This is a genomic window from Magnetococcus marinus MC-1 (assembly GCF_000014865.1).
Taxonomy (GTDB): domain Bacteria; phylum Pseudomonadota; class Magnetococcia; order Magnetococcales; family Magnetococcaceae; genus Magnetococcus; species Magnetococcus marinus.
The window spans coordinates 2,926,474-2,983,214 of the sequence record NC_008576.1 but is presented as its reverse complement, the minus strand read 5'-3'; the positions used below and the strand labels follow the sequence as shown (position 1 = coordinate 2,983,214).

Below are 56,741 nucleotides of genomic sequence, written 5' to 3'. Positions count from 1 at the left end.
GGGCATAACCATTGCCATAAACGGCTTGTGGCTGAGCATAACCATGGCCGTAACCGGCCTGGGGTTGGCCATAACCATTGCCATAAACGGCTTGGGGCTGAGCATAACCATTGCTGTAACCTTGACCATAACCCGCCGCTGCATAGGGGTTGTAAAGGGATTGGCCATAGGCATCAACATTGGCACCATAGGGATCGGTTACTTGATTATAAGAGGTTTGCGCATATGCGGCCTGAGCATAGGCCGCTTGGGCGTAAGCGGCCTGCGCATAGCCCGCAGCACCATATTCAGCTTGGCCGTAGGCTGCTTGACCATACATGGATGGCGCATAGCCCCCTTGAGCATAAGGGTTAATGCCCATCGCCCCACCCTGCCCATCATGCCCGAAAAAACCCAAATTATCGTAAACTGGAACAAAACAGCCCGTCAGTAACGGAGCAACCACCAGGGCAGGCAGCATGATCCGGCACAGTGGGCAGGATTTGCGCAACAGGTTTGTTTGGTGATTTTTCACAGTCAGCTCTCCGTCTGTTTAATAAAAAAGGCTTCATGCCTTAGTGCAACAGGATAAGCAGCACGCCTAGGTGGGTACCCCCACCAACAAGGGCGCTTTGCAGCCGTACAGATCGCTTAAAAAATCTGCTTAGTGTTTCTGGTATCGGGTACGGTTTGAAAAGAGATGAGGAAAAAATGGGTATAAAATGAAAAATTTGAGGGTTATTGGTCTTTAATAGCAAGGTCTTTAGGCGTTGAGTTTCTATTATTTACGCATGCTTGGTAAAATAGGATAGTGTTTTTGTGATAGTACGAAAAGGATGTGCAACAGATCCAACGTAAGGTGGTGTAATAGGGTTCAGCAGGTGTCTCTTTGAGGGGGTTTTTATAGAAGGGAGAGAGATAAGCCGAGCAAGTGGGCCCGGCTTGCAAAGGGTTAAGCCTATTTTTCCCGCTTGCTGGCAGGTTGGGTGGCTGTGGGTAAGGAGATGACCGCCTCAAGCCCTCCTTCGGGGCGATTCCGCAGGAGGAGGTCCCCTTGATGAGAACGGGCAATGTTACGAGCAATGCCCAGCCCCAGCCCAGTTCCCCCAGATTTGCGGTTGCGTGAGCTTTCCAGCCGTCGAAAGGGTTCAAAAACTTTTTCCAACTCCTCCTCGGGGATACCCGGGCCATCATCAGCCACCACAATGTGTAGACCGTTGCGACCGGTACCAGCCCGCACATAAGCCCGCTTACCATAGTTACAGGCATTTTTAATCAAATTATCCAGACAGCGTTTGAGGCTTTTGGGCTTTACCGTGACAGGAGGCATGGCATCGCACAAAATTTTGACCTCATGGCCCATATCGCTATGCTCAGCAAAAATTTGTTCCAACATTGAGTTAAGATCAATGGTCTCATAAGATTCACCACTCTCCATGCCACGAATAAAATCAAGAGAGCAGGCTGCCATAGACTCCATCTCCGCCAAATCGGTAAGAATTTTTTGGCGTAGGGTCTCATCCTCCATCATCTCTGCCCTGAGGCGCAAGCGGGTCATGGGGGTTTTTAAATCGTGGGAGAGTGCCCCTAATAGGTGGGTGCGTTCCTGAACGTAGCGCAAAATGCGGGCCTGCATCACGTTTAGAGCGCTAGCCGCCTGACGCATCTCACGGGAGCCCTTTTCCAACAGGGGGGGGCGTTGAATATCTCGCCCCAACGCTTCGGCCGATTTAGCCAATACCCCAAGTGGGCGTACCGCTTGGTGGACCACGTACCAAGTAATTAACAAAATGGTGCCAAACAGAATGGAGATGCTAAAGAGCAGGCGGCGTGGTTCTTCAAACAGGGTCTCCGGCAGGTTGTTGTGAAAGATAGCCCACACCCCATCGTGTAAACGTACCTGCGCCACAAAAGCCAAACCGTCGGGGAGCAGGCGTTTTTCCAGAGGCGGGGCGGGCTCAAGATCTTTGGCCGTTTGGGTAATGGCCTGTTTGGTCTTCTCGCTTTTGGGGGCTTGTGCCTGTGGCGGATAAAGCGGCGATTCAAAAGCGGGTCGAAACATGGGGCGGTCAAAGCCTGGGGGTGTCATGACCCCAGGCAGCGGCAGCGGGAAGGGCAGCCCCGGGGTGGTCGACGTCTCAATGCCGGGTGTGGTGGTGCCGCTGCGACTAAAACCGGGCAGATTAATAAAAGGGGAGCTTGGGGTAAAGCTGGTGGGGGTGCCCGCTTTGTTGCTCTCCCCCCGGTTCGTGCCCGGCTGGGCCAGCGTTTGTGGCGGAAGTGCTTGGTTATAGGGGTTATATCCATAGGGTGAATAAAAGGGGTTTCCCGCCAAGGGTTGCGCCATCGCTTGAGGCGAGCTTTCCGAGGTGCTGGGACCGGCTTGGCTTAACCCGTTATGGGGTGCCGTATAGGGTTGTCCGGCCATGGCAAGCGGGGGCTGCTGCCACATGAAAAGTGGATATAAACCCGGCGGATAATAGCCGCTTGAGGGGGACGTGGTGGTGCTCGCGCTGCGGGATGCTTGGCTTGGAGCCGGATTTGTGGGCCGCTTTGGGGCCTTCTCCTGCTGCGAGGGAGGGGCCTTTGCCAGGTTTTCGGGTTGAGCGAGGGCGTTCGGAGAGGAGGGCGTCGCTTCGGCTTGTGCGGGGTTCTCCGGGGTGGCCTCGGGTGGTTTGCTCACCATAGACGCCGGCAAACCCATCCCCTGTAATTGCAGCAAGGGTTTAGCATCTTTGCGCTGGTCCAGCACGCTAACCTGTAGGGCGCGGGTCTGTTCTAAATACCGTTCCAACAGCGCATGCACAAACTTAGCCTGGGCTGAATAGGGCGATTGGCTGAGGTTCATCTCCACTGGCGTATCGCTAAAGCGAATAAATTGGTGGGGTGTCTCCAGGGCCGAGGCCAGTCTGGTGCGTGTCTCGTTATCCAGGGGGTCCAACAACCGCACAATGGCGGCAAACCGTTCAGCGGTCTGGATGCCCCCGGCATAATAGAGGGTACGTCCACGCTCTCTCAGATAAAGCGTACCGCTAATGGCCATAGCCAGCAGGGTGCCCATCATCATAAAGAGGAACAGTCGTCCCTTAAGGCTGTACGGAAAGAGAGTCATGTAGGCGACGCTACCCCATTAAATCATGGTTTCGACCAGCACATCCAACATATAGCCCTGGCCCCAAACGGTTTTGATCATCTCTTGGGGGTCTGCGTTATCATACTGCAAGCGTTTACGTAGGCGCCCAATTTGGACATCAATCCCCCGTTCAAAAGGGGATGCCTCGCGTCCACCATAGCGCATCATAATCGCATCACGGTTGAGCAGGGTTTGGGGGTTTTGTAGAAAAATGTTAAGCAGTTCATACTCTTTACGACTTAGCGTAATGGGTTCACCATCGGGGGCCGAAAGCTTGCGCGAGGCAATATCCAAATACCAGCCAGAAAAGCGATACCCTTTAACCGGGCTGCTGTCGGATTTGGTGACCGGCTCCGAGCGCGCCCGACGCATGACGCTGTTGATGCGGGCCAGCAGTTCACGGGGATTAAAGGGTTTGGGAAGATAGTCATCGGCCCCCATTTCCAGGCCGATAATACGGTCGGTCTCTTCTACCCGTGCGGTGAGCATAATAATGGGAATATGGGCGGTGGTGGCCCCTGCACGCAGGTTGCGGGTAAGGGTTAAGCCGTCTTCACCAGGCAACATAAGGTCCATGACCACCAAATCTGGACGGGCACGGTCCATGGTTTCACGGAGTTTGCTACCATCGGGTAAGGCGCTACAGATAAAACCGTTTTGGGTTAGATAGTCGGTCAGGAGCTCCCGAATCCCCTCATCATCCTCTACGATCAAAATATGGTCCCGCTGGGGGGATCCATCTAAAGATTGTCTCATCCCAACCCTCCCAATACTTGACGTCAGCCTACGAACCAAAACAACCGTGCGGGCGCTTGTGGGGCCTTAACCGTTGCACCCCCCAGTGCTGTTCTTTTAACCACCCCATACACTTTAGCCTACGAACCAAAACAACCGTGCGGGCGCTTGTGGGGCCTTAACCGTTGCACCCCCCAGTGCTGTTCTTTTAACCACCCCATACACTTTACCCAAAATGGCACCACATCCGAAGGAGGGAAAGAGGCTAGCGGTAAAAAAAAGAGCACCATCGCCAAATTTAAAGCGGCTCAGATCGAAATAAAGGTGCCCAGCACCCAAAAAAATGCAACCGCTCCGCAGCAAATTTGCCACCACGCAACAGGAGTAAGGTTGAATGTAACCTATCTGCAACAAATTTATCAATGGTTTGAAGGATCGTAACAAAAGAAGAGATTTCATAGATTTGTTTTACATAAATCTATTTCTCATTCGACACCGTTTTGTGCCATTGTATGAACCACAGGGAGGCGGGGTAGCTTTTATGAGCCCGCTGTTTCGAAAAGGATAGCAACGGCCTAGCAAGGCTGATTTTCCATACCGTACAAGACGATTTTGAAGGAGCAGGCAATGAAGGTTACTAAAATGATCATGGGTTTGGCCACCGCCGCTGCACTGACCAGCATGGCCGTTAGCGCCCAGGCCGAAGAACAGACCGCACCAGAAGTAGCGGCGGCTCCTTACGAAGCGCAAGCCCCTTACTTTCCCGGTTACTATAACCCTTATGCGGCCTACCAGGGCATGCCCGCTACCGCAGAAGAGGGTCAAGTTCCCTTTGCACAGGCTCCCTTTAAGTTCCAAAAAGCTTTGATGGAGAGCCAGTTCTCCCTGCATCGTAAGATGATGGAAGACCAGTACATGATGCATAAAAAAATGCTGGAAAACAATGCATTCCAAGGTCCCCAAGGCGAAGAGCTGAAAAAAGAGATCATGACCCAGCAGGACAAACTGCATGCGCAAATGATGGAAAATCATGACACCATGCAAAAGCAGCTTATGGAGCAAGTCTCCACCTTGCAGGAGAAGTTCCCCCAAATGAACCAAGCTCCTCAAATGCCCAAAATGAACCAGATGCCCCAAATGTGGCAGCCCCAACAGGCTCCTTGGGCGATGCATCATGGTCCCTGGGGTATGCCCCAAGCTCCTGTAGAAACCCCCGCCGCTCAGTAATAAGGCGTGTTTGAATCTGGTCCAAGGGCCTAGGCTCTTCTGAGCGTGCCCTTGGACCGCACAATCTGCATCCCTCCTCTCGCGATTTATACTTTACGCGGCCCCGCTCCATCCCCCTGGAGTGGGGTTTTTTTATGGGCCTCGCTTGGCTATATGGACGTGCCGGGTTAACGCTTTGAGCCAATTTAGCCATGTTGGTGACCGCTTGGGGGGAGGATATGGTTGCTTTGCCAGGGGTGTGTAAGCGCGCTAACTCAATAATGATAGATCGCCTCAACCTGATTGCCCTTTTGTGAAAAGCTCAGGCTGTGGCACAACCTGTTAACCAAAGCCAAACCACAATGGCCATCAAGTGGAGGTCGGGGCGATGAAAAACCGGGGCCAGAGTCGGAGACCTGGATGATAACCGCACCATGATAAAGGGATGTCTCGTGGGTTTCGACCATACCATGTTGGTGGCGTATGACGATGTGCAGGGTGCCGTTGTCTAAACGGCGCATTGCGGAAAGCTTAGATTTTAAATGGTAATTTTCACCATTTCTGTTTTTTTGTGGGCAGGGGGGCAGCTGTAAAATACCCCAATCAATGGCATTGGTAATGAGCTCACCGACAATGGTAAAGAGACGGCTATAGTGTTGGCGTAGATTGTGGCGGATGGCTAAAATAGACATAACCTGGGGTATCAGGTCCATGGTGTTCAAGGCGTCGGGGCCAAAGGTAAGTTCCAAACTCCAGTCAGACTCCTCCACCTGGGTGTCGAGCAAGTGGGGATGCGGAGGCCTGTGCATGATTGAGGGAAGGGTCGGATCGCAAAAGAGCTCCGCCATAGAGGCGTCATCCAACTGGGAGCTGTGGCCCCGGTAGGCCCGTAGAAAATGTTGGACCATGCTCAGGGGTTCATTAAACGCGATAATTTGGCTAATGACCCGTTCTAAAGTCTGTTGACCAAAAAACTGCCCCTCACTGTTTTGCATTTCAGTCACGCCATCGGTATAAAGAAAAATGCGTTTGGGCTGGCGACTCTGATAATAGTAGCCGACGGCAAGAAAATTTTCATCCACCGTTATACCCAGTGGAATTAACGAAGATGGTGCGCGAAAACAGACACGATCTTGTTCGTAAACAAGAATATCAGGGAGCCCGGCATTCCACAGTTTGACCACGCCTCGCCCATGATCAGCTTCGCAAGCGGCCATGGCCAAAAACATGCCGGAAGGCAGCCTATCGTGTAGTTTTTGATTGATCTCCATTAATATATGGCTCAAAACACAGCCACGTTGGGTCATACTGTAAAAAATATCAGAAACCAAGGGCGCACCCAGCGCGGCGGGTAGGCCGTGACCGGTAAAATCCCCTAAAAAAATATGCTGTACACCATCGGGACGACTGGCCGCCAATAAAATATCCCCGGCGGCCCGCTCCACGCTATCCAATAAAAAGCGTAGATTATGTTCATCCAAGCGAGAAGAGTGGCGAATCCGTTCTAGGGTGTTTTCTACAAAACGGCGCTCATACGCAAGGCGATCGCGGTGTTCACGCAGTTGGATTGCCAGTTGTGTCCGTTTTAGCCAACTTTTGGTGCGGGCTAACAGTAGGGCGCGACGAAAGGGCTTGGTAATGATGTCATCCCCACCGCACTCCAGACAGTGCACCAAAAGTTCTTCGGTTTCGAGCGCGGTCATGAACAGAATGGCACACTCACTTTTGGGGTTTTGATAATGACGGATGCTGTGGGCCGCAGCAAACCCGTCCATAATGGGCATCGCCACATCCATTAAAATAAGCTGCGGTTGGTGTTGGCGGTAAAGTTCAACGGCTTGTTCACCGTGATTGGCCAGATAGAGGGGCAGGTTCAACTCAGCCAGATAGCGCTTGAGCAGTGTCTGCATGTCTAAGTCGTCATCCACCACCAAGATAGCCATGTTAGGCTCAATGATCATGCCATTACCTGTTAGGTGGTTGAATGAACAGTTGAAAATGTGCGGAGAAAATTAAGAAATGTTCCGGGTAATTATGAGCAAAAATTCCCCAGCAATTCAATAAAAGAATATGGATGAATGCCTGATTTTGGGTAAAGGCTCTATTTTGATGCTTACAGAGCGTACGGCTTAGCCTGTCTGCTGGTGGCGCGTGTGGTTAGGCGGCAAAGGTAAAGTTACTGCGCAGGCTGGGGACCCCAGGGCCAAGTTTGGCACTGGCTTGGTAAAGGTTGGCAATGGAGCGGTTAAGCGTAGGGGTGAAATCGGTTAAGGCGGTACTGTTATTGGATTGCAGGGTATATTGCTGTACGGCGCTGGTGGAATATTGCACCTGGCGACTAAGATTAGTAAGGTCTGGAAAAGTTTGGCCAAAGCCGCTGTTATAGTGAGGGGTTTCCAGTTTTTCGAGGCTGGCAAGCTCCACCGCGCGTTCAAAAAAGGTATGAAAATTTTCACTTTTGACGGCCGCCCGCCCGCGCAGTAGAGCGAGGGTGTCTGGTGTGCCACCGGCCGCATAACCCGCATTGGTGAAGGCGCGCCGCAGCGGTTGGTAGGTGAGAATCTCTTGCCCAAAGGTTGACAGAGTGCCCGCCAAGGGGGTGTCGATGCTGCGATTAAGCTGCAAGGCCGCATAGAGTTGCCGCGAAGGGTGTACCGGCTCAATGCTTGGTGAAATCGATTCGGTCGCCATGAGCAACTCTCCATCAACAGGTAAGGCAGGGTGCCTATGGGGCCAATAGGGTGACACCAGCGCGGTTGGTGCCATGGTAGCGGCCCGGTCATCATTTTTTCACATGACCCCCTATTTTTCCCTAAAGTTTATACAAAAAATACCGAGGGGTCCAGGTTTAATCGGGATCAAGAGAGGGTGTCGCTACCAAATAGGTGTGGTTTTACGAAATATTTTTCGAAGAATAAGCCATGGTTCACTGTTGGTTGAGGGCGGTCGGCATGAGCATAACACCCAAGCTGGCGAAGGGAGGGTGGATCCCCAAGGCTACCCGTAGCTGCCTTGGTGGGATGGCCTAGATATTCCTGTGGGGGGCTGTTCCTAGATTGAGGCAGAGTGACGGTGCTCCCAACCCCGTGCAAGGGGGGGAAGCATTAGGCGCCTTCCCGTTGATCCCAGAGCGCTTGGGCGGCGCGTAGAATCTCTGGAATGGTATCGACTGTGGCATAATGGAAAAACGCACCCCCTGGGGCGATGCGTACATTCGGCCCTTTTTGGCACTCCCCAAAACATTGCAGTTCCCCAACCGAGTAGGGGGCGTTACAGGCTTTGGCGGCTTTAATCAAAGCCAAATAGAGTTGGTAGCTCTCTTTGGCGCCACATGAGACATTGCTGCCAGGACGATTGTTGGTGCACACCAAAATAGTGGTTTTCATTGTCATACCCAGTGATTAGCCGTTTAAGAACACCAATTAACCGATAAAATTGGTTTTGTGGTTATAAAAGCCCTGTCCAAAGTGAATATGCGAGAGGGCATGTTCTAAATTGTTCCGACTGATGCGTAACAGCTCTTCGGGTGTGGCTTTATTGCCTGGGGCCAGATGGGCCATGCCACTACTAAATTGAAAGCCCCCCGTTTTTTCTTTTTTAAAACGATCAATGATGCGCTGTAACCAAGCCACCGCTTCCTGCCCCGAAGTTTTACCTAAAATAAGCGTTAAGACACCATCGTCCATGCGTCCCACCGTATCCCCAGCGCGGCAAGAGCGCACCAGTAGGCGCGCTAAAGGCAGGGTAGCCTTGGCATCCGGCGGTTCTCGTGTGTCCGTAGCGCTAAGCTCATGACCGTGATGAGGCAGGATGGATACCACCGTTAGCGATTCCTGATGACGAATGGCATGGGTAATCGCCTGAAACAGCGCGGTAATAAAGGGTTGAGCATCCAGCAGCGGGAGTTGGTCTTCTAATTCATACAAATTCAGATGGATGCCGAGTAGGCGCTCTAAATCCGCAAACAGGGTGCGGTAGAGAAGCGTCTCCTGCCAGAGGGCGTGGTCAGATTTTTCTTGGTTGCTGGCCAGTTGCTGGAGGGCAAACGCCAGTGCGCCCCAAATCGAGGCCAGCGAGAGTGCTTTGCCCCCAGAGGCACGCATGGTATCCATCAGAGCCGAGCGCTGGGCAAAGGCCTCTTCATGGAGCGGGTCTTGGCAACAAAAAAGCGCCTTTAGATAGCTCTCTAAAAAGTGGGCGCAGGGCATATGGTCGCCCAAATTGTCTGAGATGATAGGGGTGGTAAGGCTTAAATAGGCTGTGGCTTGACCATAGAGTTGGGCGGCTGCCGAGGCATCCAACCGTTGCCAAAGGGCGCAGATCTCTGAGCGTTGGCGCTCTAGGGTAACATCCGTAACCGGGGGTTTAAAAGCAGCCGGGTTGGGTGAATTAACGGGTGTAACATCCATTAACAATAAGGCTCCAGGCGGTGAATGAGTCGATAAATCACTTCTTCGCGACGGCCTTCATGGGGGGCTGACAGCCGGTCGCTGCCGTCGCTGATTCCTTCAAAATAATCCAAATCATCATCTGCTTGGTGTAGGTTGGCCAGTTTGACCGCAATCATTTGTGGCTCTTGTTGCAGCAATTGGGCGGTAACATTTATCATGATCCGGCCACGGCTTGCTTCGTCTTCCATGTGGGCGCGGCTTATGCTTACCGATAGCATGCCCCATAGATAGCCTAGCAAATAATGATTGTTGAGTAGCTCTTGAGGAATTTTTCCCTCGTGGGCTTGCCGCACCCCTTCCAACAGTGGGGATATTTGGGCAATACAGCTGGCTTGCAGTGTTGCACTATCCATGGTTTTTGGCATCATAACCCCCTCTATACACCATGGCTGATGGTGTGATTGTGCTTGTGTTGGATGGCGTTGGTGCGTCCGTTCATGTGAACGATGATCATGGGTGCAAAAATCGTTCATGCGGTTATCGTACTGGCCGTAATCCTTACGTTGAGACTATACGGTGTCAGGGCCGATTTGCAAAACCATTTCCGTAAGCATTCCCTTTTGATGGGCTATCTTGCGTGATGCGAAGGGTTTTACTTGAAAAAAATCCCGAGCATGTTCAACATGGGTGACGCACAGAGAAAAAAAGTTGGGAAAAGCGCCAATTGTTTGCATGGTTGTATAACGATGCGTTATATAAAGTATAGCGAAAGTGTGCGCTTGAGACGCTGCTATGCAAAAACAGTGATACCCTAAGTCGCGTGAACAGGCCCGCAGTATGGCAAGAGACAATCTCTCTGAAATAGCATGCTTGGCGTGGCGAGTAAGGTCGTTCGAATAACTGTTAATTAACTGTAAAATTTAGCTAAGATACCGGGGTGCAAGGGCATGGAAACCACCGAGGAAAAAAAACGTATCGGACTTGTCGGCGGTGGTGCCGAGGGGAAGGAACTGCTGCGCATGTTGGCTCAAAGCTCCCGCGTGGAGGTGGTGTATGTGGCGGACAGTAATGCCAACTCGCCTACCATGACGGCAGCAAAAAAGCTTGGCATTAAAACCCTGTCCAAACTTGAAGCTGCGGTTAAAAACGTGGAAGCCGACTATATTATTGTGGTGGATTCCTCCGAAGAGGTTATGTCACGGGTGCATGCCAGCAAACACTCTGGCGAGGTGGTCTCCAGTCATATTGCCCTGCTGTTTAACCAAATTGTGGGGGATCAGAGCGGCGAAACCAATCAGCAGTTGTTTGATGATCTGACCGAGGTTCGTCAGGAAATTGACCGTAATACACGGGATGTCTCCAAAACCCTGCATGGCATTGAAAAAATCTCCAATGAATTGGAAGTGCTGGCCATTAACGCAGGTATTCAGGCCTCCCGCGCGGGTGAGTTTGGTAAGGGCTTTGCCGTGGTGGCCGGTGAAGTGAAAAGCACGGCTCGGGTCGCTCGGGATCTGGCTGGGGATATTGATCGTGTGATCAGTGAAATCTCCTCCATGTCCGATAAAATTGAGCAGTCCCTGCGCAAGGTGCAGTAAGCCGGTCTAACGGTCGCGTTGCCGTGGCGGATTAAAAGGCCCGTACCCTTAGGTGCGGGCCTTTTTGCGCTTGGCTTAGGCTGTGGGTTTGGGGTTTAACTGCAACGCTAGGGAGTTGATGCAATAGCGTAGGCCAGTGGGCTGCGGGCCATCGTCAAACAGATGGCCCAGGTGGGCATCGCAGCTGCTACAGAGCACCTCTACCCGGCGCATGCCGTGGCTTAAGTCGGTCTCGGCGCGAATGGCATGTTCACTGATCGCTTGAAAATAGCTGGGCCAACCGCTGCCGGAATCATATTTAGCGTCGGCATTAAACAGGGGCTGCCCACAGCACGCACAGCAGTAGAGGCCGGGCTCTTTATTATGGGTATATTGGCCGCTAAAGGGGCGTTCGGTTCCTTTTTGGCGGCAAACATGATAGACCTCTGGGGTAAGAATTTCTTTCCACTGGGCATCGGTTTTTTTGGTGTCGTTGCTCATGGTTTGAACTTTCTATCGTCGGGTTGGCGAGGGGTATGCCCTAGGCACGGGGCTTTGTGCCATGGCTTGATGTATCCCTGTAGTGGATAATTCAACGGGCCAAGAGTTCCCGTTTCTTTTATAGGTTTTTTGATAGGGCGAAGAGAATGGCTAACGAAAAATACCAAGTGGATGTCCAGGTAAACGCGACCTATCTGCCGGATCAATCCTTGCCTGCACATAATCAATATGTGTTTGCTTACACCGTGACCCTCCTTAATCGTGGCAGTATGGGGGCCAAACTGCTCTCGCGTCACTGGATTATTAGTGATGCCAACGGGGGTGAGCAAGAGGTGCGGGGTGAGGGTGTGGTGGGGGAACAGCCCCATTTAAATCCCGGGGAGAGTTTTCAATATACCAGCGGTACCCCCCTAACGACGCCTATGGGTAGCATGCGGGGCAGCTACCAGATGGTGGCCGACGATGGAACCTATTTTGAGGCCACCATTCCACCCTTTGCCCTGTTTGGACCGGCCACTCTGCACTAGGGTTGGGGCTCTGGTTGCACATGATCCCCTAAGGCGCGGGGGGTTAAGCCCCAATCTGTTTAAGCAGGCGGCCCCAGTTGGCACCGGGATAGATGCCCCCCAGCACGGCTGTGCGGCGGGCGCGGGTGATCTGTGGGGCTGAGCCGGGCAGATTACGCAGGGCGCGCACGGCCAGCCAAGCAAAGGCCTCGGCCTCGACTTGGGCAGGGTTGATGCCAGCCTCATCACTGCTGATGACCACACTTGAGCTAAATGCTTCTTTAAAGAGCTGTTTGAGGGTTGGATTAGAGGCCCCCCCGCCACACAGAATGACACGGGTGGGGGAGGTGCCTTGGGGGTGTGCCTGTTGGCAGCCCCGCCAGACGCTTTGCACCGTGAAGGCCGCCAGGGTGGCAAAGCCATCGTCACTGGCCATGTGGGGAAAATGATCCAGCCACTGCTGTAGGTAGGCAGGACCAAATGCCTCTTTACCGGTGGATTTGGGGTAGGGGGCCGTCAAATAGGGGTGGTTTAACAGCCAAGCCAGAGCTTGGGGGTTAACCTGACCTCGGGCCGCCCGTCGACCCTCGGCATCAAAGCCGATCTCTCCTTGGCTAAGGTGTCGAGCAAGATGGTCCATTAAAGCGTTGGCCGGTCCACAATCACCGGCAATGATGGGGCCCGCACCGTTACTTTCCAGCAAGGTGATATTGGCAATGCCCCCAAGATTGACCACCGCTTGCAGTCCACCATGCGCCCCGTAAAGGGCATGGTGATAGAGGGGCGCTAAGGGTGCCCCTTGCCCGTCATGGGCAATATCGGCGGCGCGAAAATCGGCCACGGTGGTGACGCCGGTGTGCTGGGCGATCACCGCTGGAGCCCCTATTTGCAGGGTAAAACGGGGTGGCCGATGACGGATGGTCTGACCATGGCTGCCAATGAGATCCACCTGCGTAATGGACAGGTTGGCCTTAGCGCAGACCGCTAGGGCGGCTTGGGCAAACTGTTCGCCCAGTTGTCGATCAATCTCGCCTAATAACTCAATATCTTCGGTGCCGGGTTTTTGTAGGGCCAAGACCTGCTCACGCAACGGGGCGGCGAAGGGATACTCTAAAAAAGCCAAGGGCTGGCAAGGGGAGATACCGTCGGTGTGGGCCACCACCGCATCCATGGCATCCACCGAGGTGCCAGAGATCAGGCCGATCACACAAAGCGGCGTATTGAGGGGGTGGGATTCGGCCATGGTTTTATGCTCCTGAATGCGCTAAAATGCGCGACTCTTTCCGAATAAACGATAGGGAGTGGTGGTATGAAACCGGTCAAAGAGCAGATGGCGATCATTCAGCGCGGTATCGTGGATCTGGTTTCCGCTGAGCAGCTGGAGCAAAAATTGACCCGCTCTTTGGCGAGTGGGGTGCCACTACGCATCAAAGCCGGTTTTGATCCCACCGCCCCAGATCTGCATCTGGGTCATACGGTGCTACTGCACAAGCTGCGCCAGTTTCAGGAGTTGGGCCATCAAGTGCTCTTTTTGATCGGCGATTTTACCGCCCAAATTGGGGATCCTACCGGTAAAAGCGAGACCCGCAAATCCCTTACCCCAGCGGATGTCGCAAGCAATGCCGAGACCTACAAAGAGCAGGTGTTCAAACTGCTGGATGCCCAGCGTACCGAGGTGGTATTTAACAGTAGCTGGATGGGGCAACTGCGTGCGTCGGATATGATCAAATTGGCGGCGCAATTTACCGTGGCACGCATGCTGGAGCGGGATGACTTTTCCAAACGCTATAAAGAAGGACGGCCGATTGCCATCCATGAATTTCTCTACCCGCTGGTGCAGGGGTATGATTCGGTCGCGCTAGAAGCCGATGTAGAGTTGGGGGGGACTGACCAGCTCTTCAACCTGCTGGTGGGGCGTGAGCTGCAAAAGGATGCCGGACAGGAGCCCCAGTGTGTCATCACCCTGCCCATTTTAGAGGGGCTGGATGGGGTCAACAAAATGTCCAAATCCCTTAATAATTATATTGGGGTTAAAGAGCCTGCGCGGGAGATTTTTGGTAAATGCATGTCGATTTCCGACGATCTTATGTGGCGTTATTATGAGCTGCTGTCGGATCAGGAAATGGCCCAGATCACTCACCTGCGCGGTGAGGTAGAGGCGGGTCGTTACCACCCGATGGAGGCCAAAAAAGCGTTGGCGGCCGAGCTGGTGGAGCGTTTTCATGGGGCAGAGGCTGCGGTTGCCGCTCGGGCAGAGTTTGAGGGCATGTTTAAAAAGGGCGACCTGCCCGACGATGTGCCCGAGCTGACGGTTAAGGCCGAAGGGGCAAACCTAGGATTGGCAGCCCTGCTTTGCCAAGCGGGTTTGGTTAAATCCAATGGCGAGGGCATGCGCATGATCAGCCAAAATGCGGTATCGGTGGAGCGGGAAAAGGTGAGTGATGGACGCTATGAACTGGCCCGTGGCAGCCGTAGTCTGATCCAGGTTGGCAAGCGTCGTTTTGCCTATGTTACCGTAGAATAATAGCGTGTACATTGGAAAAAGTGACGAAATCTTCCCAAACAGGGGGGTTGCGTTTTGCCTTATGCTATGGTTTTTCGTATGATGGTGCACCGGGCGCCATAAAAAGAGGCTGAAGCGTCGTACTTTTTGGGCATCTTGTGCAAAGGGTTGGGGGGTCGGTGGATATTTTACAGAAAATTATGCAGCAAAAAGCCCAAGAGGTAGCCATCCGCCGAGGGCAGGTTTCGGAGGCCGCTCTGCTCCAACGGGTCAAGTATGCGCCGCCGACCCAAGGCTTTGCTCACGCTTTATTGAGTCGTGCCCAGCAGGGGCAAAATGGGGTGATTGCAGAGGTTAAACGGGGCTCTCCTTCCAAGGGGCGCATCTATCCGGAGCATCTCGCTTGGCAACCGGCGCAGATCGCGGAGTCCTATCGGGCCAATGGGGCGGCCTGCATTAGTTGCCTGACCGATGAGACCTTTTTTATGGGGCATGATGCGTTTTTGCAGGCGATTCGGGCTGCGGTCGCTTGTCCCGTATTGCGCAAAGATTTTCTTTACCATAGCTATCAGGTGGTGGAGGCGCGCAGTTTGGGGGCCGATGCCATTTTGCTTATCATGGCGGTGCTGGAGACCCCTCAGGCCCAAGAGCTAGAGGCCGCCGCGCGGGAGCTGGGTATGGATGTGCTGGTTGAGGTGCATGATGAGCGTGAGCTGGAACAGGCCCACGAACTAAAAACCCCGTTGATGGGGGTTAATAACCGCAATCTCAAAACCTTTGTGACCGACATTGAGACCAGTTTTCGCTTGGCGGCACGGATGGAAAAGGGGCGTTTGGCGATCTCCGAGAGCGGCTTGAACACGCCGGAGGATCTGGCTCGTTTGAACGAGGCCGGCATCTTTAGCTTTTTGATTGGTGAATCGTTGATGCGTGGTGGGGAGCCGGGTGGTGCGCTGGCGCAGTTGCTGGGGCGAGAGGTGGTCTGAGGGTGGCGGTAAAGATTAAAATATGCGGCATTACCTCCCTCGCGGATGCTTGGGCGGCCCATGATGCTGGGGCCGATGCCATGGGCTTGGTCTTTTATCCCGGTTCACCTAGAGCGGTTACGCCGCAACAGGTGGCGCAGTGGCGGGGTGATCTGCCGCCGTTTATGACGGTGGTGGGGTTGTTTGTCAATGCCACAGCCCAGTGGATCGCTTCTACCACCGCGCTGTGTAGCTTGGATCGTATTCAACTGCACGGGGATGAGTCGCCGGCGCAGTGTCGGGCTTGGGGGGCGCGGGCTATTCGTGCTATCCGGGTGGCGGAGGCGGCGGACCTGCACGATTTAGCGCGTTGGCCGGTGGGGGCGCTGTTGTTGGATGCCAAGATCAAGGGCAGCTATGGTGGTACGGGAGCCTGTTTTGATTGGCAGTTGTTGGGGCAGGCCGAATTGCCCAAGCCATGGATTTTGGCCGGTGGACTTGATCCGGACAATGTGGAGGCTGCGGTGCGGCAGGTGCAGCCCTATGGGGTGGATGTCTCCAGCGGTGTGGAGTCAGCCCCTGGTAAGAAAGATCATAATAAGATGCACCGTTTTGTGGCAGCGGTTCGCCGTGCTCAGGATGGTGCCGGACTATAAGCGATCCCGGTTTTTGCCGGGGGGTAACTTTGCATAGGTGGAACGATGACCGAAGATTCCCAAGCCAAAAGCTGGTTGACCCGTCTTCTGCCCAAGATTAAGAGCGAAAGCCGCCGGGCACAGACCCCGGAAGGTCTCTGGATCAAGTGCCCCAACTGTGGGCAGGCGCTGTTTCAAAAAGAGCTGGAGCGGAGTTTGGATGTCTGTCCCCACTGCGACAACCATTTTCGTACCTCGGGGCAGCGGCGCATTGATATCACCATGGATGAAGAGGGTCGTGAAGAGCTGCTGACCCATATTCAGCCTGCGGACCCTCTTAAATTTAAGGATACCAAAAAGTATCGGGACCGCATTAAGGATGCCCAAAAGAAGACCGGCCAAAACGATGCGCTAAGGCTCTTTAAGGGCACCATTAAAGGGGTGCCTGCGGTGGTGGCCGCCTTTGATTTTCATTTTTTAGGTGGCTCGATGGGCTCGGTGGTGGGGGCGAAGGTAGCCCATGGTGCGCTGGCAGCAGCCCAGGCCAACTGCGGTTATGTACTGTTTGCGGCTTCGGGTGGGGCGCGTATGCAGGAGGGGATTTTCTCTCTCATGCAGATGGCTAAAACCTCAGCGGCGCTGACCAAGTTAGAAGAGAAGGGGTTGCCCTTTATCGTGGTGCTGACCGACCCCACCAGCGGCGGGGTAACGGCCTCGTTTGCCATGCTGGGGGATATTCATATTGGTGAGCCCAACGCTTTGATCTGTTTTGCTGGCCCCCGTGTGATTGAGCAGACGGTGCGGGAAAAACTGCCCCCCGGTTTTCAGCGCAGTGAATATCTGTTGGAGCACGGTTTTCTAGATATGATTGTCAGCCGCGATAAAATGCGCGATACGCTCTCAGATCTGTTGGCCCGCATGACCTCGTGGCAGGAGCCTGTGGTAAGTCGGGTGGATATCATTCCTGAAAGCGATGGTGACGAAAACGCTGAAGAGACGGCGGGAGCTTAATTGCTTGAGTGCATCCCTCTCGGTGCTCGATGCCCTGCTGGCACAAAGTGAGTCACGGGCCGATTGTATCATCGAACTGAAATTGGCGCGTATGCTTGACCTGTTGCAGGCCATGGGCAACCCTCAGCGGCGGCTGGGGCCGGTGGTGCATGTGGCGGGTACCAATGGCAAGGGTTCGGTGATCGCTTTTTTTGGGGCGATACTGCGGCAAGCGGGTCGTTCAGTGGCCGCCTATACTTCGCCGCATCTGGTGACCATTCATGAGCGTATCCAATACAACGGCGTACCGGTAGAGGATGCTTTATTACGGTACTACGCCCAGCAGGTGCTGGCGCTACCTCAATCCCAACAGGCTACATTTTTTGAGCGCTTAACCGCGACCGCCTTTGCGGTAATGGCCCATTGGCAGGCAAGCGACCCATCTTTGGTGGTGGTGTTAGAGACGGGGCTCGGGGGACGGTTGGATGCCACCAATGTGGTGCAACCGGTGCTGACGGCCATTACTGCCATGGGGTTGGATCATCAAAGTTATCTTGGTACGAGCATGGCGCAGATTGCCCAGGAGAAGGCGGGCATTCTAAAAGCTGGGGTGCCTGCGGTATTGGCCCCGGCCCAGGATGAGGCGCTGGCTGTGTTGGTGCAGCAGGCCCAGCAGGTGGGGGCACCGGTGCAGGTAGCCGGGCAGGATTACCGCTGGGGGCAGAATAACGAGGGGGCCGGTTGGTGGTATTCCGATGGCGTGGGGCAACTGATGCTGCCAGAGCCGGGATTATTGGGGGCGCACCAATACCACAATGGGGCGCAAGCGGTGGCCATGGTGCGCCAGCTTGTCGCGCAAGGCTGGTCGGTACCCTCTTCGGCCTATGCAGCGGGTCTTACCGCTGTGCGCTGGCCAGGGCGGTTAGAGCGGGTGGGGGATGCACCGGAGGTGTGGCTGGATGGGGCGCACAATCCGGCGGGTGCACAGGTGTGTGCTGATTTTTTTCGCCAATATGGGCGGGTGGATGTCATGCTTTTCGCCTTGATGGCCGATAAGGATGTAGCAGGCATGCTGGAACCGTGGTTGGAGCTGGTAAAAACGGTGGTGGTGGTTGAGCCGGTGGGTGGGCGAAGCATGGCCGCTGAGGGGTTGGCTCAGGCTTGGCGAGCGGTGGGGGTGACAGCGGAAACTGCCCCTTCGACCGAACAAGGTTGGCAGCTTGCCCGAAAAAAAGCGGGTCATGCAGGAAAAATCCTCGTTTCGGGCTCACTTTATCTGGTGGGAGAGGTAAAAAAATTGTTATGATGTCCCGAATTTTCCCGTAGATTAGGATTCGGGTTTTAAGCCTCTGTACGAATTGCTTAGCCGTTTTACTCGGTTAAGCCCACTGCGGTGATCGAAAAAGCACCGTAAGTTGGCTGTTTTTTGGATTGAGATGCGATGCCAAAACGCTGTGCCCCATCCAGAGAGTCTTTAGCGCCCTTAACCCAGCAGCGGGTCCACCTGCTGGGCCGTGGTGTGCTGTCCGCTTCTTGGTTGGTGCTGGCTATGGCGGCCAGTCAGCCGTTGTATGCCGCCACCACCCTCATTGATCGAGCGGATCTGCAACGCCTGATTGCCGAAACCCCTATTGAAGTCGAGGCGGGTTTTCTTGAGCATGATCGGGAACATGGCACCATTACCGCCACCGGTGGGGTGAAAATTCTGCAAGAAGGGGTGTTGGATCTCCAGGCCGAGCGTGCCATGTATCATATGGGTGAGCAGAGCTTGAATGCCCATGGTAAAATCCAGATACTGCACGATGGGGCGAGCTATCGGGGTGAGGCGGTCATCCTCAACTTGGGGCAGGGCAGTGGCGTCATTGAACGTGGGCAAATTGACATGCCCGGCCCTGGTGGGATTGCCACCGCAGAGCGGGTGGAGTTGTTGGACCGCAACCGGCTTAACCTCACCAAAGCGACCTATACCAACTGTGATTGCGAAAACCCACCGTGGTTTTTAGAATCGGATAATATATCGGTAGATCGGGCCAAAAACACCGTCACCGCTGAAGATGTAACCCTGCGTTTTAAGGGGGTGCCCATTGCCTATCTGCCCTGGCTGCGTCAACCGTTGCGCAAAGAACGCCAAAGTGGCTTTTTGACCCCCAGTATCCAGTACAGCGGGGCTAATGGTATGGAGATGGATATTCCCTACTATTGGAACATTGACCCCGCACGGGATGCCACCCTAACCCTGCACCCCACCAGCGAACGCGGGGTTATGGGCAAGGTGCAGTATCGTTATTTGGGGCAGGGTTACCAGGGTGTGTTTGAGCATCAAGGCATCCATGATACGGATCTGGATAGCTACCGAGCGCTGACCTATTTTGATCATCAGCAGCGTTTAAACCATTGGAAAATTGATGCCCACGTTGAGACTGTGCGCTCCGATAATTTTTTGGGTGACTTTGAACAAGCGCTTATGGATGGCAAAAGCCGCTATATCAGCTCTTATCTAACGGGTGAACGCTTGTGGCAAGCCAGCCAGCTAGGGCAAATGGGCCATATGGCGTTGGAAGGTGGGGTGCGTTGGTATGAAAACGTGGCTACCGATGATGACTATTACACCGTGCAGCAGGCCCCCTATCTGGCCTTTACCGGTTCGCAACAGCTCCCCATTTGGGACCGCCGTATTTTCTTAACCGGCGGTGTGCGTTTTGACAGTTTTTATCAAATGAAGGGGGATGCCACCCAGCGTTTGGATATTGCACCGACGCTGCGTTATAGCAAACCCCTGCATATTGGTCGTTTAAGCCTGGGTGCGGGTGTGCGCGAAACACTGTACGCCATGCGTAATGAACCGGCTTTGAGTAATACCAAAGAGAGCTTCGCGCACCGACAAGCCTCCATGCTGAGTGCCAAGTTGGATGTGGAGCTGAGTAAAAATATTGTGACGGCCAAGAACGCCACCTTTAAAAATTTGCGCCACACCATTGAACCAACGGTTCAGTATGTCATGAATGCGGTCAATAATCAGGATAAGGTGCCCAACTACGACTCTCGTGTTTATGACACCATCACCGGCAGCAGTAGCGATATTGCCAATCGGACCTTTACCACCACCAATCTGTTTGAAGAGAATCAATACAGTGGGGTGGACCGTATTAGCGGTGGTCATTGGGTCAGTTATGGCGTGACCAGCCGCTTGATGGGTAACACGGTGGGGGAAGATAGCATTCGGGAAATCGCCCGTGTCACGGTGGGCCAGCGCTACGCCCCCAATGGTCATGAAGAGTATCAGGGTGGTCATGCCTTGTCTGATGTGGTGTTGGGTGGGAGTCTCTCGCTCTACCCAAGTTGGGCATTGGAGGCAGAAACCCGTTATAGCCCCAACAATAAAATTATCTCACTGTCGGATACGGCCTTTACGTATAAGACCGATATGGGTGAGGTCGAGGTGGGCTACATGATCAACCGTAATGATACCGAACAGGATGTCAAACGGGATATCACCTACAACAGCAAACTCAAGTTGAATGATGAATGGGCCTGGCAACAGGAGTTAGACTACTCTTTGGAGACCAGCAGCAGCAAAAGTTGGAAAACCGCTTTGGTCTACAGCCATGATTGTTGGTCTTTTGAGCTGTTTGCCGGTTCTCGGCTCTCCAGCTCTAGCGAAGTGCATGGTGGTGGCTTTGCAGGCTTTATTATTAACTTGAGTGGGTTGGGTGGGTATGGTGTTAAATAGTTTGCCGTTCTGCCAACCGATTTAAGCCACAAAAAAACAGGCCATGCGCCTGTTTTTTTGTGGCTTAAATCGGTTGGTGGTAAAAAGGTATTGGCCGATCCTATCCAGTGTGTGACATTGGCTTGGCACAGGTTTTGATGGGTGGTTGGTTGGCTTTCAGAGGATCGCTCAAGGTGATGCGGGTTGGTGAAGGTCTAAGCGCACGGCTTTCCCATGGGGAAGTTTGTCGAGGATTAAGTGGCAAGAAGATAAAGGTGCAATCCATGTTGATAGAGAAGCGCTGGGTCCGTTGGGTAATCATGGTAAGCATGATTCTGCTAAGTACCCTTACCAAACCGGTTGAGGCTGGGGTGCCACTGGATGGTATTGCTGCGGTGGTTGAGGGCGAGATTATTTTGGAGTCGGAGATTGCGGACCAACTACGGGCCCAGGTAATGAAATTTTCCCGCGCAGGGGAACAGGTGGATGTTGCGCTGCTGCGGCGCCGGGTGCTGGATGGGGCGGTGATGCGGGTTTTGCGTGCGCAAAAAGCCAAGCAATTGGGCATTAACCTCAAAGATGCCGATGTGGATGGGGCCGTACAGCGAATGGCCCAGCATAATAATGTTTCGGTTGAGCAATTTAAAATGATGTTGGCGCGAGAAGGTGTTGGTTTTGATAGCTACTTAAGTAGCATTCGGGATCAGCTTTATGTGCAACAGATCATTCGCCAGGTCATTTTACCCTCGGTGCGGGTAAGTGATGAGGAGGTCCAGGATCTCTATAAGGCGACCCGCCAAGATCCAGAAAAAATAGGGGGTGAGCCAGAGCTGCGCATTAAGCAAATTTTGCTGTCGGTGCCGGAAAATGCGCTCATCCACCGGGTGCGCGAGATTAGTGATAAGGCAAAATCGTTGGTTTCGCAACTGCGCGGGGGAGCCTCCTTTGCCCGTTTGGCCAGTGAGCATTCGGACGACCCTAGCGGTTTGAACGGGGGGGATATGGGGTGGTTTAAGCGGGGAGAATTGCAGGCTCAAATTGAGGATCTGGTGTTTAAATTGGAGGATGGGGCCATTTCTGAACCGGTGCGTACCACGCAAGGGTTCCATATTTTTATGGTGGCTGAGCGGCGTGTGCAGCAGCATTTTGGGCAGAGTGAGGGGGATCATGTCAAGGTCTATGCCCGTCATATTTTGCTTAAAGTGGCCCCCAATAGTGACGCGCAAACTTCGGCCCAGGTACGCAATCAGTTGGAAAAGCTGCGGCGGGAGATTGAAGCGGGGGCTTCGTTTGCAGAGGTGGCTAAGCGTTATTCGCAGGACGATGGGAGTGCTCAAAAAGGGGGTGATTTGGGCGGCTTTGGTCGTGGTGTGATGGTGCCTTCGTTTGAGGATGTGGCATTTTTCTTAAAACCTGGTGTGGTGAGTGAGCCGGTGCGTAGCCCCTTTGGTTGGCATTTGATTGAAGTAACCAAGCGGGAGGAGCAGAAGGCTGACACCATGGATGAGGCTAAAAAGGAGCTGACGGTGCGTCTGCGCGAAGCCAAGATCAAAGCCCGCTACACCCAGTGGTTGCGGGATCTGCGGCTGAGCAGTTTTGTGGATTATCGTTAATGGTGGAGCAACAGCTTGGTATGGACGCCCTACCCATCGCCCTGACCATGGGGGACCCCGCTGGGATTGGTCCAGAGATTGTGCTCAAAGCCTTTGCCCAACAGCAGCGAGAGAGACAGAAACGCCTTGCTGGGGCCAAATGGTTGTGGGTGGGTGATCCCGAGGTGTTGCTGTGGACCGCGCAACAAATGGGCTTGGTGCCCCCAAAGTTGCAGCGGGTTCGTCAAGCCGCTGAAGTAGCCCAGGTCGCTGACGAGGTTTTGGCGGTGTTACCCTTGGAGGCTTGTATTGATCGGCACAAGCTGGCCTTTGGGGTGGCGGATGGTGCCCATGCCAAGGCGGTGGTCGAGAGCATTGAGACCGCTACCGCACTGGCGATGAGTGGGCAGGTGGGGGGGGTGGTGACACCGCCCATCCATAAGGGTGTGCTGCATGCTGGGGGGTATCGTTGGCCGGGCCATACCGAGTTGCTGGGGCACTGTACCGGTGTGACCACGCCGGTGATGATGTTGGCGGGGCGCGGATTGCGGGTGGTCCCGGCGACCATTCATCAATCCATCCGTTCGGTGCCCGATAGCCTGAGTGTGGCCAAGCTGACGCAAATTTTTAGCGTGGTGGGGCACTCCCTGCAACAGGATTTTGGTTTGAGGGAACCCCGCATTGCCATCTGCGCCCTTAACCCCCACGCCGGGGAAGGGGGCGCGTTTGGGGATGAGGAGCGGCGCATCATTCAACCCGCCATGGCGGCGCTGATGGGTGAGGTTCGGTTGGAGGGGCCCTTTCCTGCCGATGCGCTTTTTTCAGAAGCCGCGCGTGCCCCCTATGGGGCCATTATCTGCATGTACCATGATCAAGCCTTGATCCCCATTAAGATGCACTGTTTTGGTGAGGCCACCAACATTACCTTGGGTTTACCCATTATCCGTACCAGTGTGGACCATGGCACCGCTTATGATATTGCCGGTAGCGGTCGTGCCAAGCACGGGGCACTACTTATTGCGGTGGAGCAGGCAGCCCGTATGGCCGCCAACCGCCGAACTTGGCAACAGGAGCACCCATGAGCCACTATGGCCGCATCAAGCTATTGCTGGAACAGCATGGTTTAAGCCCCAATAAGCGGTTTGGGCAAAATTTTTTGGTGGATCCCTCCGTGGCCCCCCGCATTGTTGCCCTCGCCGGTATTAAGGCCGGGGATCGGGTGCTGGAGATCGGGCCTGGGGTGGGGTCTTTGACCATCCCATTGCTGCAAAAGGCTGGGGCGGTAACGGCGGTGGAAAAGGATCGCAAGTTGCTGCCATTGCTTAGGGTAGAGGCCGCAGGGGTAGGGGCGCTCACCCTGGTTGAGGAGGATGCGCTGCTGGTGGACTACACCGCGCTGGCCCAGCAGTTGGGTGGTCCCCTCAAGCTGGCGGCCAACCTGCCCTATAATATTTCGACCCCCTTGATGGTGCACCTGCTGGATCATCACGCTGCTTTTGAATGTATGGCGTTGATGTTTCAAAAGGAGGTGGCCCAGCGGTTGGCGGCTGAGCCCGGCAGTAAGGCGTATGGGGCATTAACGGTGCAGTGTGCCTTGTGGGCCGAGATCCGGCATGGCTTTGATGTGCCGCCTGCGGCTTTTTTGCCTGCCCCCAAAGTCACCTCAGCGGTGGTGCATGTGCAGATGATGCGCCAGCCACGGGTAGCGGTGGAGGATGAGCGTCACTTTGTGCGGGTGGTTAAGGCGGCTTTTGCCCAGCGGCGCAAGACCCTGCGTAATACCCTAAAAACCATCTGTCCAGATCCCAACCGTTGGTTGGAGCAGGCGGGCATTGATGGGGCCTTGCGGGCCGAGGTGCTGACCCTGGCGCAATTCGCCCAGCTCGCGAATACCCCTATGCCCACCAGCGCCCCTTAGTCGGTGGGGTGCGAGGGTTTGTGATACCCGCTTTTCTGCATGTCCGCCAACGCCCTTAACCGGGCGGGTTGGGTGTGATCGAACCTTCTGCTTCACGCTCGGCGCGAATCTCCTCAATCATCCCCTCAATGGATTGTTCCACCTGGGCCATAAGCTGTTTGCGGGCATTTTTGGGTAGCCCTGCGGTGGGGATGGGTTTACCGATCTTAACCCGCACGGTGCCCGCTTTTTTTAACAATTGGCCCTTGGGCCAGTAGTAACCGGCGTCATGGGCCACGGGTACAATGGGGGCTTCGGCGGCCATGGCCAGCATGACCCCGCCGGGTTTGTAATCTCCTACCTGCCCGGCGGGCATACGTGTGCCTTCGGGAAAGATTAAAATACAGTCACCTTGCGCCATTGCGGCTTTACCTTCGGTGGCCAGCAGACGTAGGGCCTCGGTGCCATGGCTGCGGTTGATGAAAATTTGCTGGGTAGCGGCCAGCGCCCAGCCGAAGATGGGAATCCACTTCAGGCTACGTTTGAGGGCGAAGGCAAAAAAGGGAAAAAGGGTGTGAAAGGTGACGGTTTCCCACTCCGACTGATGTTTGCTGAGGATTACAAACGGGGCTGGTGGCAGGTTTTCTTGACCGCTCACCACATGTTTAAGCCCGCAAACCCATTTGAGCATAAACAGGTTATAATAAGCCCACTGCTTGGCCAGCCAGCGGCGAAAGGTCAGTGGCGTAATCGGCCAGACCAGGGTGATGAGCACGCCGTAGAAGAAAATACCAACGCAGAACATCGTAAAAAACAGGAGAGAACGTAACCACTGCACCATTGAAAAGAGCCTTCATAGGGTTATAATTGCATCGAGAGTGCCACACTTTTCAACATGGAAAAAGAGTATGCAATGGTTATAGCGCATTTTGAAAAAGAAGGGTATAATGCGCTACCCACAGCATGAAATTAGGATCTGAATTTCGGTTAACCCCCTTTTTGGTTTGTTGATGAGGTTGGTGGTTCATGAGTGTTACTATGTTGGTTCCTTATAAAGGAGAAAACCAACTCGCCGGTTATATGCAGCAGGTCGATAGCTACCCGATGTTGTCAGCGGAGGAAGAGTTTGAGCTGGCGGTGCGTTACCGAGAGCAGAATGACCTGGAAGCCGCGCATAAATTGGTGACCTCCTATCTGCGTTATGTGGCCAGTATTGCCAAGGAGTATCAAGGCTATTACGGCATTAAGTTTATGGATCTGGTGCAAGAGGGCTCGGTGGGGTTGATGCAGGCGGTCAAACGCTTTGACCCCCACAAGGGGTTTCGCCTCGCGACCTATGCCATGTGGTGGATTAAGGCTTCCATCCAGGAATTTGTACTGCACCATTGGTCGCTGGTTAAGATTGGTACCACCGCAGCCCAGCGCAAACTGTTTTTCAACCTGCGTAAATCCAAGGATACCTTGGAGCGTCTGGATGCCACTCAGGCAGAGGAGATGGGGCAGCGTTTTGGGGTAAGCGGCGAGGCGGTGTTGGAGATGGATGCCCGCTTGAGCGGTCCCGATGATAGCCTGAACCGTTGTTTGGTGGAGGGCGGTGAAGAGATCCAGAATATGCTGGCTGATAGTGCTCCGAATCAGGAGATGCGGCTGTTGGCGAGCGAGTCTGAACGTCTGCAACAGCAGATGATTAAACAGGCGCTGTCATTTTTAAGTGAGCGCGAGCAGATGATTGTTCGTGCCCGCATTATGTGTGCTGAGCCCGTCACGCTGGAGGTGCTGGGTGAGCGTTTAGGGGTCTCCCGTGAGCGTATTCGGCAGTTGGAGACGCGGGCTTTGAAAAAGCTGCGGGCCTTTTTTGAGGCCGATGGGGCTTCCTTAGAAGATTTAATGCCTGCCTAGAGCCACGCATTCAAGCAACCGCAAGAACACCAAAAAACCGGCCAACTGCCGGTTTTTTGGTGTGTATCTTGGTATGTAAAGGCAGCATCATAAAAACGGCATCACGGTTTCTTGACCCTAGGAGCGGCAATGCCAGCAGAGGAATGGTGATAGAGCCTGCCCGCGCTTCGCTGAGAATTTACGCTCAAGCGTGGACCCGTGAACGGTGGGCTCCCGTTTTTTTTTTGGCGAACGCTCGGCCAGGCTTGGGTCAGGATGTAATCAATGGATTTCGAAATAAAAAGTAACCAGCTCCATGAATTTAGAACGGTTTTCCCATGCATGACGATGCTGAAATGTCCTTGTAAACCTTTTTTCAGAAGGTGATTTTTGTGGCTGTATGGGGTGCCCTATGTCAAATTTTGCCATAGGAAGAGATCATGGCCGCCAATGTTAGCTCCTTTATAAGGCCGTTTGGTAAAGCGTGGCTGCGCCCGCTGGGGCGTCATCCGGCTTTGCCATCGGGTCGACGGCTGAGCAGAATAGGGGTGTAGCGCAGCAGTATCAACAGCATGGCGGCGCACCAAATGGCCGCCGAGAGCCAGTAGCTGGGACCCAGCAGCTCTTGCCAAAGCATGGGCAGGATCGACCGCACCAGCAGTGCCAGCATCAGCAGGCCATAGGCCAAAACCGTCCACGGATGGGGTTGGATGGGGCGGCCTGTATGGCCCAAAGCAACACGGGTGACAATGCCGATCAAAAACAACCCGCCCACACCAATGGTCCAGATGTGAAAGGCGGTGATCATGCGCACCACATCCAGTTTAAAGGGCATGGCCAGGAAAAAGAGCCCCATAGGGATGGTGAGATAGCCCACATGCATCACCCAAACAATGGGGGCGCTGAGGGTGCGATGGCCCTGCCAACGGGCCATGCGCAGCAGGTGTAAGGCGGCGGTAAGCAGATAGAGCAGGCCCATCCAGCGGTTTTCCATACCCACCAAAATCATACCGATCACCACCAACAAGGTCGCCAGCAGGGTGCTGTTTTCCAACCAGGGCAGGGGGGTATAGTCGGCTTGGCTATCGGTTCCGCTGCTTTTTAGCCAGTTGACGGTAAAGAGGGGAATAATACGTCCCCCCAGGGTGGCGGCAATAAGCACCAGGGCTGCCATGCCCAATTTGGGGCCGGTGCTGGCCCAGGGCGTGGGGATCAACTCCAGCGCCGTGGGCAGTGAAAGAATATGGAGTATGGCAAACAGGGCAAACGCCACCAATACGGCGCGATGCCAAGGATTGCTGGATTCCCCTACACGCCATAGCAAAAGCAGCAGCGCGGCCAAGGGGAAAAGTCCATCGGCCACACAGGCCCACCATGGGGGCAGCAGGCTTATGCTGAGCATGGCAATACGGCCCAGCAACCAGAGCAGTAGCAAAACAGCGGTTTGCCCAGGTGTGAGCAAAGGTTTGCCCATCCAGTTGCCCGCTGCGGTGAGTAAAAAGCCCACGCCAATGGCCCCGCAAAAGCCAAAAACCAGGGCGTGTCCATGCCAAAATACCGGCATCAAGGGGGTGTTTACCAACATGGGTACCAGGGGCCACCCCTCCGGCAGCAGCAGGGTGGCAACCCAGAGCGCCATGGCGAGAAGACCGTAGAGCAACCCAAACAGGAAAAAGGGGCGAAAGGGGGTGCCAAAAAGAGCAGGCATGGGAGCTCCAATCAAGAAAAGGGGCGAGGATTCTGGAACAATGTGGTGTGGGCTGCCGCTTACAAGAATGCGACCATGGGCTGCGGCCAGCCCTCCAAAAACGGGTGTTGGCTCGTCGAATCCTTCTCATAGCCGCCGCAAGCGATGCTGTTAAAGCCGATGTGTTATGGCGATGAGCTGCGCAATCCCAACTCCAGTAACGATACCACGCTATGCTCTAGGAAAGCGCGCGCACACCGTTTTTTTAAATCCGGTCTCAAACGGAGCGAGCATACCCCAAGGGAGGCATTTGATAGGCTCCCCTTGGCCGTTTCTTTAGTAAAGCCCAGAGGGAATGGAACCGCCATCGGTGGCGCTGCCCATAGGGCTGCCTTGCTGCATGGGGTCGCTGCGCCCATTGGGGTTAAATTGACGCATCTCTTGAGCGCGAACCTGACGATCTTCAGGTTTAAACGCTTCCAGCACCACCCGCTTGGTGGCATCGGTCACGGGGCCGCCACTGTCGCCATCCACCGACTCTAAATAGATGCCGGGAGGTACGGGGAAATCCACAATGGGGCGGTCTTTGAGTGCCTCTTGCATATAGTCGATCCAGATTGGCAACGCCGCACGGGCACCGGTCTCTTTATAACCCAGGGTAGCATAGTCATCTCGACCTACCCATACCGAGGTGACTAAGGAGGGGCTAAAGCCAAGGAACCAAGCGTCCCGCAGATCGTTGGTGGTGCCGGTTTTACCCGCCAAGGGACGGTTGATAACCCGCGCCTTTTGGCCGGTGCCATGGGTAATGACGCCCTTGAGCATGTTGGTGATCTGATAGGCTACCTGGGGCTCCATAACCTGTTCTCCAAACATATTTTCGTGGCCCTTGGGCAGATCTTTATCCCGCCCCTCTAACATGTTGGTGATGGAACGTTCGGTCTCTTTATGGCAGAGCTGGCAGTCGCCGCTACGATGGCGAAAAATGGTGCGTCCATAACGGTCTTGCACCCGTGCTATATAGACCGGCTCCACCAACTTACCGCCATTGGGAAAGGCTGCATAGGCTTGGGCCATCTCCATGGGTGAATAGTTCATGGTGCCCAGAGCGATGGAGAGATCTTGACGGGCTTCAGGAATATCCAGACCAAATTTTTCCACAAAAGGCACCACCTGCCGCACACCCAGGTTTTTTAGGAGGCGGATGGTCACCAAGTTGCGTGAATGTTCTAACGCTACCCGCAGCGTGGTTGGGCCGTAGAAGCGGCGTTCATAGTTTTCCGCTTTCCAGATCTTGCGCTCGCCGGTCACACTATCGCGATAGACAATGGGGATGGGTGCATCATCAATGCGGCTGGCCGGGGTGTAACCCTGGCTGAGAGCCGCAGCATAAATGAACGGTTTAAAGGCCGAACCGGGCAACCGTTTGGATTGGGTGGCGCGGTTATACTCACTGTTGGAATAGTCATACCCCCCCACCATGGCGATAATTTGCCCGGTGTTGGGGTCCATGCTGATGAGGGCGGCTTCGGCATCGGGCTCCTGCGCTAAAATAGCCTGATGGCCGGGCTCCAGATCCCCTTTGGCATTGGGGGTTAACGCCGGTTTAAGATCCACCAAAATGATGTCACCAGGTGATAAAATAGCGCTTATTTTATCAATGGCTTTGCCGGGCATTAAATCCTTTTCCGTGCGGGGTCTGGCCCAAGCGACAGCGGAGAAAGGTAAATCAAAAGTGTGCCCCTTGGCGAGCATGATTTTGGCCGCCCCCTGAGGGGGAACCTCCAACACCACGGCCTTCACAAAACCTTGCGTGGTGACCGGATCTTTTTCCACCTGCTCCAGCCATTTAGCGAGGCTGGCTTTATCCACACTCTCCAGTTTGCCCATAGGGCCCATATAACCATGCCGCTGGCTATAGGCCACCAGCCCATCCCGCACGGCTTGTTGGGCGGCCACCTGTAGGGTTGGGTCCAGGGTGGTGTAGACATCCAGCCCACCCCGGTAGAGACGGCTAGAGCCCCACTCTTCTAACAGGGTGCGCCGTACATGTTCCAGATAGTGGGGTGCAACCTGTTCCAGGGGCACCTGGGGGCGGGCTAACTCCAGGGGGCGGGCGGCCTCTTCAATGGCCTGTTCACGGGTGATTTGGCCCACGTCAAACATGCGCTGCAAGATCACCAATTGACGGGTTTTAGCGCGCTTTTCATAGTTCCATGGCGAGTAGCGAGAGGGCGCTTTGGGCAGCGCGGCCAGCATCGCCATCTGGGCAATGCTTAACTCTGAAACATCTTTATTAAAGTAGATGCGTGCAGCCGAGCCAACCCCATAGGCCCCGGCCCCCAGATAGATCTGGTTGATGTAGAGCTCCAAGATCTCCTCTTTAGTGAGGGTCTCTTCGATGCGCAGGGCAAGGATGGCCTCTTTAATTTTGCGGGTATAGCTTCGCTCGGCGGTGAGCAGAAAGGTTTTGGCCACCTGTTGGGTGATGGTCGAGGCCCCTTGCACCACCCGTCCAGCGATGGCGTTGGTGATAAAGGCGCGTAGGATGCCCACGGGGTCTAAGCCAAAATGGCTGTAAAAGCGGGCGTCCTCCGTGGCGAGGAAGGCGTTGACCAGCATGGGGGGAACATCTTTGATGGGAATAAATTTGCGTCGTTCAATGTAGAACTCGCCCATCAAACGATAGTCCCGCGCATAGACCCGCGTTACCAATGAAGGGTGATAATCCTGCAAGCTGCGCAGCGAGGGCAGATCGCGGGAAAATTTAAGATAGATGGACCAACCATAGATCCCCCCGCCCAGGGTCAGTAACAGCCCCAGCACAAAGAGACGCTTAAACCAGCGCCATATCCAACGGGATTTACGTTTTGGTTTCGCCGCACCTTTTGTCGGTGCACTCTTGTCTGTATGATTTTCCGGCATGGAGTGGTTTCGCCGTTCCGTTTTGGGTGAAATCAATGAACCTATGGCGCACCCCAAACCCTAGGGGCACTCAAAAGTGGATAGTTTACCGTTTATGAAGCTGTTCCAAAAGGTCACGCCGTGCATTTGGGCGCAGATTCTTCTATTTGGCCTCATTTTTTTGCTCACTCTACCGGTTTGGGGGGCAACAGCCCGGTTGGAGCAAGGCGCACAGGGCGAGATGACACTTTTTTTGCCCCTGGAGGCACTCTCTAAAGATCCCAAACTTTGCCAAGTGTTGGAGGGTTGGCCAGAATATGGACTGAGCTTACAGTGCCCCTCTGCGTTATGGCAACAGATTGCCCCGCCGGTGCTGGATAAAACCCTGCCAGCCACGCTACAGTGGCGGGATAACGGTGTGCTGCTGCTGCTCACAGCCCATGACCCCACGCCGCAATGGGCGCTAACCCCTCAAGGGTTGCGCTTGCAGTGGCGGTCGTCTCCGGCTGCTGAAGCCGATTCGCCCGCCGTGACCCATATGGAGGTGCAGTGGGACGAGCAAGCGTGGCATCTTTTTATTCAGGGGGATGCCCCCTTACCTGAGCCTCGTGTACAGTGGTTGCCTGCGACAGCGACGCTGGTGTTGGATTGGCCTCAGCTTAGCCATCGGCTGCCGCCCTTGCCCGGTGCCGATGCCTGGGTGCGGGGGCTGCAACTCAGTCACCATGAGGGTGGGCTGCGCTTAACGGTGGGGCTGCGGGATGCCAAGCAGCACTGGCGGCTGGAGCAGCGCGATGGTCGTTATCAAGTGACCCTCAGTCACAGCCGTTACCATAGTGCCCGGATGAAAGATCACGCCTTAGCCACCCCTTTGCCCAGCTATCAATTTGTCGCGGCCTCGCTGGCAGAAGCCGCGCATCTGTTGGCTCAGCAGGCACAATTAAGCTTGGTTGGGCTAGAAGGGTTGCAGGGGATCGTGGAAAATCAGACTTTTACCAGTACAGCAGCGGCTCAGGCTCTGGTACAGTTGCTGGATGCCTATGGCTGGTCACTGCAACCGCTGGAGGGTGAGGATCGGCTGCAAATTGTTCGTAGGCCCTAGTTTAATCAGGCTTCTTTAAGGGGGAGCCTTTGCCCTGTTGAGAGCATCTTATGTCCGTACGTGAAACCCTCTCCCTGGATCTGGGAGACCGCAGCTATGAGATCGTGATTGGTGAAAATGTGCTGGCCAGTTTGGGGGCGCGTTTAAAACCGATGCTCAAAGGTCGGCAGATTGGTTTAGTGACCAATGAGACCGTAGCCCCACTCTATGCTGAAACGGTCATTCGCAGCTTGGAAGAGGCGGGTTTTCAGGTCACACTGGTGATTTTGCCCGATGGCGAGCGCTATAAAAATTGGGAGACCCTCAATCTCATTTTTGATGCACTGATTGGTGCCAAGTTTGAACGCCAAGGGGCGATTGTGGCGCTGGGGGGCGGGGTGGTTGGGGATATGGCGGGTTATGCGGCGGCCTCATTACTGCGGGGGGTGCCCTATGTGCAGGTACCCACCACGCTGCTCGCGCAGGTGGATAGTTCGGTGGGGGGGAAAACCGGCATTAACCACCCCTTGGGCAAAAACCTGATTGGTGCCTTTTATCAACCCAAGTTGGTGTTGATGGATTTGGCGACCCTGCACACGCTGCCCAAGCGGGAGTTGTTGGCGGGACTGGCCGAGGTGATTAAGTATGGCATTATCTGGGATGAGGCCCTGTTTCAGCAGTTAGAGGAGCAATTAGAGCCCCTGCTGGCGCTGGATTATGGGGTGTTGGCTAAGGTGGTGCATCGTTGCTGTGTGATCAAGGCCGAGGTGGTGGCCAAGGATGAGCGGGAAACGGGGGTACGGGCCTTATTAAATCTGGGTCATACCTTTGGACATGCGATTGAAAATTTGGCAGGTTATGGTGAAAACCTGCATGGCGAAGCGGTCGGTATGGGCATGATGATGGCGGCGCACATGGCCTATCTGCGGGGCATGGTGGATGCCGCTTTGGTTGCAAGGGTGCGGGCTTTGATTGTGCGGGCGGGCCTGCCGGAGTTTCCCGCGCAGCGCCAGCCGTTGGCGGCCTATTTGGATGCCATGGGGCGCGATAAAAAGGTGGTCGCGGGTAAGATGCGTTTTGTATTGCCCACGGGTATGGGCGCTGCGGTAGTGGTGGATGATGTGACCGATGCCAGTCTGGCTCAGGTGTTAGCCCCCTATGCGTCGGATGTGCAAAACTAAATGGGGCGGCGTGGTACCCGCCATAGCACCCTGACCCCCCACGCCAGACGGGTGGCGGAGGTGCTCAGTCGGAGTGGTTTTCATCCCCACCCAGGCCCTATTGATCCCAAGGGTGGGCGGGGTGGGGTGTTGCGCATTAAACTTTCAGCGGATGCCAACCGCACTCGGGTGCGGGTGGCAGGGGGCGGGGTGCAAGAGCTCTATCTCTATGGTCAAGCGGATCTTCAGCAGGTGGAGCGGGTGCTCACGGCGGCCCTGGGCCAGCAGGTGCTGGAGGCGCTGGTGGATGGCCGTGGTGCATAAAAATACAGCCCCACGGTTGCATCCCCCGCCATACCTATAAGATCCAGCGTAGCCATGACGGTTTACCCGCCTTACTCAGCGTATGACCTTTTCAGTGGGGGTGGGGCCATATCGTTATGCGTTCCTGACAAGGCTGCTCTTATCATCTGTCATGGTGCGGGCGGATCAGTCGGGGGTTGGGCCGATCAATGCCTGCTCAGCGCCCCATTGGGCCGGTTGAATATGTACGACCCGCTCCTTAACCTGGGTGCGCCCCTCCACAAACAGCTTAACCGCCCACGGATAGAGCCGGTGCTCTTGGGTTAAAATGCGCTTGGCCAGATCTTCAGCACGGTCGCTGGGCAGTACAGGTACCACCGCTTGGGCGATAATAGGCCCTGCATCCACCTCTTCTTCCACAAAATGGACGGTACAGCCACTAAAACGCACCCCCGCATCAATGGCCCGCTGCTGCACATGCAGCCCTGCAAAAGCGGGCAGTAAAGAGGGGTGAATGTTGATCAACCGGCCCAAATAGTGGCGCACAAATAGGGGGGTCAATACCCGCATAAAACCAGCCAAACAGACCAACTCCACACCGGCATCATCCAGCGCGCGAATAAGTTCATGCTCAAAAGGGCTGCGGCCCTCAAAGGTTTTATGATCCACCACCCGCGTCTCAATCCCCGCCTCGCGGGCACGGGTCAGGCCATAGGCATCGGCCTTATTGCTAATCACCAAGGCGATCTCTGCGGGAATAAAACCGCTCTTAACCCCATCAATAAGAGCTTGCAGATTGCTGCCAGAACCCGAGATCAGTACACCAATACGAAAGCTTGCCCCGCTCATAGGATAACCACCCGTGCGTCACCCTCTTTACAGGAGGTGATTTCCCCCACCAGTTCGGCTTGCTCCCCGGCGGCGCGTAGCTGGGCCAGGGCGCTGTCGGCCTGGGTTGCGGGCACGATGACCAGCATGCCGAGACCACAGTTAAAGGTGCGCAACATCTCATCTTCAGCAATGTTACCAAGCTTTTGCAAAAGGTTAAATACCTCGGGCTGCTGCCAACAGCTGCGTTTGAGCAGCGCACCGGTAGCGTCGGGCAAAATGCGGGGGATATTCTCCCAAAAGCCGCCGCCGGTAATATGCACCAAGCCATGAATGGCGTGGGTTTTTGCCAACTCCAGCAAGGGCAATACATAGATGTGGGTAGGGGTTAACAGCACTTCACCCAAGGGTTTGCCATTAAAGTCGGCCTCCAAACCAGGGCCGCTCTGCCCCAATACCAATTTACGAATCAGGGAGTAACCGTTGGAGTGGGGACCCGAGGAGGCCAAACCAATAATGGCATCCCCCGGGCTGATATGGCGGCCATCAATAATCTTATGTTTATCCACCGCACCTACCGCAAAACCGGCCAGATCATATTCACCCTCGGTATAAAAACCGGGCATTTCGGCGGTTTCGCCCCCAATTAAGGCGCAACCCGCCGCGCGACAGCCCGTTGCGATGCCTTCAACCACCGTGGCGGCGGTTTCGGGGGAGAGCTTGCCACAGGCAAAATAATCTAAAAAGAAAAGCGGCTCGGCCCCCTGAACCACCAGATCGTTAACCGACATCGCCACCAAGTCAATGCCCACGGTGTCATGCTTACCGGTGAGAAAAGCCAATTTTAATTTGGTGCCTACGCCATCGGTGGCCGAGACCAAGACGGGGTCTTGATATTTACGGGTGTCCAGATCAAACAGGGCTCCAAAGCCCCCCAGATCACTACGCACTTCGGGGCGGTGGGTGGATGCCACCGAGCGCTTGATCATAGAGACCAGACGGTTACCTGCGTCGATATCAACCCCTGCATCACGGTAAGTCATGCCGCTGGGTGAGGAGGCGTCTTGATTGTGGGCCATGAAAAGTTCCGTTTTAGCCTTTGTTGTGTGGATACGGGGGGGTAATATAAAGCGTTGGTCGGCTACGCTGCAACGCCGAACGCCCCAACACGCGGGGCTTGGTTACAGACGTTCAGCAGACGTTGGCTTGGGGCGATTATAAGCTGCGACTGTGGCTCTCGCAACACGATTCCACTCTTGATGGACCGGAAGCGCATGTTCTTGATGAAATTGACTCCGCAAACGGGCCTGGTTGCCCTTGTATTTACGCTTACCCTGCTGGTAACGCTGACGGCAAGGCCGCTACAGGCCCAGCAGCAAGATAGCTCTATCTATCAGGTAGAAAGTGTCCGGGTCAGGGTGACACTGCCGCTGCCTAAGCAGCAGAGCAGCCCCCGGGCGGTGGGACTGTGGCGGGGTAAAAGCATTGCGCTGGATCGTCTGTTTAGCCGCATGATTGGTCTGTCAGAACGCCAAGAGCAGCATGATTTTTTACGAGGGCTATATAAAGATGTGGATAAACTGACCAAGCGCATAACCGTCAACAGCGAAAAGTGGCAACCCGATGGGAGCGCCGTAGACCTTATCCTCTCGGTCACTTTTTCCCGCGAGCAGGTGCGTAGCCGCCTCGATGGGCAGGGGGTCAACTACTCCGAGGTGCCCTTTCCCCCCATTTTGTTGATTACCATGCAGCGGGATAGCGATAAAGTCTCTGCGTTTGATCACGCTTTGATGGAAGCTGTCCAGTTTCACGGCGAGCAGATTGGCATGCAGATCTTTACACCGTTGGAAGATACGGTGGATATGGTCAATCTTAAACCCGATAAAATTATTGCGGGCGATCCTTGGCTTTACCGTTGGGTGGCCCAGCGCTATGGGGTTAATCAGGTGTGGATGGTCAATGGTCAGGTCTACCGCAACCCCCCCGTCGACCTGTTTGATGCCCCCTTTTTTCAAAGCCAAGGACAGATTATTCATGGCGGCAATGGGCTTGCGGCCCAGCAGCGCCTGGGGCAGGCCACCAGCTATGCGGCCGATCAAGCGGATGCGGAGCGTTGCCATGCCGATCAGATCGCCAAACAGCTGATTGTACAGTTTCAAGAAGCCTGGATCAATCAGCACGCCAGCCGCTCCAGCATGCGCCACCGATTGGTGCTGGAGGTGGAGCATCGCATGGATCTTAAGCGCTATGCGCAGTTGGCCCAGCAGCTCCGGGAGCAGGCTGGAGTGGCCGCTTTGCGGGTGAGTGGCTTGAATAACCGGGGCGTGGTGTTGGAGCTGGATTATCAGGGCGAAGATAGTGCCCTGCAACGGGCCATTGTTAAGGCGGGCTGGCAGGTCCAGTTGGCCGAGGGGTACTGGGCGTTGAGTCCATTAAGTTTTCCAGCCCCTTTCAACGACCCCTTTGCCGGTCGCGTCGGGGGTGGCAGATGAACCTGCCCAACCTGCTCTCGTTTGCCCGGATTTTTATGGTACCCATATTTATCTGGTGCGTTTTTGAAGGGCATGGGCAGTGGGCGTTATGGATCTTTGTGCTGGCGGGTATCACCGACGCCTTGGATGGCTACCTCGCCAAGCGGTTGGGGCAGGTAACGGAGTTGGGCGGTTTTTTGGACCCTCTTGCGGATAAAATGCTGCTAATTGCGGGCTTTGTCACCCTAACTTGGACCCACCAAATGCCCCTATGGTTAACCCTGCTGGTGGTTACGCGGGATCTGATTATTATTGGCGGAGCCATCCTCTACCAGATCACCACCGGGGATTTAAAAATGGAGCCTCTGTTTATCAGCAAAATTAATACAGCGGCGCAAATCATGGTGTTAGGGATGGCCATGGCCCATCACAACTATGGTTGGTTTGAGGGGGGGGTGGCGATCATGGTGTGGGTGGTGATGGTGACCACGGTGGTTTCTGGTGTCGCCTATATTTGGTCCTGGAGCCATCGTGCCGAGGGGCATGGGGTGACAACCGGTTTTTTTGGTGGACGGGAATAATGCACACAGGTTCAGCGCAACTGTTGATCGCTTTTCCTCTGGATCCGGTACTCTCGTGGGAGAACCTGGTGGTGGGGGCGCATAATACCATCGCCATCCATGGGGTGCGTCAGTTGGAAGCGGCCAAGGTGCCTGGGTTAATCTTAACCGGCGCAGCCGGGGCGGGAAAGACCCATCTTTTACAGGCGGCGGTGGCTTCGGTGCGGGCCCAATATGGTGAACATGCTGCGGTTTATCTGGATCTGGCAACCTTATCCAAGCACTTGGAAAATCAACCAAAAGCCCATAGCGAGGCGCTGCTATCTCGCTTTATTGACCGCTATGGCAGTTGTCGTTTGGCTGCCATTGATGAGTTGGAGCTGTTGGAACATGCGGTGGGTTTGCAAGAGGGGGTGCTCTACCTCTACAACCGTTTGCGGGTGGCGGGGGGGCATCTATTAGGGGCTGGGCGTGAGGATCCGAGCACGATGAGCGGTTTGCGCGATGATCTGCGTTCGCGGTTGTTGTGGGGGCCGGTGCTGCATATTGATGAGCCCGATGAGGTCGCCTTGGGGCAGATTATGGATAAAATGGCGGCTGACCGGCAACTGCGCCTGAGTGAAGCGGTGCGCCATTTTTTGTTGTTACGCTTGCCCCGCAGTGTGCCGGTTTTTGCGCAGACCATCCAGCGCTTGGATGAGGAGGCGCTGCGACAGCAGCGCGCCCTGACGGTACCCTTAGCTAAAGAGGTGTTAGGTCTGTAGGGTGTGTGGGTCGCCCTTTGTCAAGGCACCATAGCGGGCTGGCGAGGAGGCGTCTAGCCTGTGGGGTGAAAGGGTTAAAATGCTCTATTTGGTGTTGGTTTCGGCCTTTGCGGGACTGTTTGCCGGGGTGGTTGCCGGTCTGTTTGGGGTGGGGGGTGGCATTGTCTTGGTGCCAACCCTGCTGCTGCTGTTTGTTTGGTATGGGGTGGATACCGGGGTGGTGATGCAGATGGCGGTGGCGACCTCGCTGGCGACCATTATTGTGACCAACATCTCTGCCTCCTGGCACCATCATAAAAAGGGTGCGGTGTTGTGGCCTATGGTAGGGTGGTTTGCTCCGGGGCTGCTGTTGGGGGCTTGGAGTGGGGCATGGCTGGCGGCCTGGATGGCGGGTGAGCATCTACGCATTCTGTTTGCCCTGTTTGAGATGGCGGTGGGGCTTAAAATGCTCACCGCCAGCCGGGATGGGGGTGGGGCTGGGCTGCACTGGCCCCGTTGGAGCCGCCCCCTCATAGGGGGGGTGATCGGGGGCATTAGCACACTGTTTGGTATTGGCGGGGGTACCCTGTCGGTGCCCACACTAAGCCTGCTGTTTGGGTTGTCGATGCAGCGGGCGGTTGCCACCTCTTCGGCCATGGGGTTGGTCTTGGCGCTGTTTGGCACCGTTGGGTTTATGCAGGCGGGCCAGGGGGTCGCGCAACGGCCCGATTGGTGTGTGGGATTTGTTGCGTGGCCGGTCTTTTTGGGGATCATCACGGCGACTTTGCTCACCACCCCGCTGGGGGTTAAATGGGCCCACGCCATGGATGGGGTTAAGCTCAAGCGGGGCTTTGGCCTGTTTTTGCTGCTGGTGGGGGTGAAAATGTTGATGGGGTAAAGAGGGCTTGCTCCCTTGCCCCTTGCTAAGGTGATTTAGCCATGGGTGTGATGGGCTTGCTCATGGGGAGGGCTCGCAACCGTTGCGTGGCGTTCAATCAAGCCCAGTGGAAAAAAGATAAGGAGTCCTGTCATGCCTATATCGACCCAAGAGCAGGCAGAGCGCTATGCGCGGGATCTGTTCCAACGCTCCTTGGCGCTTAAAGCACGCATGCTGGAGGGAGCCTATATGGCCCAGCTCGCCAGCATGGGTCAGGTTATTGCCAACGCCTTGGCTGCTGGTAACAAGCTGCTGCTATGTGGCAATGGAGGCTCAGCGGCAGACGCCCAGCATTTGGCGGCTGAGCTGTTGGTGCGGCTGCGCTCTCATATCAATCGCCCCGGCTTGCCCGCTATGAGTCTGGCCATGGATGCCTCTGCCATGACCGCCTGTGGTAACGATTACAGTTACGCAGCCTACTATGGGCGTATGGTGCAAGCTTTGGGGGTGGCCGGGGATGTGTTGCTGGGCATTACCACCTCGGGGCGTTCCCCCAATGTGTTGCATGCGCTGGAGCAGGGGCGTAAGCAGGGGTTGATTACCATGGGGTTGCTGGGGGGGGATGGTGGCCCAGCTTTAGCCCTGTGTGACCATGCGTTGGTGGTGCCGGATAAAGAGACGGGCCGGGTGCAAGAGATGCATATTACCGCAGGGCATGTGCTGATGGAGCTGACCGAGGAGTTTTTATTGACCCAAGGCTATATTGAAGCGGAAGGATAGGCGATGCCTGAACTCTATGTGGTGGGCGCGGGGGGGCATGCCAAAGTGGTGGCGGATGCGGCGGCGCTGGTGGGGCGGTGGCGTACCATTACCTTGTTGGATCGCTGCTCCGCCCCTTATCAGGTGGGACCGTGGCCGGTATTGCCTGAGGAGCGGGTGTCACAGCGTGAGGGGGGCCACCACGGTGATTTCATTGTCGGGGTAGGGGATAACGCCTTACGCCTCAGACTGCACCAGCGTTTTGTAGCGTTGGGGTTACGTGCGGTTACGGTGGTTCATCCTGCGGCCACAGTTAGCCCTTGGGCGCGGCTTGGCGCGGGCAGTTTTGTGGCCGCGCGGGCGGTGGTGCAGGTGGATGCGCTGGTGGGGGAGGCGGTGGTGGTGAATACCGCTGCGGTGGTGGAACATGATTGCCAGCTGGCCGATGGGGTGCAGATTGCCCCCGGTGCGGTGTTGGGTGGCGGGGTAGAGGTTGGCGCACGGAGTCTGGTGGGTATGCACGCAGTGGTCAAGATGGTGGTGCGTATTGGTGCCGATGTGACGGTGGGCATGGGTGCGGTGGTACTGCATGGCGTAGGCGATGGGGCGCGGGTGGTGGGGGTGCCTGCGCGTTTGCTGGGGTGAGCTTGAGGGGGTTGGTGGCTGAGTTTGGGGCAGGGTTTGGCGTCAATATTTCTCTTTAATTTAAGGGTGCCTATAGAATGAATTTTACTTTTATAAAGTTTAGATATGGTTTGAATGTTCGCAAGTTGGGTGTGGTTTTGGCGCTGCTGTGGATCGCCTGTTGGCTACCCCAAGCGGGTTGGTGTGGGGAGGCCGCAAGCCTTGGTAGCACTGTGCAGGGCATAAAGGATAGAGGCGTGTTGCGCTGCGGGGTGGAACAGAACACCCTTACCATGTCGGCGATGGATCGGGATGGGGAGTGGCGCGGTTTTATGGTGGATCTGTGCCATGCCTTGGGGGTGGCGCTCTTGGGGACCACCCAAGATGTGGAGATCATTGAGGTCAATAAACATCTACGCTATGAAGCACTTAAGGGCAATGCCTATGATGTGCTCATGAGCAACAGTACTTGGACTTTGACGCGTGAAACGGCACTTGGGGTCCGTTTTGTTACCCCTTACCTCTTTGATGGCCAGGGCTTTTTGGCCCACCTTAAACAGGGGCGCACCCGTTTGAGCGCCTACGATAAAGCCAATATTTGTGTGCTGGATAGTACCACCTCGCTAACCAATCTTAAAGCACTGTTGGCCCAGCACTACCCCCACTTTACCCTGACCAGTTTTGTCACGTTGGAGCGCATGCGCGAGAGTTTTTTTAGCGGTAATTGCGACATGCTTAGTTCTGATCGGTTGGTTTTAGCCTCGGAACAATTGGTGCGGGGGGGCGAGCAGGGGGCTTATCATATCTTAGAGGATATTATTTCCCGCGAGCCCTTGGGGCCGTATGTGCGACAAGGCGATGAACAGTGGTTTTCACTGCTTCGTTGGTTGGTGCAGGGGCTATTATTGGCCGAACATAAGGGGGTTACGCGGGATAATGTGGATAAATTGGCGGGGACCACTGAAGATCGTGAAATTCAGCATCTGTTAGGGGTGGTGGGCAATGCCCATCAAGCGTTAGGGGTGGATGCCCAATGGATGCGGCGGGTGATACGGGTCGTGGGTAACTTTGAAGAGATTTATCAACGTAACTTAGGGGCATTGGCTCAGTTGGGGGTGCGTCGAGGCTATAATGGGTTGTGGTACAAGGGGGGGTTGCACTATGTGCCACCTTTCCAATAAATGATTTCGCGAGATTGGGGTCGAGTAAAGCGTCTTGATTGGGGTGCTCAAAATGGCTGAGCAAGCGCCAAAAGAGAGCCAAGAGTCAAGCCCAAGCCTTACGCTGCCACCAGACCCTGGGCCTTTGCGCTTGGTTCGCAGTGTGGGCGTGCAGATGTTGCTTATGCTGGTGGTTTTGTCGGGTTTGGTGTTGTCGGCACTGCTGCTTAGTGAGAGTGCCTTTGAGCATATGCAGCGCCGTGTCGATTATATGGTGACAACGGATCTGGAAAGTTTAGTGGCCACCGCTGAGTTGGCCAATGAGAGCGCCGCCCATGCGGCTGCGGCCCCAGCTTTGGCGGCGGCTAAAAATGATTTTTCCCGCATGGCGGTAATGGACCAATTGATGGATTGGCAACGTCTGTTGGCCCGTTCCATCTCGGGGGTCAAAAAAATGCAGCGGGTCGCTGCGGATGAAGAGCGGGGGCGCTATCTAAAAGCGGTTATCAGTCACCGTGATGATCTGCTGGATAATCTCTATGCGCTTGATGGTGTGGTGGCCAGACGCATTGCTCTTGATCAGCAACTTGCCGAAAAAATGTTAATATTGCAGCGTAATGATGAGTCGCTGGCCCGTCTGTTGCCCACCGTGAAAACCCAACAAACCCCACAATTTCAGGTAAATCTCTTGGCTTTTGGGGCGACCTTTCACAGCATGAGCGCGATTTTGCACTCGGCGATGCAAAGTGACTCCCGTGGGCGGCTTAAACGGTTGCAAAAACGGGTGATGGATGCCCACCAGTTAGCCCATGACTACTACGATAGCTTGCATCTGGAGTCGGAGCAGCTGGCGCCCTTTTTTGATGCCATTCATGAACTGTTGGAAGGTCCTGCCAATCTCTTTCAATTGCGTTTAGAGGCGTTGGATGTGCTCAAAAAACAGCGAGGATTGCTGCAACGTAACAAGCAATTGGCCTCGCAGTTTAATGAAACCGTGGCGCGTTTGTTTGATCTGGTGCGGTCCGATGTGCGCCGACAAACCGCCCAAGTCAAAGAGGTGGCTAAACAGAGTTCACAGCATCTTAGAGGCATTGCCGCAGTGGCGTTAGTGGCCATCGTGATCGGGGTGATGATGGTGCGGTGGCGCTTGGTGGTGCCCCTGGATCAGCTACACAGCGCGATTGTGGAGCATCTACGTGGGAATACCCGCTCCACAGTGCGACAAAGCGGAAAAAATGAAATTGCCCGTATTAGCCAAGGGTTGGCCTACTTTATTGCGCTGATTGATCAGCGGGAGCGGGCCTTGCGCTGGGCCAAAGAGGCCGCCGAACAGGCAGCCCAGGCCAAGAGTGAGTTTCTCGCCAATATGAGCCACGAAATTCGTACCCCGATGAACGCCATTACCGGTTTGACGGGGCTCTGTCTAAAAACCGATCTCAACAGCAAACAGCGGGACTATTTGACCAAGGTGGAGGGGGCAGCCCGTTCGCTGCTGCGCATTGTCGATGATATTCTGGATTTCTCAAAGGTAGAGGCCGGTTGTTTGGTGTTGGAAGAGACCGATTTTGAGCTAGAGAGTGTTTTTGACCATCTTTCGACCATGATCTCCCAAAAGGCCCATGAAAAGGGGCTAGAGGTGGTCTATGGGGTGCCCCGCAGTGTGCCGACCTATCTGAGGGGGGATCCCCTGCGTCTGTCGCAGATATTGATCAATCTTGCCAGTAACGCCGTTAAGTTTACGGAAGAGGGGGATATCGTGGTGCAGGTAGCGGTGGATCGCTATCTGGAGGAGCAAGTGGTACTGCATTTTAGCGTTAGGGATAGCGGTATGGGGATGAGTCAACCCCAACTGGAGCGGCTGTTCCACTCGTTTACCCAAGCAGATAGCTCAACCACCCGACGGTTTGGGGGGACAGGCTTGGGGTTAACCATCTCCAAACGGCTCGTGGAGATGATGCAAGGTAAAATTTGGGTAGAAAGTAGCCTAGGGCAGGGCAGCGCTTTTCACTTTACCGCATGTTTTCGTTATGACCCTGAGCGGGCCTTGGCCCCTTGTATGTTGACCTGGGCGTTGCAAGATAAACGGGCTTTGTTGGTGGATAATAATCCCACCTCCCGTGGATTTTTAAGAGAAATGATCGCCTCGTTCTCACTCAAAGTGCAGTTGGCCTGTGGGCTGGATGAGGGCATGCAAAAGTGCCATCAGGCACGGGATGAAGGGCATCCCTTTGATGTGGTGGTGCTGAATTTCAGCGCCGAGCAGGACAGCGCCACGGGGTTGGCGGTGTTGCAAGATCTACAGCGTTTGGGGGGTGATGAGGCCTTGCGGCGTACCTTGGTCATTGTGCCCGTTACTCAAGAAGCCTTGATCCGGGCGGCGGACCGCTTAGATGTAGGGGTGTTGCAGTTTAAGCCCATCTATCCTGCGGCGTTGCAGAGTGGCTTGACAGCGATTCTCTGCCCCCAACAGGATGACGATGGGGCTGCCCAGAAACTAACCCGACGATGCATATGGATTTACACGGCCTGCATCTGCTATTGGTCGAGGATAATGAGGTTAATCAATTGGTTGCCAGCGAAATCATCAAAGGGGCTGGGGCCGAGGTGAGCATCGCCAAGCATGGGCAAGAGGCGCTGGATTTGGTCCAGGTAAGCCGTTTTGACGCCGTGTTGATGGATCTGCAAATGCCGGTAATGGATGGTTATGAGGCTACACGGCTCATCCGCGCACAACCGGGTCTGCACGATCTGCCCATTATTGCCCTTAGTGCCAATGTTATGAAAGACCAAGTGCGCCGCTGTTATGAAGCAGGTATGAACGATCACCTGCCCAAGCCGGTGGATCCTAATGTGCTGTTTCGTCTGTTGGCGACCCATTTGGGGTTAGAGTCCAAACTGGAGCTGCGGGAAGATCCGCCGGATCAAGAGCAACTCGTGCAGCAAAGCCTGCAAGGTTTTCCTGCTCATCCCGCTGGGGTTGCGTTATCCCAAGCGCTGTTTTATGCCGATGGTCGGGTGGCTTTAATGTGCAAGCTGATGCAGCGGTTTAAGCAGGAACAACATGATGTGGTGGCACGTATACGGCAGCAGTTAGAGCTCGGGGCCTTGGCAGATGCCCAACGTTTGGCCCACACCCTAAAGGGGGCTGCGGGTACGCTTGGGGCGACCCTGTTGCAAGAAAAAGCCAAACAGTTGGAGTTAAGTATAAGACAAAAACAAGAATCGAGCCCAAGGGACAGCCTCGCCAGCTTCGCTGTTTTGGAAGATATGGAGGCAGCCTTGGCGCTGGTGTTACGCTCCCTTACTCAGATATTGGCATCCCCTGGGGCGTTGGCGTACCTAGAGAGTGAAACCATGCCTGGGGATGGTGCTGCCTATGACTGGCAAGAACAACTGGAGCATTTGCAGAAACTTATTGAAGATTATAATGCGGAGGCAGAAGATCTGGTGGCGCGCATGTTGGTCGCTTCGCCCCCCGCCCCGTTAATAGAGCCCCTGTCAGAGGTGATGCAAGCGGTGAGCGGTTTTGATTTTGCCTTGGCTGAAGTGCGCATGCAGCAAGTCAGGCAGCGGGTAACGGAGGTGTTTTCGGCATGATTTCCCAACAAGATGAGCAAGAGCCGCTGTTGCAGACGCTGCGCCAAACCCCCGGCTATGATCTGTCGTTGGGGCTGCACTATGCGGGGGGCAATACTGAACGTTTGATCCGGGTATTGGCGGTTTTTCAGCGTCAGCATCAACAGACCATCGCCCTTGTAGAAAGCCACTGGCAGCGTGGTGCCTATGACGCTTTGCAGCGTTTGGTGCATACGGTCAAAGGGGGAGCTTCGGCGGTGGGGGCGGTCTCATTGCAACATGCGGCCGAGGTATTGGATGGTGCCCTGAAAAAGGGCCTGCCCGATGCCGATCCGTTTGCCGCGATGCAGCAGCAATTGGCGCTAGAAATGAATCGGTTTTTGGCGGTTATCAGCCCCAAAACAGTGGTTGAAGGGGGCGCCGTAGGTGCCATTTTGCCACGCCAGCGAGAGCGCCTAGTGCAGGTATTAGAAATTGTCGAAGGTTATGATGCTATGGCCGGAGAGCAGTTGCAGCAGCTGCTGCACAGCGACACCCAATTGGCCGTCGATCATGGATTACAGCGTGTGTTGGATCTGCTTAATATATATGAGTTTGAACAGGCGGCTGAGCTGCTTAAAGGGTGGTTGCGGGATCATGCTGTCGACACTCCATAAAAGCCTGCCGTAGTTGGGCTTCATCAAGATGATAGCCGATTAAGACCATGCGGCTTATCTTTGGCTGAGTGCCCCAAACAGCGCCCTCGCGACCTTCAATCACATGATGCACCCCTTGGAAAATGTGTTGGGTGGCTTGCCCATGGATGTGCAAAATTCCCTTCATGCGCAGTAAGTCGTCCCCTTGCAAGGCCAACAGCCGGGTGATCCAGCGGATAAACAACGGGGCATCAATGGCGCCTTCTAGCGTCAGTGCGACGGCACGCACTGGCCCATGCTGGGGTTGCCCATGGAACAGCAGAGGGGTGGTGTCGGTGGATGGCGGTTGTTGGGGGTGGATCTCTTGGCGATGGGGCTGAAATCCGCCCAAATCCAGCAGCTTTGCCAAAGGCGCTTGAGCCTGTTCCACCAGCAGATAGGGGGCATGGTTGTTGAAGGGGCGAAGGGCGGCCAAGGCTGCGCTGGGGTCGGCCACCAGATCAATTTTATTGATTAAGAGCAGGTCGGCAAAGGCCACTTGAGTCTGACACTCACGACTTCGTTGGAGCTGTTGGGGTAGATGTAGGGCATCGCAGAGGGTAATAAAGCCGTCGAGACGGTAGTGGGTTTTAAGAAAGGGTTCGTGCAAAAAGGTCTGGGCAATGGGGCCGGGCGTCGCTAGGCCAGTGGTTTCGATAAGGATATGATCAATCTGCCCGGTGCGGGGTTGGAGCCGTTGCAGGGTGTTGAGTAAATCCCCCCGCATGGAGCAGCAGAGACAGCCATTACTCAGTTCAAAAAGATCTTCATCCGTTTGCATAATTAAATCTTGATCAATACCAATACGGCCTAACTCATTAACGATCACCGCCACCCGCCTATGTGGGGTATGGCTCAAAATATGGTTGAGTAGCGTGGTTTTGCCACTGCCGAGAAAGCCGGTCAAAACCGTAACAGGGGTCGTGGTCATGGTCCGTGTCTGGGTGGTCGGTGGCTTAGATTACCCGCGTTGGGTAGACTCCAACTCGTGAATGCGGGCAAGCAGTTGATGTTCACGTATGCGCCATTGGCGTTGTTGGTGTAACTGCGCCTGAACCCGTACTTTTAATATTTTGGGCTCAAGGGGTTTAATTAAATAGTCCACAGCTCCCAACATCATCCCTTTAGCCTCATCCATAATGGCATTTTTGGCCGAAGTAAAGATAATCGGAATACGGTTGGTCTGGTCATTGGCTTTAAGTCGGCGGCATACCTCATAGCCATCCATATCGGGCATCATGATGTCTAAAAGAATAAGATCAGGTTGCTTGGCTTCGGCAATTTTAACCGCAGAATTGCCGTTTAGGGTAGCGAGAATGGTAAACTCGGGTACCAGGGTGCCTTTTATGATTTCAATATTAGCAGGGCTGTCATCGACAACCAAAATAGCCTGTTTCTCATCAACTCGATTCATGGAGGGGGCCTTCGTGGGGGTGGATAAGGGCGTCCATGTCGCAGCCTTTGGCTGCGGGCTTAGCCGTTAGAACGACAGGGTGTTAGTGTAGCGGATTGTGACAACGTGATCAGTAAAAAATCGCGACAAGGTGCTGGTTTGCGGCTTTTTACATAAACCAGCAACGATCCCCGCAGGCATGGCGGTGGCGCCCCAGATGGTCGTTTCCCAATAGGAGAGCTCTCCTCGGATGAAGCCTGCGCGGCGGCCACCTGTTGAAGGAGGGGGATAAAAAAAGGGTGCGGGCTTGGAACGGCTAAACCATTACCAAAGCCGTGGCCCGATGTCTGGATGGCGGGCGGGCACGTTTAGAGGCTGGTTTGGAAAAAAATCGCGTAGTGCAGGCCTTGCGCGCCAAAATCGAAGCGTTGTATGCCCTCCTGATGCAGGTTGCAAGGCAGTGCTTCGGGTTCCAGAAAACGCGCGCGGTCTGGCCAACCGGATAGAATAAGCAGGATACCATGGGCATGCAGTTGGCCTTGTATGGCAACCTCACCGTGGGGGGCAACATGATGAAACAGTGCGCTTAACGCCAGTTGCAACTGGCGTTGCCCCAATTGTTCCGTCGCGGGTAGGGGGGGGAAGTGGTGCAATGTATCGGACCACAAAATGCGTTTGGGTAACCGTTGGGACAAGTGACCAATGGCATCGGCCAGCAAACTGTGCAGGTGCTGTTTAGGGGCGTCTCGTTGGAGATGGCTCAAGTGGCTTTTTAGGAGGGATTGGAGTTTGCCAAAGCGATTTAAGCCATGTTGTACTTCATGCAATAAACTACGCAGTAAGGCTTGGCGGCCTGGGCGGTGGCGATCCTCCAGGAGGGGGTGGGGAGGGCTCTCAAGCAGGTGTTCAAGTTGTTGTCCCAAACTGTGCAGGTCTTGATCCAGCTTAGCGAGGGTTTGATGGATACCCTCTGTGGGATGCATGGGGTAGGTGTCGCTTTTTTGCGGTGGAATAAGGTGCTGCATCTGTTGGGTAATCTGTTGCTGCTGTTGCTGGTGTAAAGCTTGGGTAATATGCTGGAAAACAAGCTCTGTAGCTTGGCTGCTTTGGTTAACCAAACAGGTAAAAAGCGGTTGGCGTGTGGTTAAGTCAAGCAGTTGCCATGCACCCTGTTGTAGCTTCAAGCGTAAGCGCAGCGGCGGCTGTTGTGTGTGGTTTTCCCACCATGCTGGGGGTTTGCTCCAGGCCATTTGGAGTTGTAATTGGCCAGTATGCCATAGGGGTGCGGTGGTGCTGGTGGGGGGGGCTGTCCAGCGCAGTGTTTGCCAACCAGCTTGAGCAAGGGCGTATTCGAGGGCGCTGAGCAGACGAAACCAAAAGTAGGGCGCTTTGGGGGGGGATGCGGGTGTTAATAACAGAATCGTAGCACGCTGCTGACGAGAGAACGCAATGCTGGGTGGTGCCGCTTTGGGAAAAAGAAGAATTTCATGATCACCCATAAAGAGCCTCTAATGGAACGGAGCGCTAAGGTTAATCATGCGCCTGTTTTTAAAAACAACACGCTTTGGTAAAGGGGAGATGCTGTTTGCCAAAACCCCGTTCAACCCCAAAAATCTATGGAATGATGTCATGGCGGTGGTTGGTCAAATCTGTTGGGGGTGACCAGGTGCCCCCCAATTTGGGGGTGACCAGGTGCCCCCCAATTTGGGGGCGACGCGGGTTTGGTTGCTTAGATCCCTCCGCCCAGCCTCGTTTATAGGGGCTGGGTCACGTTCTTTGCGTCTAGAGCGCCCTGCATACCTAAATAGAAACGTTGTGCGCAGGGCGCACGGTTTACCGACTATGGGGTTGAGACCCTCTTACAAGGCCAGCCGAATGGTCTCTTCAAACGCTTTTATGTCTAACTGGTGCGGGTTGTTTATGCCTGCGCTGGCCCGTAGTCGGTCCACGTGCTGTTTACAAACCGCCAAGAGCAGATCATGGAGCACACCCGGTCGTAGGTTTTGAGCCTGGGTTTGTGTGTAGTTTTCCAACGATTGCAGGGTGGTCAACAGCATTTGAGGGTCAATTTCTGGATAGCCTTTGACGCCATTCCCCTGCTTGTTGCCGCGCCCCCCTGAGCTGGAAATTGACTTGTTAAAAGGGGTGTTCAGGGGATGAACGGCGCCCGTTACCAACCAATCAATGGAGACATTGGCGGCACGGGCAATGGCCAATAGTGGGCCGACGGTTGGCTGGCTTTTTCCCGAAATGTAGCGGTAGAGGTGGGCCTCGGAAATATCAATCAGTTCGGAAAGCTTTTTCTTGCCGCCAACAGCCTCGGCCACTTGGGCAATGCGCATACCTAAACCGACCATATGGCCGTTGAGAGCATGAGGTTTGGGGTCTTGAGTAAGGGTTAGAGAACTCGATTTTTTCATATGCTTGCTCTTATTAAAAGGGGTTTGAATGAGCTTTTTTTGGCTACCGCTGTAAGCAGATAGCTCAATGCGTTTTATAGAGATATCGTGTGCGATAAATGATCGCCACATGAATGGTGGAGCTACTGGCATACCTGAAAATGAAAAGAGTATTTCACGGCCAGCGACCGATCCGAGGCGGTCGTTGGCAGGATACCCGTACGAGTAGCTGCATCATTTCCCACACGCTACCTTGATCGCATTCTATCTCATTTGTACACCATTGGCGGCCAGTGAGAAAGAAAAAATATCAATCATTAGATTTTTATTAAATCGTTATGAATTTCTGATACAAGTTTGTTGTTGGTCATAGATCATATAAGATAGGTGTATGTGGGCTGAATCAACCTCTCGTTTGGCTAGGTTAACGTGGTGTTTGCGATTTTTAGGTTCGTTATAAACAGGCTAACATGATGAAATAAATAGAGAGTATGCGGATCATGAGCCTTGTGAACGATTTCTAAAGGGTAGCCGGCAGCGCTGGTTTTGGCATCATCCCAAGGGGCGGGGCGCTTGGTAACTATTTTAATGGTTTGTTAACGATCTAAAAAATTGGTAAATGGATGGCTCCAACCCAGCACAGCATCCAAACTCAAGGAAAAAGTGTCAGATAAATATAATAAAAATTATTCATTGGTAAAAAATGAGCATGGGGGTGCCAGGTGCCCAGCGGATGGCCTTTTAGGCGGGGGTGTTTGCGTGGCGCTGGTGGGGTGGGGATGCGGTACATATGGCGTTACCAAGCTGTTACATGCTATGTTAACCCCCCACGTTCGTAACAGAGGGCATGGGGGTGCCGCTTGCCAGGGTGTTTTGTTGCCAGGGTGTTTTGTTGCCGGGGTGTTTTGTTGGAGGTGGTAAAGGGTTAATGGTAATGTATAGGTCGGTGGAGTGGGGAATGATGCAACGCTTATTTTGGCTCTGTATGGTGCTGGCATGGGGGTGGCCTGCTGAGGCTAAAGCAGACCTCTTTAGTGAGGGGCGCTATCAGGCTGCGGTGGTGGTTGAGATTGCCTCAACCGGTAAACTCCCCGAACGACAGGTGCAGAGCTGGCATGTTAAGGCACTGCTCCAAGACGAAGGTGTGCCCACTGGGTTTGAGCTGTTTGCCGATCCCGCAACGCCAGAGTTGATGCCCCAAACGCTCAATGTGGGGGACTCTATCATCCTGAGTTGCAATGGTGAACAGTGCAGTTATTTTGATCAAGACCGGCGTCATGGCTGGTGGTTGATTGGTGTGCTGTTCTTGGTGGTGGTGGCTCTGGTGTGTGGCATTCATGGCGCTTTTGCGCTGTTTGCCATGGGCTTTAGCTTGGCGACCATTTTTGTCTTTATGACCCCACTGCTGCTGCAAGGTTGGAACCCCTTTTGGCTCTGTTTGGGTACCGCGATCTTGCTGGTTGTGGTGCTCATCGTGGTGGGCCATGGCGTGACCATGCGCAGTGCCATCGCCGCGCAAGGGGCGGTGCTGGCGCTGCTCACGGCTGCCCTCTTTGCCTGGGTAACGGTTTGGATCTTAGGCTTGGATGGTGCAGGCAGTGAAGTGGGGCTTTACAGCAACTTTGGGGTGCTGAAAAATTTGGATATGCGGGGGCTGTTTCTTGGAGCGATCCTGCTGGGTTGCATCGGCGTGCTGGATGATGTGACCTGGGCACAAGCGGCCGTGGTGGAAGATATGGCGCTCAATCACCCGCGCATGGGTACCATAGAGCTCTATCAAGCGTCACTGTTAGCGGGGCGGGAGTATCTGGTCGGGATGATCAATACCCTGGCTTTGGCCTACGTAGGAGCGGGCTTGCCTCTACTGATTTTAGCACTTTACGACCAAAGCCTACCCCTCTGGGTCAGTCTTAACAGCCAAGTGGTGCAAGAGGTGCTGGTGCGTACCCTAAGTGGCGGCTTTGCTTTGACATTGGCCCTGCCCATTACCACTTGGTTGGCCGCCCGTAAATATGCCCAACAGCCCCGCTTGGGGCGGACGAAGCCGCTACGCGGCAATCCCTGAGCCATATTTTTTTGGCCGGGTCTGCTCGACGTTGTTCTATGGCTGGGGGGTGGGCTGCCGGTGCTGGTTAAGCCAGAGCGTCTCAATGATGCCGTGCAGCAGTGCCTCATGACCGACCTCAGCATGCCCATAAAGGGTGCAGGGTAGGTGAAAAGCCACCTGTGCCGGGAGTTGCCACAAAGCGTTGTCTGGGGCAAAGGCAGAGAGGGTGATTAAATCCAGCCCATTGTCCAAGGCCCACTGGCCGCAGCATAAAATATTTTCCGAGTTGCCCGAGCTGGAAATGGCAATAAGCAGGTCACCTGGGCGGGCCAACTTTTTTAAGGGCTCCAAAAAAACCGCCGCATAGCCATTGTCGTTGGCCATGCAGGTAAGCAAACTGGCATCACTAAAGGTGTGGGAACGCAAGGCCAGCTTGTTAATCATATCCTGACTTAAATGACTGCACAGGGCGTTGCTGCCGCCATTGCCAATCCACCATATCTGGCCACTTTGCTGTTGCTGTTTTTCCAGCAGCTGCTGCGTGCGCTCAAAGCCACGCTGCCGTGAGCAGGGACGGCCTTGGAGGTGGCAGTTGGTCTGTTGTAGGGACTCTTGCAGCTTATCCAACCAGTGGGAAACCGTTGCGGACATCGAGTTGCCTTTGTCATCATCGTCGCTGTGGGGGGCAATGCAGTGCCAACTTCGCAGAAGGAGGGCAATAAATCAACCCATTTTCATGGGGGATTCCTCGCGTTTTTATCACAATCGTTGCTTATGGCCGTGTCGCTTTCGCCCATATGGCGGGTCGAAGCGGAAAAAATCGTGATACATATCAAGGAGAGCGCTGTCTAGGCCCTGGGTCGAAGGGCATCACTGCTTGGGTGATTTGAGCCGGACCGTCTTTAAGGATGTGCCAGCTTACCTTATTGGCCCATGCCAAGGGGGCCAAACGGCGGAGGGTGTGACACGGGGGCATGGGTAACAAGCCGCACACCACCTAAGGGTCAGAGCTGGGATGTGGAGCAGCTTGAGTGACGCTGGGTTTAGCTGTCAAACAGCTCGGGCTTTTCCATTTGCAGCAACATTAAATCGGTGGCAATAACATGTTCATCCACCCATTTCATGCGGCCCAAGCGTTGCTGAATGAGGGTTACTAACTGATCTTTGTGGGCTTCGCTAATCTGCTGGTAATCTTGCCCTTCCAGCAGATCACGGACCTGTTCAGGTAGCTCATCATTCATAAATGCCATGCCGCGATCCTTTGATTAAAGGTGAAAATGCCAACACTCCACTATTCAGAGCCCATGCGCACAAAAGGGTTCCCACTGCCCTGTAACATTATAGATGTGGGGCAGGAAAAGGTGCACCAGGCCGCCTATAAAGCCCGCTCCCAGACGAGCTAGAGGCTCTACCTGCTGGGCTGCTACGGTCAGACGCCCCTGGCTGTCGTGGGTGATGAGGCTCTCTTCCACATAGCACGCGTGGATTTGCCCAAATAAGAGGGTTTGCGGGGTGGGTAACTTCAGATACCCCCGCTGGCAGAGGAACTGCGCTGGCTTTCACCTGCATAGCCTGATGGGTGCGCGGAATATGTACGGGAAAATAAATACGTTGCAAAAGAGTTAAGCGGCTATCTTTGGGGCTGCCATCGCTCTTTTTGCCCACCGACAACATCAATAGAGGGGGGCTGGTACTGCCGGTAAAATAGGAGAAGGGGGCTAATTAATCGCGGCATTCTCGTTTTCGCTCAATACCCAAGCGATGGGAGGTGGGATTAAAGTCTGGGTCATTAAATGGTAAATGGCACCAGGGCTTTGGGTGGAAAAGTCGATGAGCATCGCTTAACTCCCTGGGCGTTTGCCCTCCCGTGAGCGGGGCTAAAAAGCATCATCATGTCACCCCAAAAAGCGTCTAATGCGGGGGATTAAATCATGAAACTGGATGGGTTTATTGACAAAATCCACGGCACCAAGTTGAAACGCTTGTGTGCGGCTATCACTCTCTTGATCCACGGTTAATAAAAGGGTTGGTATGGATTCATAAAGGGGGTTGCTCTGGATCTGCCGCAATAGGCTAAAACCATCCATGCGAGGCATGCGCACATCCGTCAGGACCATATCCACGTGCTGTTGCCCGAGCATCTCCAGGGCCTCTTGGCCATCTTTGGCTTCGCACACCTGTAGACCGATCTCCTCAAGGGGTTTGCGCAAGAGCATGCGTTCGGCATCATTATCATCCACCAGTAACACGACAGGATCGGTGTGGGGTAGGAGAATGGCGATTTCTCCCCCTAACGCAGGGAGTGTGCTAAAGCGAATCTCCCCTTTATGGGCCGCAATAATGGCCCGACAATGGGTGTCGTACTCGGTGATGGTTCCCTGTCTGTTGGGGTCCGTCGGTCGCAATAAGGTCTGTTCCAAGCCGGGTATGTGCTTGGCTAAGCCTAGGCTTCTAAATGAAAGTTTTGATCCGACTTGGAGAATATGCAGGGTGTCACCGCTGCTGCTCAGATCCATTGCCAACGTAAGCAGGTGGCGGAGCGCTTCGTCGAGCAGATAGGGGTCTCCGTGTAGGCGCTGACTTGGGTTTATCTGGTTGAGTACGGTAATGTGCTGCTCTTGCGCAAGGTTGGCCAAACTGCGGAGCACACGTTGCATTAAATGATGGGTGTTAAGATAGCCAAAAGCGGGGCTAAGGGCATCCGCAGGTTGATGGCTGGAGCGATTGCGATAGCCGGCCATCTCCACCAATGTGTTGAGATTGAGCTGCGCTTGGGCGCAGGCTTCATGCAGGTCGCGGGGCAATAACTGTTCCGCATTAATGGCCTCTAATAAATTGATCGTACTTGCCAATGGTTCGCGTAGATTGCGCTGGATCAGGGTGAAAAAATGGTTTTTGTCGTTTAGAGCCTGCTCCAAGCGACCAACCTGCTCGCTGAGTTGGCTTGCTGTGTGGCGCTCTTTGGGTGACGGATTGCCCTCCTGGGTGAGCAGAAGATGGCAGAGCATCATGGGCGGCAACCCGTTTTGGGTGGCCATGGTGGAAAAATGCAGGGTAACCTGCTTGGGTCCTGTTTCCGTTAACCAATGGAGCCCTTCGACCTTCGCGGTAAAATGGCGCCCCTCGCGTAGCGTTTGTAGCCCTTGGTAGAGCACCTGCTTATCCTGTGGTGCAAGCAGATCGCTCAGCGTGGTGTTAGTATAGAGGTCGGGTAAATGCACCAGCCAAGCCACCATCGCATGGTTCCAACCCAGTAAGTGCAGATCGGTGTTAAGCAGCAGGCAAGGGGCATCGACAGCTTGTAGGGCCGTGGCTAACCAGTAGGAGGTGGTTACTTGGGGCGGCGGCATGGTCCATTCATCCTGCTAAAAAGGGATAAAAAGTGCGGTTTATAATAGGGTTTGGTAAGACTATCTGTACAATCTGCAACAGTTTTTTTGGAAAAGGAACAAAAAAATAAAACGGTATTTACAAAGAAGTCGCCTCCAAGGCGGCTTTCATGCTGTGCCGCATATTGTTACTCTAAGCACTTGGCTGTTGGCAGGGCGGGGCTGAGTGCAAAATTTGCCTTGTTCGTTGGTAGGCTGCTGCGGTGATGGTACTGAGTAGTCATCACCTACTTCTTTTCACGTTTATCCATGGATTGAATGGCATGGCACACCCCTTTCGACTTCCCTTGGTTCCGAGCCTGCTGGTGATACTGGCGGCATTGATGTTGGTACGCACGGTAGCACCTCGTGACAAGATCGTTGTGATTGAGGATACCAGATCTACTGCGTTGGCCGCTACGGCGCAGCCACGGCAAGAACGGACTCTCCCGCGCGTTCCCCAACAAGCCGCAGCCAAGTCGCCCGCGATCTCGACGACTGTATCTGCCCAAGCCTCTGCCACGCCGCCTAAACCCATGGCAGGGGTGGGGGGGGATGCGGCGGCCACCAATCTTTGCGACCGTTTGGCCGCCTCGCCCGATGATCCTCAGCGGGTTAGTCCAGGCGTTATGCTTGAGCCGACCACCATAGGGGATGCGGAGTCAGCTTGCCGCGAGATGGTGGAAAACGCACCCAAAGAAGGCAGGTATTTCTACCAGTTGGGGCGCATTTTGGAGGCCAAATCGGCTTGGCGTGGGGCGCGGGATGCCCACCAGCAAGCCTCCAATGTGTGGTATGCCATGGGTAGTTATCGGTTGGGCATGTTGCTGTTAAGCGGCAAGGGTGGCGCACAGGATATTCATGCTGGTTTGCGGTTGCTGCAAAAGGCGGCGCTGGCCAAATTGCCGCCTGCCCAAAATGCCATAGGGGTGCATTTGGCCAATGGGCGGTTGGTCAAACGCAATATGCGTGAAGCGGTGCGCTGGTTACGCCAAGCGGCCATGGGTGGTTATGCCCCAGGGATGCATAATCTATCCCGGGCATTAATGTCACCCCGCTCTGGAACCGATGGGCGGCAAGAGGCGTTGGTTTGGCTGCGTAAAGCGGCAGATCGGGGTGTGGCCGAGGCGCAATATGATCTAGGCATGTTGTATGAGCGGGGGAACATGGTGCCCAAGGATGCCGCAGAGGCCAAGTTGTGGTTGGGTAAAGCGGCCAAACAGGGGCATGTGAGGGCGCTCAAACAGCTTGAGTAAATGGTATGAGCAGGTTGTGTGTGGGGGGAACGTTTCAAGGATGGCGGTGTCGGAGTGGTTGAGCAACTCGGTTTGGCAGGGCTGTTTCGGCCTGCTTTCCCGCCTGAGCCAAAGCGGTTTGATCCGGGTGGGCGTGGTGTCGTTAGGCGTTGGTAGACATGGGTTGTGTGTGGGCTGTAGGGGTGAACCTCTGTATGCATGGCTTTTGGGCGTTTGGCATGAGCCCCCCTCTCTTAATGGTTAATAGGTGTTTTCCATGCTGTTTATGAAGAAAAAAATTACGATGGTTGCCCCCCAAGAGGCCCTGCCTGGGCGTGGAATACCCATGCCGGTAGAGGATCAACATTGGGTGTTGAAAACCCCTATGCGTGGGCCATGGCCGGGGATGCAGCAACTGCTGGTGGGGATGGGCTGTTTTTGGGGTGCGGAACGGCGCTTTTGGCAGCAGCCAGGGGTACACATGACGGCGGTGGGTTATGCTGCGGGTTATACCCCCAATCCGACCTATGAGGAGGTGTGCGCCAATAAGACCGGCCATAATGAGGTGGTGTTGGTGGTGTATGATCCGCAACAGACCGATTTAGAGCGGCTACTGCGCCTCTTTTGGGAGGCGCATAATCCGACCCAGGGGATGCAGCAGGGCAACGATGTGGGTACGCAATACCGTTCGGGGATCT

Annotated in this window: 52 protein-coding genes (2 of these 52 only partly in view); 30 read left to right on the top strand and 22 right to left on the bottom strand. The window is 54.7% G+C overall.

What is annotated here, in order from left to right:
- From MMC1_RS12030 to MMC1_RS12020, 3 genes are all read right to left on the bottom strand, one after another.
- Positions 1-514: the 5' portion of a hypothetical protein gene (locus MMC1_RS12030; protein ID WP_041641210.1), read on the bottom strand. 449 nt of this gene lie to the left of the window's left edge; the window shows 514 of its 963 coding nt (coding positions 1-514); it begins with the start codon at positions 512-514; its stop codon lies off the left edge, out of view.
- A gap of 423 nt (positions 515-937) precedes the next feature.
- Entirely contained in the window at positions 938-3,091 is a 2,154-nt protein-coding gene (locus MMC1_RS20190; protein ID WP_011713967.1) for an ATP-binding protein, read from the bottom strand.
- A gap of 18 nt (positions 3,092-3,109) precedes the next feature.
- Entirely contained in the window at positions 3,110-3,868 is a 759-nt protein-coding gene (locus MMC1_RS12020; RefSeq protein WP_011713966.1) for a response regulator, read from the bottom strand.
- A gap of 606 nt (positions 3,869-4,474) precedes the next feature.
- On the opposite strand from MMC1_RS12020, the gene MMC1_RS12010 reads away from it, so the two are divergent.
- Complete coding sequence (locus tag MMC1_RS12010; RefSeq protein ID WP_011713964.1) at positions 4,475-5,074, top strand: hypothetical protein; 600 nt, start codon at positions 4,475-4,477, stop codon at positions 5,072-5,074.
- A 254-nt stretch (positions 5,075-5,328) separates the two neighbouring features.
- Here MMC1_RS12010 and MMC1_RS12005 read toward each other — a convergent pair whose 3' ends face one another.
- From MMC1_RS12005 to MMC1_RS11985, 5 genes are all read right to left on the bottom strand, one after another.
- The gene (locus MMC1_RS12005) at positions 5,329-6,996 is read right to left on the bottom strand and encodes a SpoIIE family protein phosphatase (RefSeq protein WP_041641208.1); all 1,668 of its coding nucleotides are present in this window, start codon (positions 6,994-6,996) and stop codon (positions 5,329-5,331) included.
- Between the two features lie 214 nt (positions 6,997-7,210).
- Positions 7,211-7,744, bottom strand: coding sequence for a hypothetical protein (locus tag MMC1_RS12000; RefSeq protein WP_011713962.1), 534 nt, complete (start codon positions 7,742-7,744; stop codon positions 7,211-7,213).
- A gap of 413 nt (positions 7,745-8,157) precedes the next feature.
- Positions 8,158-8,439: a (2Fe-2S) ferredoxin domain-containing protein gene (locus MMC1_RS11995; protein ID WP_011713961.1), complete on the bottom strand. Its 282-nt coding sequence runs from the start codon at positions 8,437-8,439 to the stop codon at positions 8,158-8,160.
- A 36-nt stretch (positions 8,440-8,475) separates the two neighbouring features.
- Positions 8,476-9,462, bottom strand: a complete 987-nt coding sequence (locus MMC1_RS11990; protein WP_011713960.1) for a nucleotidyl cyclase domain-containing protein — start codon at positions 9,460-9,462, stop codon at positions 8,476-8,478.
- Positions 9,462-9,872: a hypothetical protein gene (locus MMC1_RS11985; RefSeq protein ID WP_041641207.1), complete on the bottom strand. Its 411-nt coding sequence runs from the start codon at positions 9,870-9,872 to the stop codon at positions 9,462-9,464. Before MMC1_RS11985 ends, MMC1_RS11990 begins: the two co-directional genes overlap by 1 nt.
- A 519-nt stretch (positions 9,873-10,391) precedes the next feature.
- Between MMC1_RS11985 and MMC1_RS11980 the strand changes: the two genes are divergently transcribed.
- Positions 10,392-11,039: a methyl-accepting chemotaxis protein gene (locus tag MMC1_RS11980; RefSeq protein WP_011713958.1), complete on the top strand. Its 648-nt coding sequence runs from the start codon at positions 10,392-10,394 to the stop codon at positions 11,037-11,039.
- Between the two features lie 75 nt (positions 11,040-11,114).
- Here the strand turns inward: MMC1_RS11980 and msrB are convergent, their stop codons facing one another.
- On the bottom strand, positions 11,115-11,519 hold the full coding sequence (msrB, locus tag MMC1_RS11975) for a peptide-methionine (R)-S-oxide reductase MsrB (RefSeq protein WP_011713957.1): 405 nt from the start codon (positions 11,517-11,519) through the stop codon (positions 11,115-11,117).
- A gap of 146 nt (positions 11,520-11,665) precedes the next feature.
- Between msrB and apaG the strand changes: the two genes are divergently transcribed.
- On the top strand, positions 11,666-12,046 hold the full coding sequence (gene apaG / locus MMC1_RS11970; protein ID WP_011713956.1) for a Co2+/Mg2+ efflux protein ApaG: 381 nt from the start codon (positions 11,666-11,668) through the stop codon (positions 12,044-12,046).
- A gap of 43 nt (positions 12,047-12,089) precedes the next feature.
- Here the strand turns inward: apaG and MMC1_RS11965 are convergent, their stop codons facing one another.
- Positions 12,090-13,268, bottom strand: coding sequence for an anhydro-N-acetylmuramic acid kinase (locus MMC1_RS11965; RefSeq protein ID WP_011713955.1), 1,179 nt, complete (start codon positions 13,266-13,268; stop codon positions 12,090-12,092).
- A gap of 66 nt (positions 13,269-13,334) precedes the next feature.
- Between MMC1_RS11965 and tyrS the strand changes: the two genes are divergently transcribed.
- From tyrS to rsmA, 9 genes are all read left to right on the top strand, one after another.
- Positions 13,335-14,549 (top strand): tyrosine--tRNA ligase, encoded by a 1,215-nt coding sequence (gene tyrS, locus MMC1_RS11960; protein ID WP_011713954.1) that lies wholly within the window; start codon positions 13,335-13,337, stop codon positions 14,547-14,549.
- A gap of 158 nt (positions 14,550-14,707) precedes the next feature.
- Positions 14,708-15,514: an indole-3-glycerol phosphate synthase TrpC gene (trpC, locus tag MMC1_RS11955; RefSeq protein ID WP_011713953.1), complete on the top strand. Its 807-nt coding sequence runs from the start codon at positions 14,708-14,710 to the stop codon at positions 15,512-15,514.
- A 2-nt stretch (positions 15,515-15,516) separates the two neighbouring features.
- Positions 15,517-16,149: a phosphoribosylanthranilate isomerase gene (locus MMC1_RS11950; RefSeq protein WP_011713952.1), complete on the top strand. Its 633-nt coding sequence runs from the start codon at positions 15,517-15,519 to the stop codon at positions 16,147-16,149.
- Between the two features lie 45 nt (positions 16,150-16,194).
- Entirely contained in the window at positions 16,195-17,139 is a 945-nt protein-coding gene (gene accD, locus MMC1_RS11945) for an acetyl-CoA carboxylase, carboxyltransferase subunit beta (protein WP_011713951.1), read from the top strand.
- A 4-nt stretch (positions 17,140-17,143) separates the two neighbouring features.
- Positions 17,144-18,424: a bifunctional folylpolyglutamate synthase/dihydrofolate synthase gene (locus MMC1_RS11940; protein WP_011713950.1), complete on the top strand. Its 1,281-nt coding sequence runs from the start codon at positions 17,144-17,146 to the stop codon at positions 18,422-18,424.
- 135 nt (positions 18,425-18,559) lie between these two features.
- On the top strand, positions 18,560-20,848 hold the full coding sequence (locus MMC1_RS11935; RefSeq protein WP_011713949.1) for an LPS-assembly protein LptD: 2,289 nt from the start codon (positions 18,560-18,562) through the stop codon (positions 20,846-20,848).
- 263 nt (positions 20,849-21,111) lie between these two features.
- Complete coding sequence (locus MMC1_RS11930; RefSeq protein WP_011713948.1) at positions 21,112-22,440, top strand: peptidylprolyl isomerase; 1,329 nt, start codon at positions 21,112-21,114, stop codon at positions 22,438-22,440.
- Positions 22,440-23,501 carry a 4-hydroxythreonine-4-phosphate dehydrogenase PdxA gene (pdxA, locus tag MMC1_RS11925; protein ID WP_049757674.1) on the top strand — a complete coding sequence of 354 codons (1,062 nt, stop codon included), beginning with the start codon at positions 22,440-22,442 and terminating at the stop codon, positions 23,499-23,501. The genes MMC1_RS11930 and pdxA overlap by 1 nt, the downstream gene beginning before the upstream one ends.
- Positions 23,498-24,337 carry a 16S rRNA (adenine(1518)-N(6)/adenine(1519)-N(6))-dimethyltransferase RsmA gene (rsmA, locus tag MMC1_RS11920; RefSeq protein ID WP_011713946.1) on the top strand — a complete coding sequence of 280 codons (840 nt, stop codon included), beginning with the start codon at positions 23,498-23,500 and terminating at the stop codon, positions 24,335-24,337. Before pdxA ends, rsmA begins: the two co-directional genes overlap by 4 nt.
- Positions 24,338-24,392: 55 nt before the next feature.
- Here rsmA and MMC1_RS11915 read toward each other — a convergent pair whose 3' ends face one another.
- Positions 24,393-25,157, bottom strand: coding sequence for a lysophospholipid acyltransferase family protein (locus MMC1_RS11915; RefSeq protein ID WP_011713945.1), 765 nt, complete (start codon positions 25,155-25,157; stop codon positions 24,393-24,395).
- Between the two features lie 185 nt (positions 25,158-25,342).
- Here MMC1_RS11915 and rpoH point away from each other — a divergent pair, with 185 nt between their 5' ends.
- Entirely contained in the window at positions 25,343-26,215 is an 873-nt protein-coding gene (rpoH, locus tag MMC1_RS11910; protein WP_011713944.1) for an RNA polymerase sigma factor RpoH, read from the top strand.
- A 484-nt stretch (positions 26,216-26,699) separates the two neighbouring features.
- Here rpoH and MMC1_RS11905 read toward each other — a convergent pair whose 3' ends face one another.
- The gene (locus MMC1_RS11905; RefSeq protein WP_011713943.1) at positions 26,700-27,902 is read right to left on the bottom strand and encodes an NnrS family protein; all 1,203 of its coding nucleotides are present in this window, start codon (positions 27,900-27,902) and stop codon (positions 26,700-26,702) included.
- A gap of 315 nt (positions 27,903-28,217) precedes the next feature.
- Entirely contained in the window at positions 28,218-30,806 is a 2,589-nt protein-coding gene (locus MMC1_RS11900) for a penicillin-binding protein 1A (RefSeq protein ID WP_011713942.1), read from the bottom strand.
- Positions 30,807-31,026: 220 nt separating this feature from the next.
- Between MMC1_RS11900 and MMC1_RS11895 the strand changes: the two genes are divergently transcribed.
- Genes MMC1_RS11895 through MMC1_RS11885 form a run of 3 tightly spaced genes read left to right on the top strand, consistent with a single transcriptional unit; the run spans position 31,027 to position 33,350 of the window.
- On the top strand, positions 31,027-31,887 hold the full coding sequence (locus MMC1_RS11895) for a hypothetical protein (RefSeq protein WP_143711421.1): 861 nt from the start codon (positions 31,027-31,029) through the stop codon (positions 31,885-31,887).
- A gap of 50 nt (positions 31,888-31,937) precedes the next feature.
- Complete coding sequence (gene aroB / locus MMC1_RS11890; RefSeq protein ID WP_011713940.1) at positions 31,938-33,047, top strand: 3-dehydroquinate synthase; 1,110 nt, start codon at positions 31,938-31,940, stop codon at positions 33,045-33,047.
- Positions 33,048-33,350, top strand: a complete 303-nt coding sequence (locus tag MMC1_RS11885) for a hypothetical protein (RefSeq protein WP_011713939.1) — start codon at positions 33,048-33,050, stop codon at positions 33,348-33,350.
- A gap of 165 nt (positions 33,351-33,515) precedes the next feature.
- Here the strand turns inward: MMC1_RS11885 and purN are convergent, their stop codons facing one another.
- Positions 33,516-34,178, bottom strand: coding sequence for a phosphoribosylglycinamide formyltransferase (purN, locus tag MMC1_RS11880; protein WP_011713938.1), 663 nt, complete (start codon positions 34,176-34,178; stop codon positions 33,516-33,518).
- Positions 34,175-35,236, bottom strand: a complete 1,062-nt coding sequence (gene purM / locus MMC1_RS11875; RefSeq protein WP_011713937.1) for a phosphoribosylformylglycinamidine cyclo-ligase — start codon at positions 35,234-35,236, stop codon at positions 34,175-34,177. Before purM ends, purN begins: the two co-directional genes overlap by 4 nt.
- 204 nt (positions 35,237-35,440) lie before the next feature.
- On the opposite strand from purM, the gene MMC1_RS11870 reads away from it, so the two are divergent.
- From MMC1_RS11870 to MMC1_RS11830, 10 genes are all read left to right on the top strand, one after another.
- On the top strand, positions 35,441-36,649 hold the full coding sequence (locus MMC1_RS11870; RefSeq protein WP_041641205.1) for a DUF2066 domain-containing protein: 1,209 nt from the start codon (positions 35,441-35,443) through the stop codon (positions 36,647-36,649).
- Positions 36,646-37,209, top strand: a complete 564-nt coding sequence (locus tag MMC1_RS11865) for a CDP-alcohol phosphatidyltransferase family protein (RefSeq protein ID WP_011713935.1) — start codon at positions 36,646-36,648, stop codon at positions 37,207-37,209. Before MMC1_RS11870 ends, MMC1_RS11865 begins: the two co-directional genes overlap by 4 nt.
- Positions 37,209-37,952 carry a DnaA/Hda family protein gene (locus tag MMC1_RS11860; RefSeq protein WP_011713934.1) on the top strand — a complete coding sequence of 248 codons (744 nt, stop codon included), beginning with the start codon at positions 37,209-37,211 and terminating at the stop codon, positions 37,950-37,952. The genes MMC1_RS11865 and MMC1_RS11860 overlap by 1 nt, the downstream gene beginning before the upstream one ends.
- Before the next feature lie 79 nt (positions 37,953-38,031).
- Positions 38,032-38,829, top strand: coding sequence for a sulfite exporter TauE/SafE family protein (locus MMC1_RS11855; protein ID WP_011713933.1), 798 nt, complete (start codon positions 38,032-38,034; stop codon positions 38,827-38,829).
- Positions 38,830-38,961: 132 nt separating this feature from the next.
- The gene (locus MMC1_RS11850; RefSeq protein WP_011713932.1) at positions 38,962-39,588 is read left to right on the top strand and encodes a D-sedoheptulose-7-phosphate isomerase; all 627 of its coding nucleotides are present in this window, start codon (positions 38,962-38,964) and stop codon (positions 39,586-39,588) included.
- Positions 39,589-39,591: 3 nt separating this feature from the next.
- Positions 39,592-40,212, top strand: coding sequence for an acetyltransferase (locus tag MMC1_RS11845; RefSeq protein WP_011713931.1), 621 nt, complete (start codon positions 39,592-39,594; stop codon positions 40,210-40,212).
- Positions 40,213-40,289: 77 nt separating this feature from the next.
- Positions 40,290-41,372 carry a transporter substrate-binding domain-containing protein gene (locus MMC1_RS11840; RefSeq protein WP_011713930.1) on the top strand — a complete coding sequence of 361 codons (1,083 nt, stop codon included), beginning with the start codon at positions 40,290-40,292 and terminating at the stop codon, positions 41,370-41,372.
- A 52-nt stretch (positions 41,373-41,424) separates the two neighbouring features.
- Positions 41,425-43,959, top strand: a complete 2,535-nt coding sequence (locus MMC1_RS20185; protein ID WP_011713929.1) for an ATP-binding protein — start codon at positions 41,425-41,427, stop codon at positions 43,957-43,959.
- A complete protein-coding gene (locus MMC1_RS20180) occupies positions 43,863-44,948 on the top strand; it encodes a response regulator (protein ID WP_049757673.1) in 1,086 nt (361 codons plus the stop codon). Before MMC1_RS20185 ends, MMC1_RS20180 begins: the two co-directional genes overlap by 97 nt.
- Complete coding sequence (locus MMC1_RS11830) at positions 44,945-45,583, top strand: Hpt domain-containing protein (RefSeq protein WP_011713927.1); 639 nt, start codon at positions 44,945-44,947, stop codon at positions 45,581-45,583. Before MMC1_RS20180 ends, MMC1_RS11830 begins: the two co-directional genes overlap by 4 nt.
- Here MMC1_RS11830 and MMC1_RS11825 read toward each other — a convergent pair.
- The 3 genes from MMC1_RS11825 to MMC1_RS11815 all read right to left on the bottom strand — a co-directional run bounded on the left by MMC1_RS11825 (position 45,543) and on the right by MMC1_RS11815 (position 48,493).
- Positions 45,543-46,532 carry a CobW family GTP-binding protein gene (locus MMC1_RS11825; protein ID WP_011713926.1) on the bottom strand — a complete coding sequence of 330 codons (990 nt, stop codon included), beginning with the start codon at positions 46,530-46,532 and terminating at the stop codon, positions 45,543-45,545. The two genes, MMC1_RS11830 and MMC1_RS11825, sit on opposite strands and share 41 nt — an antisense overlap.
- Positions 46,533-46,562: 30 nt before the next feature.
- Positions 46,563-47,015, bottom strand: a complete 453-nt coding sequence (locus tag MMC1_RS11820) for a response regulator (protein WP_011713925.1) — start codon at positions 47,013-47,015, stop codon at positions 46,563-46,565.
- A 347-nt stretch (positions 47,016-47,362) separates the two neighbouring features.
- Positions 47,363-48,493, bottom strand: coding sequence for a hypothetical protein (locus tag MMC1_RS11815; RefSeq protein WP_011713924.1), 1,131 nt, complete (start codon positions 48,491-48,493; stop codon positions 47,363-47,365).
- Positions 48,494-48,530: 37 nt separating this feature from the next.
- Here MMC1_RS11815 and MMC1_RS22380 point away from each other — a divergent pair, with 37 nt between their 5' ends.
- Positions 48,531-48,656 (top strand): hypothetical protein, encoded by a 126-nt coding sequence (locus MMC1_RS22380; RefSeq protein ID WP_265101269.1) that lies wholly within the window; start codon positions 48,531-48,533, stop codon positions 48,654-48,656.
- Positions 48,657-48,853: 197 nt separating this feature from the next.
- Here the strand turns inward: MMC1_RS22380 and MMC1_RS11810 are convergent, their stop codons facing one another.
- Positions 48,854-49,414 (bottom strand): helix-turn-helix domain-containing protein, encoded by a 561-nt coding sequence (locus MMC1_RS11810; protein WP_160162705.1) that lies wholly within the window; start codon positions 49,412-49,414, stop codon positions 48,854-48,856.
- Between the two features lie 937 nt (positions 49,415-50,351).
- Here MMC1_RS11810 and MMC1_RS11805 point away from each other — a divergent pair.
- Positions 50,352-51,458: a YibE/F family protein gene (locus tag MMC1_RS11805; protein WP_041641201.1), complete on the top strand. Its 1,107-nt coding sequence runs from the start codon at positions 50,352-50,354 to the stop codon at positions 51,456-51,458.
- 36 nt (positions 51,459-51,494) lie between these two features.
- Here the strand turns inward: MMC1_RS11805 and MMC1_RS11800 are convergent, their stop codons facing one another.
- From MMC1_RS11800 to MMC1_RS20175, 3 genes are all read right to left on the bottom strand, one after another.
- Positions 51,495-52,091, bottom strand: coding sequence for an SIS domain-containing protein (locus MMC1_RS11800; protein WP_011713920.1), 597 nt, complete (start codon positions 52,089-52,091; stop codon positions 51,495-51,497).
- Between the two features lie 392 nt (positions 52,092-52,483).
- Entirely contained in the window at positions 52,484-52,690 is a 207-nt protein-coding gene (locus tag MMC1_RS11795) for a hypothetical protein (RefSeq protein ID WP_041641200.1), read from the bottom strand.
- A 645-nt stretch (positions 52,691-53,335) separates the two neighbouring features.
- A complete protein-coding gene (locus MMC1_RS20175) occupies positions 53,336-54,790 on the bottom strand; it encodes a response regulator (protein WP_011713919.1) in 1,455 nt (484 codons plus the stop codon).
- Positions 54,791-55,092: 302 nt separating this feature from the next.
- Between MMC1_RS20175 and MMC1_RS11785 the strand changes: the two genes are divergently transcribed.
- Both MMC1_RS11785 and msrA read left to right on the top strand, forming a co-directional pair.
- Positions 55,093-56,064 carry a tetratricopeptide repeat protein gene (locus MMC1_RS11785; protein WP_041641199.1) on the top strand — a complete coding sequence of 324 codons (972 nt, stop codon included), beginning with the start codon at positions 55,093-55,095 and terminating at the stop codon, positions 56,062-56,064.
- A gap of 256 nt (positions 56,065-56,320) precedes the next feature.
- Positions 56,321-56,741, top strand: the 5' portion of a protein-coding gene (gene msrA, locus MMC1_RS11780) for a peptide-methionine (S)-S-oxide reductase MsrA (protein WP_011713916.1). The gene runs 206 nt beyond the window's last position; the window shows 421 of its 627 coding nt (coding positions 1-421); its start codon is at positions 56,321-56,323; the stop codon falls past the right edge of the window.

What these genes read in the sequence shown, in the direction of transcription:
- MMC1_RS20190 (WP_011713967.1), bottom strand. Translation starts at nt 3,091, where the DNA reads ATGACTCTCTTTCCGTACAGCCTTAAGGGACGACTGTTCCTCTTTATG.
- MMC1_RS12020 (WP_011713966.1), bottom strand. Translation starts at nt 3,868, where the DNA reads ATGAGACAATCTTTAGATGGATCCCCCCAGCGGGACCATATTTTGATC.
- MMC1_RS12010 (WP_011713964.1), top strand. Translation starts at nt 4,475, where the DNA reads ATGAAGGTTACTAAAATGATCATGGGTTTGGCCACCGCCGCTGCACTG.
- MMC1_RS12005 (WP_041641208.1), bottom strand. Translation starts at nt 6,996, where the DNA reads ATGGCTATCTTGGTGGTGGATGACGACTTAGACATGCAGACACTGCTC.
- MMC1_RS12000 (WP_011713962.1), bottom strand. Translation starts at nt 7,744, where the DNA reads ATGGCGACCGAATCGATTTCACCAAGCATTGAGCCGGTACACCCTTCG.
- MMC1_RS11995 (WP_011713961.1), bottom strand. Translation starts at nt 8,439, where the DNA reads ATGAAAACCACTATTTTGGTGTGCACCAACAATCGTCCTGGCAGCAAT.
- MMC1_RS11990 (WP_011713960.1), bottom strand. Translation starts at nt 9,462, where the DNA reads ATGGATGTTACACCCGTTAATTCACCCAACCCGGCTGCTTTTAAACCC.
- MMC1_RS11985 (WP_041641207.1), bottom strand. Translation starts at nt 9,872, where the DNA reads ATGATGCCAAAAACCATGGATAGTGCAACACTGCAAGCCAGCTGTATT.
- MMC1_RS11980 (WP_011713958.1), top strand. Translation starts at nt 10,392, where the DNA reads ATGGAAACCACCGAGGAAAAAAAACGTATCGGACTTGTCGGCGGTGGT.
- msrB (WP_011713957.1), bottom strand. Translation starts at nt 11,519, where the DNA reads ATGAGCAACGACACCAAAAAAACCGATGCCCAGTGGAAAGAAATTCTT.
- apaG (WP_011713956.1), top strand. Translation starts at nt 11,666, where the DNA reads ATGGCTAACGAAAAATACCAAGTGGATGTCCAGGTAAACGCGACCTAT.
- MMC1_RS11965 (WP_011713955.1), bottom strand. Translation starts at nt 13,268, where the DNA reads ATGGCCGAATCCCACCCCCTCAATACGCCGCTTTGTGTGATCGGCCTG.
- tyrS (WP_011713954.1), top strand. Translation starts at nt 13,335, where the DNA reads ATGAAACCGGTCAAAGAGCAGATGGCGATCATTCAGCGCGGTATCGTG.
- accD (WP_011713951.1), top strand. Translation starts at nt 16,195, where the DNA reads ATGACCGAAGATTCCCAAGCCAAAAGCTGGTTGACCCGTCTTCTGCCC.
- MMC1_RS11935 (WP_011713949.1), top strand. Translation starts at nt 18,560, where the DNA reads ATGCCAAAACGCTGTGCCCCATCCAGAGAGTCTTTAGCGCCCTTAACC.
- MMC1_RS11930 (WP_011713948.1), top strand. Translation starts at nt 21,112, where the DNA reads ATGTTGATAGAGAAGCGCTGGGTCCGTTGGGTAATCATGGTAAGCATG.
- pdxA (WP_049757674.1), top strand. Translation starts at nt 22,440, where the DNA reads ATGGTGGAGCAACAGCTTGGTATGGACGCCCTACCCATCGCCCTGACC.
- rsmA (WP_011713946.1), top strand. Translation starts at nt 23,498, where the DNA reads ATGAGCCACTATGGCCGCATCAAGCTATTGCTGGAACAGCATGGTTTA.
- MMC1_RS11915 (WP_011713945.1), bottom strand. Translation starts at nt 25,157, where the DNA reads ATGGTGCAGTGGTTACGTTCTCTCCTGTTTTTTACGATGTTCTGCGTT.
- rpoH (WP_011713944.1), top strand. Translation starts at nt 25,343, where the DNA reads ATGAGTGTTACTATGTTGGTTCCTTATAAAGGAGAAAACCAACTCGCC.
- MMC1_RS11905 (WP_011713943.1), bottom strand. Translation starts at nt 27,902, where the DNA reads ATGCCTGCTCTTTTTGGCACCCCCTTTCGCCCCTTTTTCCTGTTTGGG.
- MMC1_RS11900 (WP_011713942.1), bottom strand. Translation starts at nt 30,806, where the DNA reads ATGCCGGAAAATCATACAGACAAGAGTGCACCGACAAAAGGTGCGGCG.
- MMC1_RS11895 (WP_143711421.1), top strand. Translation starts at nt 31,027, where the DNA reads ATGACACTTTTTTTGCCCCTGGAGGCACTCTCTAAAGATCCCAAACTT.
- aroB (WP_011713940.1), top strand. Translation starts at nt 31,938, where the DNA reads ATGTCCGTACGTGAAACCCTCTCCCTGGATCTGGGAGACCGCAGCTAT.
- MMC1_RS11885 (WP_011713939.1), top strand. Translation starts at nt 33,048, where the DNA reads ATGGGGCGGCGTGGTACCCGCCATAGCACCCTGACCCCCCACGCCAGA.
- purN (WP_011713938.1), bottom strand. Translation starts at nt 34,178, where the DNA reads ATGAGCGGGGCAAGCTTTCGTATTGGTGTACTGATCTCGGGTTCTGGC.
- purM (WP_011713937.1), bottom strand. Translation starts at nt 35,236, where the DNA reads ATGGCCCACAATCAAGACGCCTCCTCACCCAGCGGCATGACTTACCGT.
- MMC1_RS11870 (WP_041641205.1), top strand. Translation starts at nt 35,441, where the DNA reads ATGAAATTGACTCCGCAAACGGGCCTGGTTGCCCTTGTATTTACGCTT.
- MMC1_RS11865 (WP_011713935.1), top strand. Translation starts at nt 36,646, where the DNA reads ATGAACCTGCCCAACCTGCTCTCGTTTGCCCGGATTTTTATGGTACCC.
- MMC1_RS11860 (WP_011713934.1), top strand. Translation starts at nt 37,209, where the DNA reads ATGCACACAGGTTCAGCGCAACTGTTGATCGCTTTTCCTCTGGATCCG.
- MMC1_RS11855 (WP_011713933.1), top strand. Translation starts at nt 38,032, where the DNA reads ATGCTCTATTTGGTGTTGGTTTCGGCCTTTGCGGGACTGTTTGCCGGG.
- MMC1_RS11850 (WP_011713932.1), top strand. Translation starts at nt 38,962, where the DNA reads ATGCCTATATCGACCCAAGAGCAGGCAGAGCGCTATGCGCGGGATCTG.
- MMC1_RS11845 (WP_011713931.1), top strand. Translation starts at nt 39,592, where the DNA reads ATGCCTGAACTCTATGTGGTGGGCGCGGGGGGGCATGCCAAAGTGGTG.
- MMC1_RS11840 (WP_011713930.1), top strand. Translation starts at nt 40,290, where the DNA reads ATGAATTTTACTTTTATAAAGTTTAGATATGGTTTGAATGTTCGCAAG.
- MMC1_RS20185 (WP_011713929.1), top strand. Translation starts at nt 41,425, where the DNA reads ATGGCTGAGCAAGCGCCAAAAGAGAGCCAAGAGTCAAGCCCAAGCCTT.
- MMC1_RS20180 (WP_049757673.1), top strand. Translation starts at nt 43,863, where the DNA reads ATGGATTTACACGGCCTGCATCTGCTATTGGTCGAGGATAATGAGGTT.
- MMC1_RS11830 (WP_011713927.1), top strand. Translation starts at nt 44,945, where the DNA reads ATGATTTCCCAACAAGATGAGCAAGAGCCGCTGTTGCAGACGCTGCGC.
- MMC1_RS11825 (WP_011713926.1), bottom strand. Translation starts at nt 46,532, where the DNA reads ATGACCACGACCCCTGTTACGGTTTTGACCGGCTTTCTCGGCAGTGGC.
- MMC1_RS11820 (WP_011713925.1), bottom strand. Translation starts at nt 47,015, where the DNA reads ATGAATCGAGTTGATGAGAAACAGGCTATTTTGGTTGTCGATGACAGC.
- MMC1_RS11815 (WP_011713924.1), bottom strand. Translation starts at nt 48,493, where the DNA reads ATGGGTGATCATGAAATTCTTCTTTTTCCCAAAGCGGCACCACCCAGC.
- MMC1_RS22380 (WP_265101269.1), top strand. Translation starts at nt 48,531, where the DNA reads ATGCGCCTGTTTTTAAAAACAACACGCTTTGGTAAAGGGGAGATGCTG.
- MMC1_RS11810 (WP_160162705.1), bottom strand. Translation starts at nt 49,414, where the DNA reads ATGAAAAAATCGAGTTCTCTAACCCTTACTCAAGACCCCAAACCTCAT.
- MMC1_RS11805 (WP_041641201.1), top strand. Translation starts at nt 50,352, where the DNA reads ATGATGCAACGCTTATTTTGGCTCTGTATGGTGCTGGCATGGGGGTGG.
- MMC1_RS11800 (WP_011713920.1), bottom strand. Translation starts at nt 52,091, where the DNA reads ATGTCCGCAACGGTTTCCCACTGGTTGGATAAGCTGCAAGAGTCCCTA.
- MMC1_RS11795 (WP_041641200.1), bottom strand. Translation starts at nt 52,690, where the DNA reads ATGGCATTTATGAATGATGAGCTACCTGAACAGGTCCGTGATCTGCTG.
- MMC1_RS20175 (WP_011713919.1), bottom strand. Translation starts at nt 54,790, where the DNA reads ATGCCGCCGCCCCAAGTAACCACCTCCTACTGGTTAGCCACGGCCCTA.
- MMC1_RS11785 (WP_041641199.1), top strand. Translation starts at nt 55,093, where the DNA reads ATGGCACACCCCTTTCGACTTCCCTTGGTTCCGAGCCTGCTGGTGATA.